Origin of the sequence: Streptomyces sp. NPDC101151 (genome assembly GCF_044768335.1) — a bacterium.
Lineage (GTDB): Bacteria > Actinomycetota > Actinomycetes > Streptomycetales > Streptomycetaceae > Streptomyces.
In genome coordinates this window covers 56,697-112,731 of record NZ_JBIWPP010000022.1, presented here as the reverse complement: position 1 = coordinate 112,731, position 56,035 = coordinate 56,697, and the positions used below count along the sequence as shown (strand labels likewise).

Sequence of the window (56,035 nt, the reverse complement as noted above, 5' to 3'; positions counted from 1 at the left end):
TCCCCACGGCCCAGCTCCTCGGTGACCAGGCAGTACGCGAGGTGGTCGCCGCCCGAGCCGCCGTACTCCTCGTCGATGGTCAGACCGAGGAAGCCGACCTCGCCGAGCTTCTTCACGATGCCCCGGTCGACCTCCTCGGCCCGGTCCCAGGCGACCACGTGCGGGGCGATCTCGCGCTCCACGAAGTCCCGGGCGAGCTGCCGTACGGCGGCCTGCTCCTCGCTGAGTCCCAGGTTCACCACGAGATCACCCCACAACAGATGGATCTTGAAAGCCGTACATTTAAATTAGCACTGCTAGTTTCCGGCTGCAGCCCTACTATGTGCGCCATGGCCCGACCGCGCAAGCCCCTCCTCAGCACCGACCGGATCGTCGAGACGGCCCGGGAACTCGTGGACACGGAGGGCCTGGCGGCCGTCTCCACCCGACGGCTCGCCGCCGAGCTGGGGGTGAGCGGGCCCTCGCTCTACAACCACTTCCGCACCAAGGACGAGATCCTGGAGGTGGTCGCGGACTCGGTGAGCGGGCTGGTGGACCTGTCCATGTTCGAGGACGGCCGGGACTGGCGGACCGCGCTGCACGACTGGGCGGTCTCCTACCGCGCGGCCCTGCGCGACCACCCGAACATCGTCCCGGTCCTGGCCCGCGGGCCCGGCCGCCGCCCCGCCGCCCTCCGCCTGGCCGACGCCGTGTACGGCGCGATGGTCGACGCGGGCTGGCCGCCGGCCCAGGCCACGTCCATCGGCGCGCTCATGCGGTACTTCATCATGGGCTCCGCGCTCGGCTCCTTCGCGGCGGGCTTCGTGGACGACGAGAGCGCGTACGACCCCGCCGACTATCCCCACCTCGGGCAGGCGCACCTGCTGGCCGAACAGCAGGAGAAGATCGACGAGCGGGCCTTCGAGACGGGGCTGACGGCGCTGCTGGACGGACTGGCGCAGCAGTACGAGCAGGTACGGCAGAGCGTGTGAGAACACTTCGGCCCGGGCCGAAGTATCGGTGCCGCATGCTGAGTGCATGACCACCAAGGACTCCCGGGCCGCCGGCCTCGCGTCCCTCGCGTCGCTGGTCGCCGACGAGACCCGGGCCGCATGTCTGCTCGCGCTGCTGGACGGGCGGGCCTGGACCGCCGGCGAGCTGGCCAGGCACGCCGGGGTCGCCGCGTCCACGCTGAGCGAGCACCTCGGCAAGCTGGTCGCGGGCCGGCTGCTCACCGAGGAGCGACAGGGGCGGCACAGGTACGTACGGCTGGCCGGCACGCGGGTGGCCCAGCTCGTCGAGGATCTCGCCGCGCAGCTTGACCCCGCCGAGGCCGTACGCCCGCGCACGCTGCGGGAGGCGAGCGCGGGCTCCGCGATGGCCCGGGGCCGCACCTGCTACGACCATCTCGCCGGGCGGCTCGGCATCGCGGTCACCGACGCCCTGACCGAGCGGGGGCTGCTTCGGCAGGACACCGGGTTCGCGCTCACCGACGCGGGGCTGGAGTGGTTCGGGTCCGCGGGCATCCCCCTAGACCGCCGGGGACGCCGGCCGCTCGCCCGTGCCTGTCTCGACTGGACCGAGCGGCGTCCTCATCTCGCGGGGGCGGCAGGGGCGGCACTGTGCCTGCATGCGCTGGACACGGGGTGGTGCGTGCGGATCGGCTCCGAGCGTGCGGTGCAGGTGACTCCGTCGGGCGAGCGGGCGCTGTCCGAGTTGCTGGGCATCGAGGCGGCCGAGTTGCGCTGAGTTCCCGCAGGGACGCGCTCGCCGTACCCGTCCGGGCGGACCCCGTCCGAATTCCGCCAGCCGGCATCTCTGCCGCTGCCTAGCCTCAGGAGCATGATGAACAACGCCCCGTCCCGCCCCCGGATACTCGCCACCGGCGCGGCCGTGATCACAGTCGTGTTGTGGGCCTCCGCCTTCGTGGCGATCCGTAGCGCGGGGGACGCCTACTCGCCCGGTGCGCTCGCGCTCGGTCGGCTGCTTGCCGGAGCAGTGGCACTGGGGGTCCTGTGCGCCGTACGGCGGGAGGGGTGGCCGCCGCGGTCCGCCTGGCGCGGCATCGGTCTGTCCGGGGTGTTGTGGTTCGGGTTCTACATGGTGGCCCTGAACTGGGGTGAGCAGCAGGTGGACGCAGGTACTGCCGCCCTCGTCGTGAACGTCGGACCGCTGCTGATAGCCCTGCTCGGTGCCCGGTTGCTCGGCGACCCGATGCCGCCCCGGCTGCTGGCCGGGATGGCCGTGTCGTTCGCCGGAGCCGTGACCGTGGGCCTGTCGATGTCGGCCGGGGGCGGATCCTCGGTGCTCGGCGTGGCGCTGTGTCTGCTGGCGGCCGTGGGGTACGCCTTCGGGGTCGTCGCGCAGAAACCCGCGCTCGGGCAGGCCAGCGCCCTGCAGGTGACGACGTTCGGGTGTCTCGTCGGTGCCGTGGTCTGTCTGCCGTTCGCCGGGCAGTTGGTGAGCGAAGCGGCCCGCGCTCCCCTGCCGGCGACCCTCGACATGGTGTACCTGGGCGTCTTTCCGACCGCTCTCGCCTTCACCACCTGGGCCTACGCCCTCGCCCGGACCACCGCGAGCCGGATGGGCGCGACGACGTACGCCGTTCCGGCCCTGGTCGTGCTGATGTCGTGGCTGGCGCTCGGGGAGGTGCCGGAACCGCTCACGCTGGGAGGCGGGGCACTGTGCCTCGCGGGCGTGGCGGTGTCGCGGTCCCGGGTGCGCGGGCGGTCGCGGCGGGTCGCGGCCGGGGAGCCGCGACCCGAGAAGGTCGGCTGAGCCTCAGAACACCACCAGCGCCCGGCCGCCCTTGCCCGCGAGCATGTTGTCGAAGGCCGCCGGGATGCCCTCCAGGGCGATCCGTTCGGTGACCAGCGTCGAGAGGTCCAGCCGGCCGGCCCGTACGTGCTCGGCCAGCACCGGCAGATCGCGGGCCGGGTCGGTGTTGCCGTAGACGCAGCCGGACAGGGTGCGGCCCCAGTGGAAGATCTCCAGGGCGTTGAAGGTGACCTCCTGGTCCTTGCCGCCGATACCGACGACGGTCGTCCGGCCGCCCCGGCGGGTGGACTCCCAGGCGGCGCGGATGGTGACCGCGCGGCCCACGCACTCCACGGAGACGTCGACGCCCTGCTTGCCGGTCAGGGCGCGGATCTCGCGCGGGGTGGTGTCGGAGGCGACGACGTAGTCGGTGGCGCCGGCCGCGCGGGCCAGTTCCTCCTTCTCCGGGGAGATGTCGACCGCGATGATCCGGGAGGCACCCGCGATGCGGGCCGCCTGGAGGGTGGCCAGGCCGACTCCGCCGACGCCGAACACCGCGACCGTCTCGCCCCGTCGGACCCGTGCCGAGTGGTGGACGGCGCCGTAACCGGTGAGGACGGCGCAGCCGAGGAGGGCCGCGTCGGTGAGCGGGATGCCTTCCGGGAGCGGCAGCACGCAGGACGCGGCCACCACCGTCTCCTCGGCGAACGCGGCGACGTTCAGGCCGGGGTGGAGGTCGGTGCCGTCGGCGGTGCGGGCGTAGACGTCGGCGGCGCCGTTCAGCGCGTTGGCGCACAGCCAGACCTCGCCGAGGGTGCAGGCGTGACACCTTCCGCAGGAGGGGGCCCAGTTGAGGACGACGGACGCGCCGGGCGACACATGGGTGACGCCCTCGCCCACGGCCGTGACCGTACCGGCGCCCTCGTGGCCGAGGACCGCCGGGACCGGCACCCGCATGGTGCCGTCGGACAGGGACAGGTCGGAGTGGCAGACGCCGGCGGCGGCGAGGCGGATACGGACCTGTCCGGGTCCCGGGTCGGGCAGCTCGATGTCGGTGATCTCCAGGGGGGCGCCGATGGCGGGCAGGACGGCGGCTCGTACGGCCATGACTCGCGGACTTCCTTAGAACTGGAGGGACTTGGTCTGGAGGTACTCGGCGAGTCCGTGGCTGCCGAGTTCCCGGCCGACCCCGGACTGCTTGTAGCCGCCGAAGGGGGCGAGGGGGTTGAACCGGCCGCCGTTGATGTCGACCTGGCCGGTGTCCAGGCGCCGGGCGAAGGCGACGGCCTCGGCCTCGTCACCGGCCCAGACGGCTCCGGCGAGGCCGTAGACGGTGCCGTTGGCGATGCGCAGGGCGTCCTCCTCGTCCTCGTAGCGCAGGATCGTGAGGACCGGGCCGAAGATCTCCTCCTGTGCGACCGTCATCTCCGGGGTGACGTCGGCGAAGACGGTCGGGCTGACGAAGTAGCCCTTCTCGTGCGGGGATTCGGGTCCGCCGGCGACCGGGCGGGCGCCCTCGGCGATGCCCTTCTCGATGTAGCCGCGCACCCGCGCCTGCTGCTCGGCGCTGACGACGGGGCCGATGCGGTCGCCGTACTTGGCGGCGGCCGCGGCGGCCAGTTCGACGGCCTCCTCGTACCGGTCGCGGTGGACCAGCATCCGGGTCCAGGCGCTGCACGTCTGACCGGAGTTGGACATCACGTTGGCGACGCCGACGCCCACCGCCCTGGCGAGGTCGGCGCTCGGCAGGATGACGTTGGCGGACTTGCCGCCCAGTTCCAGCGCCACCTTCTTGACGGCCGCGCCGGCCACCGCGCCGATCTGCCGGCCGACCGCCGTGGAGCCGGTGAAGGAGATCAGGTCGACGCCCGGGTGCTCGGCGAGGGCCTGCCCGGCGACCGGGCCGAGGCCGGTGACGAGGTTGAAGACGCCGGCCGGGACGCCCGCCTCGTGGACCGCCTCGGCGAAGAGCTGGGCGGTCAGCGGGGTGTCCTCGGCGGGCTTGAGGACGATCGTGCAGCCCGCGGCGAGCGCCGGGGCGACCTTGGCGACGATCTGGTGGAGCGGGTAGTTCCAGGGGGTGATCGCGCCGACGACGCCGACCGGCTCGTGCAGGACGGTGGAATTGCCGACCTTCTCCTCGAAGGAGTGGGTCGCGGCCAGCTCGGCGTAGGAGCCCGCGACCGCGATCGGCACACCGGCGTGCACGGTCTGCGAGAACGGCAGCGGGGCGCCCAGTTCGGCGGTGACCGTCTCGGCGATCTCGTCCTTGCGGGCCACCAGGACGTCCCGCAGCGCGGCCAGGCGCGCGGCCCGCTCGGCCGGAGGTGTGGCCGCCCAGCCCGGAAGGGCGGCGCGCGCGGCACGTACGGCGGTGTCGACATCCAGGGCGCTCCCGGCCGGGACCCGGCCGATGACCTGCTCGTCGGCCGGGTTCACGACCTCGATCACGTCCCGGCTCTCGGCGGGGCGCCAGGCGCCGTCGATGTACAGGCCGTCGTGTGCCTTCATGGTGCTTCCTCCCGGGCGGGGCCGTGTCGTCGTCCGGTGCACAAACTAGCGGCGTTAGTTTTCGCGCACCAGACTGCCCCATGACATCAGAAGTCGCCCCGGGCCCGGTCGTCCACCCTCCCCACGGACTCCTGGCCGAAGGCCTTCTCGTACGCCGTGCGGATCTCCTCGATCCTCCGGTCGCTCTCGACGGCCTCCACCACCGGGTACAGCAGGATCAGCTCGTACGACCGCTCCTTCTCGATCGTGCCGCTCGCGTCCTGCCACTGTCCGCGCCCGTTCTGCACGGTGAGCCCGTGCGGAAAGCCGGGCGTGACCTCCTGGTCGACGAAGGCCATGAACTGCTCGTCGGTGACGACGGGTCCGCCGTCGGGGCGCTCGGTGCCGAAGAAGAGCTGCGTCTCGACGTAGGGCGTACCGCGTTGCGGTACGACGGGATCGGCGCCGTCGAGCGCCGCGTAGGCGGTCGGAGCGGCGACGGCCAGGAGAAGCCCGACCGCCCCGAGGACGGCCCGGCTTCGGGTGAAGTGCACGTTCATGCACGCATCTCTAGCGGAGCTCGCTCCCCCGTGCCCGCGTTCCGGGCGGAAGTCACTCGTCCAGGTCCGGCAGCCGCGCCGGAGCCGGGCAGATGCGGTCGCCGTGCTGGTCGAAGACGAAGAGATGGGCGAGGTCGACGAGGAGCGGGACCTGCATGCCGTGGCGCAGCCGGATGTCCGGGGTGGTGCGGACGACCAGGTCGCCGGGGAGCCGGCCCTCCGGGGGCGCGGGGTCGGGCGCGGCGTCACCTTCCCGCCCCGGCGGATGTTCCAGGACCACCACCGGCCCGGCGCGCAGCGAACCCGCCCGCTCCCGCAGCCGGTCCAGCACGCGCGGCCCCTCCCGGCGGCGCCGGCGCGCGGGCCGGGCGGCCGGGCGCGGTGCCTCCAGCTCGGACACGAAGGCGGGACGGGAGCCGGTGTTGAAGTGGACGAGGGTCTCGTGCCCCTGGAACTCCATGTGCTCCACCAGCCCGGTGAGCGGCACCTCGCCGGGCCGGGCCGCGCTGTGCTTGGCGATGCGCACCGCCTCCGAGCGCAGCCCGACGATGACCTCACGGCCCTGCTGGACCCGCAGCAACTGGTGGTCCAGGGTGAGCGGTTCGGGCAGCCGCAGATACTGCTTGCCGAGGCTGATGGTCATCGCGCCGTCCAGCGGAGCGCGGACCAGGCCGCGCAACAGGTTGATGCGCGGGGTGCCGATGAACGCGGCGACGAAGACGTTGCGGGGCAGCGCGTACACCTCGCGCGGGCTGCCGACCTGCTGGAGCACTCCGCCGCGCAGCACGGCGACCCGGTCGCCGAGGGACATGGCCTCGGCCTGGTCATGGGTGACGTACACCGTGGTGACGCCCAACTCCCGGGTGAGTTGCGATATCTCGGCCCGCAGGCGGTTGCGGAGCTTGGCGTCGAGGTTGGACAGCGGCTCGTCCATCAGGAAGGCGGAGGGGTGGCGGGCGATCGCCCGGCCCATGGCGACCCGCTGGCGTTCGCCGCCGGAGAGCTGGCTGGGGAAGCGGTCGAGCAGATCCTCGATGCCGAGCATGCGGGCGGTCGCGTCCACGCGTGGGCGGGGGTCGGTGCCCGGGGCCTCGATGCGCAGCGGGAAGCCGATGTTGTCGCGGCTGGTCATGCTCGGGTAGAGGGCGAAGTTCTGGAAGACCATCGCGATGTGCCGCTCGGAGGGCTGCCAGTCGTTGGCGTACTCGCCGTCGAGGAGCAGTTCGCCCTCGTCGATGTCCTCGAGGCCGGCGATCATGCGGAGCACGGTGGACTTTCCGCAGCCGGAGGGGCCCAGCAGGACCAGGAACTCTCCGGGCGCGATGTCCAGCGAGAGCCGGTCCACCACCCGGGTGCCCCGCGTGTAGGCCTTGCTCACGTCGTGCAGAGAGATGGCGCGTGTCATGACTGCTGCCCCCGGGGGCTGTCCGGAGCACCGCCGCTCCGTGGGTCCGAAGGCCTCGTACGGGTCGCAAGGGGCCTGTGCGTCACGGAAGTTAACGGAAGGTGCCCGGCCGGGGAAGACGGCATGCGGCATCGGACGGTGCGCCCCAGGCAGCGGCGGAAACGGAATCGGGGGTTCGGATCGCCGGTGCGGGCGTCGCGTCCGCACCGTGCGGTCACTTCGTCGCGCTGAGATGGGCGAAGACCACCACGTTGCTCGTGTATCCGGTGCGCCGGCTGAACAGGCCGCCGCAGGTGAGCACGCGCAGTTCCGGGCGGCCCGTCGGACCGTAGACCTCTTTGTCGGGGAAGCCGGTCTTGTCGAAGACCTTCACCCGGTCCACGGTGTAGACGGCGGTACGGCCGTCCGCGCGCTTGGCCTCGATCAGCTTGCCGGTCTTCACCTGGGCGAGCGCGGCGAAGACGGCGGCGCCGGTCCTGGTGTCACGGTGGCCGACGGCGATCGCGGTGCCGGACTCCCCCGGCGTGGGGCCGCCCTGGTACCAGCCGACCTCCTTCGGCCGGTCGAGCGGCGGCGTCTCCAACTGCCGTTCCCGGTCGAGCCGTAGACCGATGATCGGTGCGTCGATCCCCAGGTACGGAATACGGAAGGACGTCGGACGGGACCGGGGCAGCGGGCGGGGCGGGGGCGTCGGGCCGGAGTTCTCGTGGCCCGCCCGGACGGGGGTGTCCGGCCGGTCGTCGCCGCCGCAGCGGACCCCCACCGTCACCAGGACGACCGCGAGCAGGGCCGTCCTGGCGAGGCGGTAGGCGCGGGTCCGGTACCACGGCCTGCGTCTGCGTCTACGCGGCACCATGCGGCCGACGGCGGATCAGCCGGACGTACACGGCGCAGCAGACCGAGACCAGACCCACGGCCGCGGCCGCGGCCACGGGCGAGAACGCAGCGGCCGTGTCGACGAGGCCGCCGCCGCCCGCGTGCACTCCGCCCTTCGGACCGTCGCCCCGGTCACCGCCCTGGCCCCAGGCCGAGTCACCGTGCTCGTCACCGTGCTCGTCGCCGTGCTGGTCGCCCTGCTGGTCACCGTGCTGGTCGCCCTGGTGGTCCTCGATCTGCCCCGGGCCCTGCGCCCCGTCCAGCTTGCCGTCCTTGCAGTTGATGCGGAAGAGCTTCTCCCTGGGGGCACCCCCCGTGACCCAGGTGAGCTTGTACTGCCCGTCGGCCAGACCCAACGCGTCGGTGTGTCCGGCGCCGCCCGTGAGCTGGATGATGCCGGTCATGGTGGCGGTGGTGGGCAACGGAGGCTGCGCCTGGATGATGTAGGCGATGTTGGGCAGGATGTCGAAGTTGACGGCGTCGAGGTAGAACCGGCAGGCCACCGGGTCGTCCTTGGACACACCGAAGGGCACGCCCACGCGGTGGATCCTGATGTCGCCGTTCTCCCCCTGGGCCACCGCCGAGGGCGCCGCCACCCATGACGCGCCCGCCGCGGCGAGGGCGGTGAGGCCGACGGTGGCGCCCGCGCGGGAGAAAGTCCGTGGAAGTCTCAGGGTGTGCATGCAGGCTCCTCCGTTTTAGACGATTTTCATACAAATCGGCCTTTCGTTGGGACTGTCACTCATGCACTCCACGGCCCACCGCGCCACGCCGGACGCGCCGTCAGATATCGCTCGTGCGGCGCAACGCCGAGCCCTTCCGCCGTGCCGGCGGCACCGGACCGGCCCCCTCGGCAGGTCTTCTCCCGCCCGGTGACCGCAGTGCCACCCCCGACGACAGCAGCAGGAGCGCCCCGAGCATCACGAACGGCGCGGCCACGCCCGCCACGCCCGCGACCAGGCCCGCGGCGGCCGGTGCGGCGACCTGACCGAGCCGGTTGCCGGTCAGCCGCAGGGCGAGGGCTGTGGAGCGGGCGCCCTCCGGCGCGGCCTGGACGACCGTGGTCATGGACAGCGGCTGCCCGACGCCCAGGCAGAAGCCGAGGACGGTGAGCAGGAGTCCGAGCGCCCACACCGGCACGGGCAGGGCCACGCCGGCGCAGAGGACGGCCGCCAGCAGGCAGGTCACGGTGAGCAGCGCGGGCCGGCCGAGCAGTCGTAGCAGCGGAGTGAGGACGAGACGGCAGGCGATGGTGGCCCCGGCGCGCAGACTGAGCAGGACACCGACCACCGAGGGGGCGATGCCCCGGTGCTCGCCGACCACCGGGAGGTAGGCGGTGAGGATGTCGGTGGCGGACAGCACGGAGAGGCTGATGAGCATGCCCGCGGGCACGCCCCGGGCGCGCAGGATCCCCCCGACGGGCACCCGGTCGCCCTGCGGGGAACGGGAGTCGACGGCCGTACGGTCCTCGATGCGCCACAGCGAGGTGAACGCGACCGCCCCGCCGGCGCCCGCCACGACCAGGGCCAGCGCGCTGCTGCCCGCCCTGTCGGGTCCGCCGATCAGGGCGCCCGCGGCGACCGGGCCGATGAGCTGGCCGAGGGAGGCGCCGATGGTGAAGTGCCCGAAGTTGCGGTCCTGTTCGTGCGGCGCGGACCGGCGGGCCACCAGGGACTGGGCGCCGATCACGAAGCAGAGGTGGCCGAGGCCCATCACTCCGCTCCACAGGGCCATCGCCCACAGGGAGTTCACGCGTCCGCTCAGGACACAGCCACCGGAGACGAGAACCACGCCCAGCGGGAGCAGGGGTGCGCAGCGGCCGTGGTCGGTGCGGCGGCCGAGCGGTACGGCGGCGAAGAGCGGGAGCAGGGCGTAGACGCCCGCGATGATGCCGACCGCCCGCTCGTCGGCGCCCAGCGCGAGGGCCCGGTAGGAGACGGCGGGCCGGGCCATCGACACCGCCCCCTGCGCGAAGCCGAAGGCGATGACGAGGCGGAGCAGCCAGCCGCGGTTCCCACCGGGCACCATGGAACTTTTCCTCTCCGGGAGATCAGATGATGCCGAAGAGGATCCCTGCCCCCAGCACGACCAGGGATGTCAGGGCGGCCCACTTCACCACGAACCTGGTGTGGTCGCCGAACTCGACCTTGGCCATGCCGACGAGGACGTACACGGCGGGGACGAGCGGGCTGGACATGTGCAGCGGCTGGCCGACGATCGAGGCGCGGGCGATCTCCAGCGAGGACACCCCGTGCGCCTGGCCCGCCTCGGCGAGCACCGGCAGGATGCCGAAGTAGAAGCCGTCGTTGGACATGAAGTACGTCAGCGGGATGCTCAGCACACCGGCGACCAAGGCCATGTGCGGGCCCATGCCGGCGGGGATGTTGTCCACCAGCCACGTGGCCATGTGGTCGACCATGCCGGTGCCCTGCAGGACGCCGGTGAAGACGGCGGCGGCGAAGACCATGCCCGAGACGTTGAGGACGTTGTCGGCGTGCGCGGCCAGGCGCGCCTTCTGGTCCGGCATGTGCGGGAAGTTGACGGTGAGCGCGAGCGCGGCGCCGAGCAGGAACAGCACCGGGATCGGCAGCCACTCCATGATCATGGCGGTGAGCAGCGCGACCGTGAGCAGCGCGTTGAACCAGTACAGCTTGGGGCGCAGCGTGGCGCGGTCCGGGTCGAGGCCCTGGAAACCGTCCTCCTCCGGCTCCTGCGGCAGACCGGCGCCGCCACCGGAACCTCCGGCGCGCTTGACGCCCTGGCCGGAACCGGCGCCCACCAGCACCGTCTCCGCCTCCTCCACCAGCACCTCGTCCAGCGTCAGCACGCCGAGCCGCTTGCGCTCGCGGCGGCCGAGCACGTAGGCGAGGGCGAAGACGAACAGCAGGCCCATGGCCAGGGCCGGGATCATCGGGACGAAGATGTCGCCGGCGTCCACCTTCAGCGCGGTGGCGGCACGGGCGGTCGGGCCGCCCCACGGCAGGGTGTTCATCACGCCGTTGGCCATGGCGGCCACACCCGTCATCACGACCATGCTCATCTTCAGGCGCTTGTACAGCGGGTACATCGCCGAGACGGTGATCATGAAGGTGGTCGAGCCGTCGCCGTCGAGCGAGACGATCGCGGCGAGGACGGCCGTGCCGACGACGATGCGCAGCGGATCGGCCTTGCAGAACTTCAGGATGCCCCGGACGATCGGGTCGAACAGTCCGACGTCGATCATCACTCCGAAGTAGACGATCGCGAACATGAGCATCGCCGCGGTGGGGGCGAGGTCGGTGACGCCGTCGATGACGTAGTCGCCGAGCTTCGCGCCCTTGCCGACGAACACGCAGAACAGTGCGGGAATCAGCACGAGTGCCGCGATCGGCGACATCTTCTTCAGCATGATCAGGACCAGGAAGGTCGCGATCATGGCGAAGCCGAGGATGGTCAGCATGAATGGATACCTAACGTTCGCCCTTGAACTCCCACCAGGGCCGGCGGTGCGATGACGTTAGGTCCGTTCAAACAGCGTTAACAAGACGTTGACACGCGAGCAATAAGCGCAAAAGTCCAGGTCACAGCTTTGCTCAGGTCACGGGTGCGAGCTTTTCGGTCACGGCTGCCACGACGACCGGCACTCCGTTGAGGACCGCGTTGCCCGAGAGCGGGTCGAGCAGACTGCCGTCGAGGAGCTGGTTGACGTTGACGCCGGGGGTGGCGGTGGCGTGGCTCAGCCGGGTGCCGGGGCGGTCGTGGCCCCAGCCGTGCGGGAGGCTCACCACACCCGGCCTGACGCCGTCGGTGACCTCGGCGGGCGCGGTCACCTCTCCCCCGGCGCCCTTCACGCGCACCGGCTCACCGTCCCGCACCCCGAGGCGTGCGGCGTCCTCGGGATGGAGGTGCAGGGTGCAGCGGTTGGAGCCGCCGGTGAGGGCCGGCACATTGTGCATCCAGCTGTTGTTGGAGCGCAGATGGCGGCGGCCGACGAGGACGAGCCCCGTGGGGCGCTCACGCAGGGCCGCCCGGAGCCGTGGCAGATCGCCGGCGATCGGCTCGGGCAGCAGCTCGACCTTGCCGCTGGCGGTCTTCAGCGGCTGCGGCAGACGGGGGCGCAGCGGGCCGAGGTCGATGCCGTGCGGGTGGGCGAGCAGCCGGGCCAGGGTCAGGCCGTCGGGTCGTACGCCGAAGCCGTCGCCGTAGGGGCCGAGGCGCAGCATGAGGTCGAGCCGGCGCTCGGGGCCGGTGTCCCCGGTGAGCTGTGCGGCGAGTTCCCCGGGGTCACGGCCGTGCACCGGGGAGTGGGGCTCCTGGACGGCCTTGCCGAGGGTCTGGTCGATCACCATCGCGTCCACGGCGGCCGGGTCGGCGCCGTGCATACCGGTCGCGGCCAGGGTCAGCCGGGCGAGGATCTCGGTCTCGGCCATGCGGCCCGGTTCCAGCGGGACGGCGGGGCGGCTGTAGCGGACCTGGTTGCGGACGGCGAGGGTGTTGAAGGCGAAGTCGTGGTGCGGACTCTGCGACGGCGGAGGCGGGGGCAGGACGACGTCGGCGTGGCGGGAGGTCTCGTTGAGGTAGGGGTCGACGCTGACCATGAAGTCCAGCGAGTCCAGGGCCTTGTCGAGGCGGTCGCCGTCGGGGGCGGACAGCACCGGGTTGGCCGCGACCACGACGAGCGCGCGGATCGGCTCGCCCTCCTCGGTGCCGGTGTCGATCTCCTCGGCGAGCGCGGCGAGCGGCAACTCCCCCTTGGCTTCCGGCAGTTGCCGTACCCGGGAGCGCCAGCGGCCGAGCGCGAAGCCGCGGCCGGGGCCCGCCGGGCGGGGCGTCCTGTCGGTGGCGGCCTGCGGGAACAGGGCGCCGCCCGGCCAGTCCAGGTTGCCGGTGAGGACGTTGAGGACGTCGACCAGCCAGCTCGCCAGGGTGCCGTGCGGGACGGTGCAGCTGCCGATGCGGGCGTAGACGGCGGCGGTGGGGGCGGCGGCGAGTTCGCGGGCGAGGGTGCGGATCACGGCCGCTTCGACGTCACAGGCACCGGCGACGGCTTCGGGCGTGAACTCCCGCAGGGCGTCGCGCACCTCCTCGACGCCCTGGACGTGCGGGGCGAGGTCCTCGAGGTCGGTCAGGTCCTCCTCGAAGAGCACGGTGGCCATCGCGGCGAGCAGCAGGGCGTCGGTGCCCGGGCGGACCGCGAGGTGCCGGTCGGCGAGCTTCGCGGTCCGGGTGCGGCGCGGGTCCACAACGGTGAGCCGGCCGCCGCGGGCCTTGAGGGCCTTGAGCTTTCCGGGGAAGTCCGGGGCGGTGCACAGACTCCCGTTGGACTCCAGGGGGTTGGCACCGATCAGCAGCAGGTGGTCGGTGTGGTCGAGGTCCGGCACCGGGATGGCGTTGGCGTCGCCGAAGAGCAGTCCGCTGGAGACGTGCTTGGGCATCTGGTCGACCGTGGAGGCGGTGAACAGACTGCGGGTACGCAGGGCGCCGAGCAGGACCTGCGGGTAGAGGGCGCCGGCCATGGTGTGCACGTTGGGGTTGCCGAGGACGACACCGAGGGCGTGGGGTCCGTAGCGGTCCACGACCGGGCGCAGGCCGGCGGCGACCGCGTCGAAGGCCTCCGACCAGGTGGCCTCGCGCAGGGCGCCGTCCTCGCGCAGGAGCGGGGTGCGCAGCCGGTCGGGATCTCCGTCGACGGAGCCGAAGGAGGCGCCCTTGGGGCAGATGAACCCCTTGCTGAAGACGTCCTCGCGGTCGCCGCGGGCGCCGGTGACACGGGTGCCCTCGATGGTGAGGGTCAGCCCGCAGGTCGCCTCGCACAGGGGGCAGATTCGCAGGGCGGTGCGGGACACGGATCCTCCCGGAGGGTCGGCAGCGGTGCCGCTCGAGCACAGACGGGCTCGCGGCCGAGCATACCGACCGGTTGGCATGGTGGGGAGCCCTCTGCGCCGAGCGTTCCGCGGCAGCCCGCGGAGGCCGTCAGTCGAGGACCCGTCCCAGGTACGCCCGCAGCAGCTCCCGCGTCTCCCTGATGATCGCCTCGTCCCCTTGGGGATCGAGCCGGAAGGCCAGCTGCACCAGGGTGTCCGCGCTCTCCACGGCGACCAGGAAGACGCGCCGCAGCTCCTCGTCCGGGGTGCGGCCGAGGAAGCCGGCGAGCAGGTCGGTGAGGCGTTCGGCGACCCGGGTGTTCGGCTCGGCGTGCCGCACGCCGACCGGGATCTGGTTGCCGAAGTCCACCAGGGAGAAGCCGGGCGCGGTGCGCTTCATGCTCAGGTACTCGTCCAGCACGGCGTCCATTGCGGCCCGCCAGTCGCCCCCCTGTGCCTGCTTCAGCCGCTCTGTGACGTGCACGCTGTACCGCTCCAGGTTGCGCTGGGCGAGGGCGTCGGCCATCTGCCGCTTGTTGCCGAAGAAGCGGTAGACCGAACCGATGGGCACACCGGCGCGCAGGGCGACCGCGCGGGTGCTCAGGGCGTCGTAGCCGACCTCGTCGAGGAGGTCGGCGCAGGCGTCCAGGATCCTGGTCAGCCGTTCGGCGCTGCGGCGCTGGACGGGGGCGCGGCGAAGCGATGTCGCGTGGGGCACGGACTTCATGATGCCTTTCCGCCGGGGTCCGGTGAACCTCGCCCCCCAGTACGGAGAAGGGTGATGTTGCACTCATCAGGGTGTCGTCGCCGCGTCCGTCTCCGCGCCGGACGCCGTGATGTCGGCGGTGCTCTCGACCGGCTTGCCGTGCACGGACCACACCGTGCCGTCATCGGCGTACAGGCGGGCGGTGACGTGGTGGGTGCCGTGCGGGACGAGGCGGCCGGCCAGGTGGTACTCGGGCGCGCGCAGCCGGCTCACCGGGCGGCCGTCGACGAAGAGGTACGCGAGTCCGCGCCCGGGTACCGCCTTCGGCCTCGCGTCGGCCGGGGAGAAGCGGAAGCGGCGCAGGTTCAGCAGGAGGTCCCAGCCGCCGGCGGCATCCGGGGCAACCTCGACGCCGACCTCGGGCGCGTTCTTCGTCGCGACCTCGCGCAGATGCCGGCCCGTCCCGTCGGTGTCGTCCAGGACCTTGCCCACGGGCGAGGGCGAGACGGCCTCGGCATGCTCGTGCGCCGCACCGGCCTCGCAGCCCTGCGCCCCGAACGGCAGCAGGACGCAGACCGCGAACGCGGCCCAGAATCTACGCGTCCATGACATGTCCGCGAGACTAGAACAACGCTCCGGCCGCCCGAATCCCCCTGAAGTCTGGTTCCCGCCCTACCTCGGAGGGAGGACCCGGGGCCCTCTTGCGCCCTCCCTCAAGCATTCCTACGGTGATACATAGGAATCGGGAGCGCAAGGGAGCGATCATGAGCGGGGACGCACGGAAGACCGCCGAGGGACTGTCGTACCTGTCCGGGTTCGGCAACGAACACGCCTCGGAGGCGGTGCCGGGCGCCCTGCCCGAGGGCCGTAACTCGCCGCAGCGCGCGCCGCTCGGCCTGTACGCGGAGCAGCTGAGCGGTACCGCGTTCACCGAACCGCGGGCGCACAACCGCCGCTCCTGGCTGTACCGCGTCCGCCCGTCGGCCGCGCACCCGGCGTTCACCCGCACCGGCAACGGCGCGATCCGCACGGCTCCCTTCGCCGAGGCGGTGCCCGACCCCAACCGGCTGCGCTGGAACCCGCTGCCCGAGCCGCCGGCGGGTACCGACTTCCTGGCGGGCCTGTGGACCCTGGGCGGCAACGGCGATGCGACCCAGCGCACCGGCATGGCCGTGCACCTCTACTACGCCGACTCCTCGATGGACCGGGTCTTCTCCGACGCCGACGGGGAACTGCTGATCGTGCCGGAGCGCGGCGGGCTGCTGCTGCACACCGAGTTCGGCAGGCTCCATGTGGAACCGGCCCAGGTGGCACTGATTCCCCGTGGGGTGCGCTTCCGTGTGGAGCTGCTGGACGAGTCTGCCCGGGGGTACGTGTGCGAGAACTACGGGGCGCCCTTCCAGCTCCCCGACCTCGGCCCCATCGGCGCCAACGGACTCGCCAACGCCCGTGACTTCCGGGCGCCGGTGGCCGCGTACGAGGACGTGGAGGGGCCCGTGGAGGTGGTGAACAAGTTCTGCGGCAACCTCTGGACGGCCACCTACGGCCACTCCCCCCTGGATGTGGTCGCCTGGCACGGCAACCATGTGCCCTACGTCTACGATCTGCGCCGTTTCAATGTGATCGGCACCATCTCGTACGACCACCCGGACCCGTCGATCTTCACGGTCCTGACCTCCCCGTCGGACACCCCGGGCCTGGCCGGTGTCGACTTCGTGGTCTTCGCACCCCGCTGGCTGGTGGGCGAGGACACGTTCCGGCCGCCGTACTTCCACCGGAACGTGATGAGCGAGTACATGGGCCTCGTCGAGGGCGCCTACGACGCCAAGGCGGAGGGCTTCGTGCCGGGCGGCGGCTCGCTGCACAACATGATGTCCGCGCACGGCCCCGACCGGGAGACCTTCGACCGGGCGAGCGCGGCCGAGCTGAAGCCGCAGAGGATCGACGACGGCCTCGCGTTCATGTTCGAGACGCGCTGGCCGGTGACGCTCACTTCGCAGGCGGTGCGGGCCGACCACCTCCAGCAGCGGTACGACGACGTCTGGCAGGCTCTTGAGCGTCACTTCCGCGCGCTGTGACGACTGCGTTGCACTGAACGTTCTTCAACAGGTACGGATAGCCATGTGACCTCCTTCGCTCCGGATTCGATCGTCCTGAACCGCAAGCTGCCGCTGTGGTACCAGGTGTCGCAGTCGCTGCGGGCCTCCATACTCGGCCGCTCGCCGCGGGACCCGCTGCGGCTGCCCACCGAGGAGCAGCTCGCCGAGCACTACGGGGTCAGCGTGCTGACCATGCGGCAGGCGCTGAAGGAGCTGGAGGACGAGGGACTGATCAGCCGGCACCGACGGCGCGGCACATTCATCGAGCCCGGGGTGCGACGCGGGGCCCCGGTGCGGCTGCTGGGCTCGGTGGACGCGATCGTGGCCCAGCAGTCCGGTATGACGACCGAGCTGCTGGACCACGGAACGGCGCCCGTGACCGGCGAACTCGCCGAGTACTTCCCGGACCTCGCCGAGGTGTCGACGTACCACCGTCTGCGCAGCGACGAGAAGACCGGCGAGCCGACCAATCACGCCCGCAACCACGTCCGCCCCGAACTGGCCGCACGCATCGACCGGGAGGACCTGCTCCGCTGGCCGATGACCAAGGTGCTGCGGGACGTCGTCGGGGCGGACATCAGCCGCATCACGGACACGGTGGAGGCGAGGCTCGCCGACCCGGAGACCGCACGCCTGCTCCAGGTGCCGCTGCTCAGCCCGATCCTGCACTACACGGGCGTGACGTACGACGCCCAGGGCCGAGTGCTGGACGTGGCGGTCATCCACTACCGGGGCGACCGCTTCTCCTTCACGGTGACCCTGGACGCCACCTGACCCGCCTCGCGGCACCAGGCCGTACCATGCCCAGCGTGACGCACGACGACGCTCCGCTGCTGGCGGACCTCATGCCGTGGTCCGTCGCACCGCTGCGGCCCGGCCGCGCCTGGCCGACGGCACCCGATCCGGTTTCCCCGAAGGCCCGCTGGGACGCCCTGCTGAAGGCCGAAGGGCCGGACCGGGAAGCCCTGTTCGAGCCGACCCGCTCCCGCACCCTGCAGTCCGCGGTGGGGCAGTTGCCGGGCCAGTCCTCCGGCACGGAGCGGCTGGCGCGCGCCGAGGGCCCCTGCGCCGAGCCGGTACGGGTCCTTTCGGCGCCCTTCGACGAGCAGTGGCTGATCCCGGACCACCGGCTGATCGACACGGCTCGCCCGGAGTTGTGGCGGGTGGCGGACGGACACCAGGTCTTCACGGTGGAGACGGGCGCGGAGACGGCCGAGGGCCACCCTCTGCTGGCGACCTCCCTGCTGCCCACCCTGCGCGCCGGCCGCGTCCGCCCGCTGTACCGCCGCCCGGGCGGCACCGAACCGAACCTGGCGCCGGGCCTGCTGGACCACCTCTCCGCCCGCCTGGGCGAACGCCCCACCCCACCGGACGTACTGGCGTGGATCCTGGCGACGGTCCGCCCGGACCTGACCGTGCCGCTCACCGAGGACGCCGCCCTCTGGGCGCGGGGCCTGGAGTGGGGACACCGGGTCCTGTGGCTGATGCGCCGCGACGGCGAACGCCCCAAGCTCCCGGGCGGCCGCCGCCCCTACGTCCGCGCACCCCTGCCCAGCCGACCGCTGACGCTCCACTACGACCGCGACGAGGAGACCCTGCACCTCGACGAGGGGCGCGTCTCCCCGGTCCCGCCGGAGGCCTGGGACTACGAGGTGGCCGGGGTCCCCGTCCTGGAGACCTGGTTCGCCGCCCGCACGGCTCCGGCCGACCCGGGCACCCTGGCCGCGATCCGCCCCGCGGCCTGGTCCCAGACCTGGACCTCGGAACTCCTGGAACTGATCACGGTCCTGGCCCTGCTGGCGGAGCTCCGTCCGCAGCGAGCCGAGTTGACGCAGACCTCGCCGATCTCGGCTGCCGACCTCCACCGGGCGGGCGTGCTCCCCGGCCCGGAAGCCGCCCGCCGTCCCGCCTCGGTCCTCGACCACCACGAGGAGGGCCCGGAGGGCCAGTTCGCGCTGCTCTAGCCGTGGCGCAGAGCGGTCCCGAGGCGCGCGATGTCCTCGGCTCCCCTGGCCCGGCGGGGCAGGGAAGAGTCCCGGACGGGCATCGTGCGCTTGATTCGATCTGGGCGCGCGGACCCACGGTCGTCGCCTGCAGCGCGCCGGTGCGGCCCGGCTCGGCGCCGGGCAGACCGTCCGGCATGCGGCCACGCCGATGGAATGCAGTGAGACGGTACTGACAGAGCGGCCGGTCGGAGGAGATCATCCACCCCATGGATCTTCTTCCGCTGCCCCTGGAGGGCATCACCGTCGTCGCCGTGGAACAGGCCGTGGCCGCGCCCTTCGCGACTCGGCAGCTCGCCGATCTGGGTGCCCGGGTGATCAAGGTGGAGCGGATCGACGGCGGCGACTTCGCCCGTGGCTACGACACCGCGGCCGGCGGTCTCGCCTCGCACTTCGTGTGGTGCAACCGCGGCAAGGAGTCCCTCGCCCTGGATCTCAAGGACCCGCGCGGTCTGGACGTCGTACGGAGGCTGATCGCGGACGCGGACGTGTTCGTGCAGAACCTGGCCCAGGGGGCCGCGGCGCGGCTGGGGCTCGACGCGGTCACGCTGTGCGCGGCACATCCGCGGCTGGTCGCCGTGGACATCTCGGGGTACGGCAGTTCGGGGCCGTACGCGGACAAACGGGCCTACGACATGCTCGTGCAGTGCGAGGCGGGGCTGGTCTCGGTGACGGGTACGCCCGGGCAGCCCGTCAAGGCGGGGATTCCGGCGGCGGACATCGCGGCGGCCATGTACGCCTTCTCGGGTGTGCTGGCCGCGCTGGTGCGGCGCGGCACGACCGGGCGGGGCGGGCCGGTGGAGGTGTCGATGCTGGAGGCGCTGGCCGAGTGGATGGGGCATCCGCTGAACCATGCGATGCACGGAGGTGAGCCCCCTGCGCGCACCGGGCTCGCGCACGCCGTCATCGCGCCCTACGACGCCTATGCGACGGCGGACGGCGGGCGGGTGCTGTTGTCGGTGCAGAACGACCGGGAGTGGCGGCGGCTGGCCGAACAGGTCATGGGCCGACCGGAATGGGGGACGGATCCGGCCTACGCGACCAATGCGGCGCGGGTGGCGAACCGCGAAGGGACCGACGCGCTGGTCGCCGGGGCACTCGGTGCGCTGGCCACCGAGGAGGCACTGGCCCGGCTGGAGCAGGCGGGTATCGCCTGCGCCCGGCTGCGGGATCTGCACGAGCTGGCGGAACATCCGCAGCTCGCGGCCCGGGAGCGGTGGCGTCGGGTGGGTTCGCCGGTCGGGCCGTTGAAGGCGTTGCTGCCTCCCATCACACTGCCGGGCGGGGACGAGGCGCGGATGGGCGAGGTGCCCGCGCTCGGACAGCACACCGAGGCGCTGCTGCATGCCGTGGGGATGACGGACGACGAGATCGCAGCCTTGCGCCGGGACGGTGTGGCGGCCTGAGCGCGGGCCTCCTGGAAGGGTTCCAGGGACCGCTGGTTCGCTCAGTGACTTCTCAGTGACCGCCGAACAGCGAGCGGCGCAGCCGGCGCAGCGGAGCGAAGAGGGAGACGCGGCGAACCCGCGCACCTCGGTCGCTGCGCTTGTGCGCGGTGTCACGTGCCGTCAGCTCAAGCATCAGCGACGTGGCCTCGACCGTCTCCCGCTGCGGTATGGCGGGACCCGCCAGCACCGACAGATGGCGGTCCAGGCGCGAACTGGTCGCGCTGCTTCCGCAGGTGATCGCAGGGACCCTGGCCCTGCTGCGCACTGTTATCTGCTCCATGTCACTCCCCACCCGTACGAGTCCACCCGGCCCGGGCAGGGTAACCCTATCGCCCCAGGGGGGCACGCGGGTATCACGGCCACAGGATTCACCTTCCCTGCAAGGCGGTTGACCATCCCTCGATGACTACTCTCCGAATCCGACCGATTTCAGGGTGAGTTGGACAACGGGCTGGCCGGTGGGCTGCGCTGAGCCGCCATCAGGCTCGACGGTTACGGCGAGTGACGTCGAGGACTTGTCGAGACCCTTGGCGACCAAGGGCGTGTCGCCCGCGAAGAGCCCGAGGGAGCGCGGTTGCACATGGGGGCGCATGAGCCAGAGCTGATGTACGCGGCCGCCGTGCGGGGTGCCGTATCCGCTGAGCGTGACGACAGCCTGCCCCTCCGATGCGGAAGCGATCACTCCGATACTGCGGCCCCGAGCGTCCTTGCTGCCCCCGGCGCGGGCGTCGGAAGCGGCGAGAACGTGGGCGATCTCACGTGCCTGGGCCTGCTCCGCGTCGAGCCGTTCCTGGGTGCGGTGTGCCTGGACCGCGAAGAGGGAGGCGACGACGAGGGCCGCGGCGGCGGTCGCCGTGGCGAAGGGGACGAAGAAGGGACGCGTCCGGGGCGTACGGGCCCGCGCGGGCGGGGGCTGGGTGCCCCAGACGTGCGGCGGCAGTTGGGGGGCACGCTCGCGGGCGGGCGTGAGCGACTGCTCCTGCGGGGTGGTGCGGACGGCGGCCAGGACCCGGTCGCGCAGGGCGGCCGGTGCGGGCGCCGCCGTGGACCAGGCGAGGCGCAGCGCGTCCTCGGCCAGGACCCGGACCTCGGCGGCACAGCGGTCGCAGTCCTTGAGGTGCTTCTCGAAGCGGCGCCGCTCGCCGGGTTCGAGGGCGTCGAGCGCGTAGGGCGCGGCGAGGGAGTGCAGTTCCTCGCGGCCCAGCAGACGGCCGAGGATGCTCATGCGGCACCTCCCAGGCACTCGCGCAGCCGGGTGAGTCCGTCGCGCATCCGCGTCTTGACCGTGCCCAGCGGCAGCGAGAGCCGCTCGGCCACCTCACGGTACGTGTAGCCGTCGTAGTAGGCGAGGGTCACGGACTGGCGTTGCAGCGCGGTGAGCCGGTCCAGGCAGCGGCGCACCCACTCGCGCTCCAGACCGGCCTCGACCTCCTCGGCCACGTGGTCGAAGGCGGGTTCCCCGGCGCGCAGGGCCTCACGCTGCTCGCGTTCACCCGCCGCGCGGGCGCTGCGCACCCGGTCGACGGCACGGCGGTGGGCGAGGGTGAGGATCCAGGACAGGGCGCTGCCCCGGCCGGGATCGAACCGGGCGGCAGAGCGCCACAGTTCGAGCAGCACCTCCTGGGCGACCTCCTCCGACTGGGCGGGATCGCGCACGACCCGCCGTACGAGCCCGAACACCGGTCCCGACACCATTCCGTAGAGATCCTCGAATGCCTTCTGGTCACCGCCGGCCACGAGCACCAGAAGCTCGTCCGCCTCCACCCCGGTCCCCCTTCCGTGGCCGCAGCCGGCCCTGCCTCTGACTCCACGCATCCGCACGAGCGCACACCTCCGGCGGGTGATACGGATCAGCGGGCCGAAAACGCGGGTCCGAAAAGCCGAAAAGATTTTTTCCTTCCGACCAATCCGATCGCCCTGCCGGCTCCGTATACCCGTCCGTCAAGGCAAGTTGGCACTGAGGACGGACGGCATGACACCTCTCTTCTCCAGGAGCGGCACAGGACGCAAGGGCCTGGTCACGCTCATCTGTGGTGCGCTGGCCGCCGGAGGGCTCGCAGCCGCCGGTGTCGCCACGCTGGAACCCGGGGCGGCCTCCGCCTCCTCCCACCGGGAGGCCCCGCTGATCTCGGGCACCCCGCAGTACGACAACACGGACCTGTACGCGTTCGTCAGTCCGGACAAGCCCGACACCACGACCATCGTGGCGAACTGGATCCCGTTCGAGGAACCGGCGGGCGGACCGAACTTCTACACGTTCGCGGACGACGCCCAGTACGACATCCACGTCGACAACAACGGTGACGCGCAGGGTGAGCTGCTGTTCCGCTACACCTTCAAGACGCACACCAAGAACGGCAACACCTTCCTGTACAACACCGGTCCGGTCACCAGCCTGGACGATCCCGACCTGAACGTCACGCAGACCTACGACATCGACCTGATCCGGCTGAAGAACCAGCACGTGATGTCGAAGACGAAGCTCGCGGACGACGTACCGGTGGCGCCGTCGAACGTGGGCAAGGCGTCCATGCCGGACTACGGCAAACTGCGCACCCAGGCCGTGTACAAGACGGCGGGCGGTGCCGCGACCTTCGCCGGCCAGGCCGACGACCCGTTCTTCCTGGACCTGCGCGTCTTCGACCTGCTGTACGGCGGCAACCTCACCGAGGTCGGCCGGGACACGCTCAAGGGCTACAACGTCAACTCGATCGCGCTCCAGGTCCCCAACGACCTGATCCGCGAGTCCGGCAAGCAACCGGTCGTCGGCATCTGGTCGACCACCCAGCGCCGCAACGCGCAGGGCTACTACTCCCAGGTCTCGCGCCTGGGCAACCCGCTGGTCAACGAGGTCGTCAACCCGCAGAAGGACAAGGACAAGTTCAACGCGTCCCAGCCCTGGTACGACGCCCAGTTCCTGAAGAACGTCACCAACCCCGAGCTGCCGAAGCTCATCGAGGGGATCTACAAGATCAAGGCGCCGGCGGAGCCGCGCAACGACCTGGTCGACGTGTTCCTCAAGGGCGTCAAGGGCCTCAACCAGCCGCCGAACGTGAAGCCTTCGGAGGAGCTGCGGCTGAACACCTCGATCAAGCCGGCCATGCATCCCAAGCGGCTCGGTGTGCTGGACGGTGACAACGCGGGCTTCCCGAACGGCCGCCGGCTCACCGACGACGTCGTGGACGAGGCGCTGCAGGTCGTGGAGGGCGAACTGGTCGGCTCCAAGAACGACCTGGGCGACGCGGTGGACAAGAACGACAAGAAGTTCGAGAAGTACTTCCCGTACATCGCCCAGCCCACCTCGGGTTCGCGCGGTCCGCTCGCCAAGGGCACGACCTCGGGTACGGACGTTCGCAGCCAGCTCGGCGACGCCCTGCAGCCGGCCGGCTCCTCCTCCGGCGGCACGGGCAACACGGTGCTGATCGCCGCCTCGGCGGCCTCGGGCGCGGCCGGGATCCTGCTGATCGGTACCGCCCTCGCCTGGTGGCGCCGCCGGATGCAGCGTCCGTACTGATCCCCACCCACCGAACCGGCGCGGCCCGTTTCCCACTCCCCCACGGCGGGCCGCGCCTTTCCCTTCCACCATCATCAGGCGACCTAGGAGAGGGCATGGCCCCGCGTACGAATGACGAGGAGAGCGGTGGGCGGACGGTGAGCGCGGGAGAGAGTGACGCCCCGGCGCCCGCCATGTCCGAGGCCGTGCCGATGCTCCCGCCATCGCCCCCCGCACCTCGGACTCCCGGGTCCGCCACGGAGCAGCAGCGCGTCGCCGCCGTCCGCCGTTTCGCCGCCGCCGGACGGCGGTGGCGGTCCGTTCAGCTCCTCGGCTGCGCCGCCCTGCTGGCCGTCGCACTGACCGGCGGGGCGATCGCCGTGGGGGCGGCGCGGGACGGCGGGCCGGTGTCCGTGGCGGCCTCCAGTGCCGTCGATCCCGGGGTACTGGGCAGTGGGAACCTGGACGCGGGCATCGCCGCCCTCCAGTCGCATCTGCGGTCCCAGCCGCGGGACTTCGACAGCTGGGCCACGCTCGGCCTGGCCTATGTCGAGCAGGCCCGGACCAAGGGCGACCCGGCCCGCTATCCGCAGGCCGAGAAGGCCCTGGAACGGTCCCTGGCGCTCGCCCCCGACAACGACCAGGCCCTGGCCGGCCGGGCCGCCCTCGCCGCCGCCCGGCACGACTTCAAGAACGCTCTGACCTACGCGGACCAGGCCCTGAAGCAGAATCCGTACAGCGAGCGCGCGCTGTCCTCGCGCATCGACGCCCTGGTCGAACTGGGCCGGTACACCGAGGCGTCCCGGGCCGCCGGGACCGCGGACGCGCGCAAGCCGGGCGTGCCGGTCTTCACGCGGTACGCGTATGTGCACGAACTGCGCGGCGATGTGACGACCGCCCGGCGCGTGCTCGAGCAGGCCCTCGCGGCCGCCACTTCACCGGGCGATGTGGCCTACGCGGCCGCCCAGCTCGGCCAACTCGCCTGGAACCAGGGCGACTACGACTCCGCACTCACCTTCTACGCCCGGGCCCTGGCCGCCGACGAGAACTACCTCCCGGCCCTGGAGGGCCGGGCCCGCGCCCAGGCGGCGAGCGGACACCGGGACGAGGCGATCAAGGGCCTGCAGACCGTGGTCGCCCGCTATCCGCTGCCCGGACCGCTCGTCGAACTCGGCGAGCTGTACGAGGCCCGCGGCGCGGCCGGCGACCGGGCCAGGGCGCACGACCAGTACGCGCTCGTCGACGCCTGGATCGCCCTGGCCCGCGCCAACGGCGTCAACGCCGACCTGGACACCGCCCTGGCCGCCGCCGATCACGGCGACAAGGCGGCCGCGCTGCGTGCGGCCCGCGCCGAATGGGCCCGCCGGCACACCGTGCACACCGCGGACGCCCTCGCCTGGGCGCTGCACGTCAACGGCCGTGACGAGGAAGCCCTTCCCTACGCCCGCCGGGCCACGGCGACCGGCTACCGCAACGCCGCCTTCCGCTACCACCGCGGCATGATCGAGCTGGCCACGGACCACGGCAAGGACGGCCGCGCGTCCCTGCAGGCAGCCCTGAAACTGAATCCGGGCTTCTCTCCCCTGGGCGCGGCACAGGCCCGCAAGGCGCTGGAGGCCGCCCGGTGAACCTCCGCCGCCCACTCGCAACCGCCGCGGCCGTCGTCACCGCCGCCTGCGCCCTCGTGCTCACCCCGGCCACGGCCGCGAGCGCGCACCCCCTCGGCAATTTCACCGTCAACCGCTACGACGGTCTCGTCGTCGCCCCCGGACAGCTCCGCATCGACCATGTGGAGGACCTCGCCGAGATCCCGGCCACCCAGGCCGAGCCCGGCATCGAGCGGCTGGGCCTGTCCACGTGGGCCGAGCGGCGGTGCGCCGAGGCCGCGCGGGACAGCAGGCTCACCGTCGGGGGACGCTCCGCCGCCCTGGCCCCCGGCTCCGCCCGGGCCCGGCTGCGGCCCGGGCAGGCCGGGCTGAACACCCTGCGCGTGGAGTGCCGGTTCACCGCCTCCCTCCCCCGCGGCAGGTCCGTCGCCCTCGGCTTCCACAGTGCGGGCGCCACCAGCGGGCCCGGCTGGCGGGAGATCACCGCGCGCGGCGACCGCATGACGCTCACCGCGACGGACGCACCGAAGAAGTCGGTCTCGCACGAACTCACCACCTATCCCAAGGACTTGCTGTCCTCCCCGGCCGACACGGCCAGTGCCTCCCTGCGGGCGCGCCCCGGCGGCCCGGCCCTCGCGGAGGAGCGGCAGGACGCCCCGGGCGCCGCCGTGCTGCCCCGGGGCGCCGACCGCTGGACCCGCGCCCTGGACGACCTCGTCGCCCGCCACGACCTCACCCTCGGCTTCGGCGCGCTCGCCCTGCTCATCGCGGTCGTGCTCGGCGCGATGCACGCCCTCGCGCCGGGCCACGGCAAGACCCTGATGGCCGCGACGGCGGCCGCGCGCGGTGGCCGGGCCCGGCTGCGGGACGTACTGCCCCTGGCCGCCTCGGTCACGGTCACCCACACCCTCGGCGTGGTCGCGCTGGGCCTGCTCGTCACGGCGGGTTCCGCCGCCACGCCCTCGGTCATCGCCTGGCTGGGCATCGCCAGCGGCGCCCTGGTGCTCGTGGCGGGCGCGAACCTCGTACGACGGGCCTGGCGCAACCGTGCGCACGCCCGTCCGCACGCTCACCCGCATCCCCACGAGGAAGCCGAGGAGCGCCCGTTGGCTCTGGTCGGTGCGCACCAGGAAGCCGCCGCCGATCACCACCATCACCACGACGGGCACAGCGGGCATCACCACGACGGGCAGACCCACCATCACGACCACCCTCACGACCACCGTGATCACGACGGGAGCCGTCACTCTCACGGTGGTGTGGTGCACACCCATGGCGGTCACACCCACAGCCACCCCACCGCCCCCACCCTGCGCGGCACGATCCTCCTCGGGTTCGCGGGCGGCCTGGTGCCGAGCCCGTCCGCGGTCGTCGTGCTGGTCGGGGCCGCGGCGCTCGGAAAGGCCTGGTTCGGACTGCTGCTCGTCGTGGCGTACGGCGCCGGGCTGGCGCTGACGCTCACGGCGGCCGGGTTCGCCGTCGTCAGGCTGGGCTCGGGGGTCACCCGCGTACTGGACCGGCGCCCGCGCTGGACCGCACACCCGGTGGCCGCCCTGGTGCGCCGGACCCTGCCGCTCGCGTCCGCGCTGGTCGTCGTCGCCCTGGGTGCCGGATTGGTGCTCAAGGGGGCCGCATCCGCCCTCGGCTGAGCTACTTTTGTGGAGAAATCACGTCAGATGCCGTGGGGGTCGCCCGTGTCCGAAGTACCGGGCCAGGAACGTGTGATCGCGGACCGCTACCGCCTGCTGTCCCCGCTGGGCGAGGGCGGCATGGGCACCGTGTGGCGCGCCCGCGACGAGGTGCTGCACCGCGAGGTGGCCGTCAAGGAGGTACGGGCCCCGGCCGGCCTGGCCGCCTCGGACGTCGAGCGGATGTACGCGCGCCTGGAACGCGAGGCGTGGGCGGCGGCCCGGGTCGCGAACCGCAACGTGGTCACGGTGTACGACGTGGCGCTGGAGGGCGGCCGTCCCTGGATCGTGATGGAGCTGGTGCGCGGGCTGTCCCTGGCCGACGAGCTGGAGGCCGAGGGTCCGCTGCCGCCGCAGCGGGCCGCGCACATCGGTGCCGAGGTGCTGGCCGCGCTGCGCGCCGCGCACGACGCCGGGGTGCTGCACCGGGACGTGAAGCCGGCCAACGTGCTGCTCGCCGACGACGGCCGGGTGGTCCTCACCGACTTCGGCATCGCGACGGTCGAGGGCAGCTCGGCGCTGACCATGACCGGAGAGGTGATCGGCTCGCCCGAGTTCCTCGCCCCGGAGCGGGCACTGGGGCGCACCCCGGGCCCGGAGTCGGACCTGTGGTCGCTGGGCGTGCTGCTGTACGCGGCCGTCGAGGGCAACACCCCCTTCCGGCAGGACACTCCGCTGAGCACCCTGCGTGCCGTGGTGGACGAGGAGCTGCCGCCGCCGCTCCGGGCCGGGCCGCTCGTACCCGTCCTCGAGGGGCTGCTGCGCAAGGACCCCGCCGAGCGGCTGTCCGCCGAACGGGCCGAGCAGGACCTGCGGCTCGTCGCGGCGGGCGGGACTCCGCGCAGGGCGGCGGGCGGGCTTCCCCGCACGGCCACGATGCCGGCCTCGCCGTACACCCCGGCGGTCCCGGACCGGCCGCAACGGCCGTCTCCCACACCGCCGGCGCCCCTGCCCACCGGTCGTGCGGAGCCGCGGACCACGGCCGTCGGGCCGGAACGCGGCCGGGGGACCGGGGTGGTGCTGGTGGCCGGTCTCCTCGCGGTCGTCCTGGCGGTGGCGGGACTGACGTATGCACTGCTCAACCATGACAACGGCGGCGACAAGGGGAACACCGGCGCGCACACCGGCCGGGCGAGCGGCACCGCGCACTCCCCCACCCCGAGCACCGGCACCGACTCGGACACCGGGGCACCGCCGCCCGCGCGGAGCAGCAGCGCCGCGGCGAGCAGCCGGCCGGCGCAGTCCGTGCGGGTCACCCTCGCGGGCTCGCACACGCAGTACGACGGAACCTGCCCGCCGCCGGCCGCGCAGGCGCCCACGTTCACGGCGACGTTCACGGTGGGACGGCTGCCCGCGCAGGTGGAGTACCGGTGGGTGCTCGCGCACGGGTCGGTCTCCGACCCGGGGTGGAAAACACTGTCGTTCCCGGCGGGCGGTGCGGAGACCAAGCAGGTGCAGGTGACCGTGACCGCGTACTCCGACAGCGGGACGATCGAGAACGAGATCAGCGTGGAGGTGCGCAGTCCGGGGCGGACGACGTCGGACGCCGTGCCCTTCTCGGTGACCTGTGCGACGACGGAGACCCCGTCGGGCGGGGCCTCCGCTTCGCCTTCGGGTTCACCCTGAGAACCCTGTGGGTGCGGCCTGGGACGAGTGCTCAGGCCGCGTTCGTGAACGCCGGCAGATAGCCGCCGGACTGGCCTGCGGCGGTCGGGTGGTACGACTCGCCGATGGAGAGCCAGTTGACGCTGTGCAGCCAGGAGTTGCTGGAGCAGATCTCGTGGCCGGTGAAGGTGGTGCGGACGTCACCGAAGACGAAGTCGTGGTCCAGGGCGCGCTTCTGGATGGCGTTGTCGATGTAGTCGGCCGCGCCGTTGATCGCGGACCGCTTGGTCTCGGAGAGGCCTAGGCAGGTCTGTCCGAGCTTGTAGAAGCGGGGGTAGCCGAGGACGACCACCTCGGAGGACGGGGCTTTGGCGCTGATCGCGTCGTAGACGGTGTCGAGCTTGCCGGGGAGCGTCGAGTCGACGTACGACTTCGCCGCGTTGATCTTGGAGACACAGGCGCTGTCGGACTGGAGCACACAGGTCGTCATGACGTCGGCGAAACCGGCGTCGTTGCCGCCGATGGTGATCGAGACCAGGGCGGTGGAGGAGTCGAGCGAGCCGAGCTGGCCGGCCAGGACATCGTCCGTCGTCGCGCCCGAGCAGGCGTTGAAGGCGAACGAGGACGGGCTGTGTGCGGCGTTCCACAGGTACGGGTAGGCCTTGGTGCTGCGGTCGCAGCTGCCGCTGGAGCTGATGTAGCTGCCCGCTCCCACTCCCGAGGAGTAGGAGTCGCCGAGCGCCACATAACCGCCGGTGGCGGCGGTCGAGGAAGCCTGCGCCGTGGCTGCCCCGGTGAGGGTGAGGCCGGTGGCGAGGAGGAGCGAGGTCACGTATGCCGCAAATCGGGAACGTCTCATGGAACCTCCCTTTAGCAGGATCTCTGCCATAACTGTCGTAGCAACTACGCGTGTTGACGGGAAGTGTCCATGCCAAGTCTTTTCGGGTCTCAACGACACCTCGACGGGACCGACTCAGCACGTTCATGATCGAGATATTGCGCGTACATGCCAGATTCGTTGACAGTGCCGCCGCGCCGACGCCCCGGCCACCGCCGTCGTCTTGACGGCCGGTGTGAGCCTGCGCCACATTGAAGCCCGGCATCCGGCGCGTCGGGGGGCAAAGTCGCCAATGCAGACCTTAGGCATCAAGACACCTTCACCAGACGGCGCGCAGGACGACGCCGAACGGGTGCGGCCAGGTCCGGGGAGGGACCTGTCCGCGCTGCTCGCGGGGGCCGCCACGGCCGTCGGCGCGGTCGGCGCACTGCTCGCGCTCACCGACACCGGCTCACCACTGCGCGGTCCCAGCACGCTGTTCTTCCTGCTCGCGGCGCCGGCCGTGGCGATCGGGGCAGCGCTGCGCGGGCTGGATCCGTTCGGCCGGGCGCTCACCTCACTTGCGGGCGCGGTCGTTGTGAACATGCTGGTTGCCCAGGGCATGTTGGCCGTCCACCGCTGGTCGGTCCGGGGCGGGGTCGTCGCGGTGACCGCGCTCAGCCTGCTGTTGCTCCTGGCCGTTCTCGGCCGGGAGAAATTCCGTTCGGGTAAACGAACACAAGAGTGACCAAGACTGGCCAAAGTTGTGTAACGGCCAAACCAACAAAAACGTGAGGCCTAGTTCCAGGTCTTGCCATTCGGGTTCAATCGTCAATACCGTCGTACATCTCACCCGCATCGGTCCGTCAGCACGCGGTTCAGGGGAGGGCTCAGGGCCGTGGCGTTCCGGCGCGGGGCGCGGTAGGGGGGTGCCGTGCTCGGTGACCGCACTTGTGACCGAGCCGTGCCGCGCGACCGGCTGCCGTCTTGTTCCGGCAGCCCGGCCAGCTTTGCCAGCTCGTCCGTGTGCACGGAGACGATGTCGCCGTGCCGAAGATGAGAACCCCCCTTTCGAACCGGACACAAAGCCGGGCCGCCCAGGGGCGGGCGGTCCACCGGACGAGAGGGACCACACTCATGAGTTCTGTTCTGCATCCGCCGAGTTCGGGCCAAGATCCGTTACTGGCCGCCCGCTACCGGCCGATCTCCTCTCACCTGGCGATCACTCCGCCGGTGAGCGTGGTGATTCCCGCCATGAATGAGGCGGAGAATCTGCCCTACGTCTTCAAGACCCTTCCGGACTGGATACACGAAGTGGTTCTTGTGGACGGCAATTCCACCGACGACACCGTCGAGGTGGCACGCTCGCTGTGGCCCGCGGTGAGGGTCGTCGACCAGCAGGGCAAGGGCAAGGGGGATGCCCTGATCACCGGGTTCGAGGCGTGCACCGGCGACATCATCGTGATGGTCGACGCGGACGGCTCGGCCGACGGCAACGAGATCGTGTCGTACGTGTCCGCCCTCGTCTCGGGGGCCGACTTCGCCAAGGGCTCGCGCTTCGCCAACGGCGGCGGCACGGACGACATGACCTTCATCCGCAAGCTCGGCAACTGGGCGCTGTGCACCATCGTCAACCGCAAGTTCGGCGCCCGCTACACCGATCTCTGCTACGGATACAACGCCTTCTGGCGGCACTGCCTCGACAAGATCGAGCTCGACTGCACCGGTTTCGAGGTCGAGACCCTGATGAACATCAGAGTGGTCAAGGCGGGGCTCAAGGTGCAGGAGATCCCCAGCCACGAGTACCTCCGCATCCACGGCACCAGCAATCTGCGGGCCGTGCGGGACGGGATCCGGGTACTGAAGGTCATCCTCCGGGAACGCTCCAACCGGCGTGCCCTGCGTCGCCGCACCCACCACTCGTCGCTGCTGAACACCGGGCAGGGAGAGGTGTCTTGAGAGATCCCGACATCTCCGTCGTGATCTGCGTGTACACCGAGGACCGCTGGGAGGACATCCTCGCGGCGGTCTCCTCGGTGCGCGCGCAGTCGTACCCGGCGCTGGAGACGCTCCTGGTCGTGGACCACAACCAGGCTCTGCTGGACCGGCTGGCCCGCGAGTACAAGGAGTACGAGAAGGGCACGGCCGCCGGTGACATCCGGGTGCTCGCCAACGCGGGCCCGCGCGGGCTGTCGGCCGGCCGCAACACCGGTATCGCCGCCTCCCACGGCGAGGTGATCGCCTTCCTGGACGACGACGCCGTTGCCGAGCGGGACTGGCTGGGCCGCTTCGCCGAGGGCTATGCCGACCCGCGGGTGCTGGCGGTCGGCGGCCGTACGCTCCCGATCTGGGCGTCGGGCCGGCGTCCCGCCTGGTTCCCGGAGGAGTTCGACTGGGTGGTGGGCTGCACCTACCGAGGGCTGCCACCGGGCCTGGTCCGGGTCCGCAACGTTCTGGGCGGAAACGCTTCTTTCCGGCGTACGGCGTTCGAGGCGGCGGGCGGTTTCGCCACCGGCATCGGCCGCGACGGCGACCGCCGGCCGCTGGGCTGCGAGGAGACGGAACTGTGCATCCGGCTCACCAGGGCCCGACCGGACGCGGTCCTGCTCATCGACGACCGCGCGGTGATCCACCACCGGGTACCGGCGGCGCGCGAGCACTTCGCGTACTTCCGCACCCGCGCCTACGCCGAGGGCCTGTCCAAGGCGCTGGTGGCCCGAAGCGTGGGCGCGGACAAGGGGCTGGAGTCCGAACGCCGGTACACCACCCGGGTCCTGCCCGCCGGGGTCGCCCGCGGTCTGCGGGACGCCCTGCTGGCCCGCCCGGGCGGCGCCGGTCGTGCGGGCGCGATCGTCGCGGGGGTGCTCACCGCGGCGGGCGGATACGTGGTCGGCAGTATGCGGGCGCGGCGGGGCGGGACGGCGTTCTCCGTCGTACGGATCGAGGGGGACGCCGTGAACGGCGCGGGCGTACGGACCGAGAGGGAACGCCCATGAACCGTCCGGGCGTACGGACCGAGGGGGAACGCCCATGAGCGGGACAGCCGTACCGATCCTCATGTACCACGCGGTGGCGACCGCGCCGGGCGACGCCACCCGGGTCCTGTCGGTCGCACCCGAGGCGTTCGCCGAGCAGATGGCGCTCATCGGCGACCTGGGCCTGACCCCGGTCACCACCGCCGAGCTGGCGGCGCGCTGGCGGTCCGGCCGTCCGCTGCCCGCCCGGCCGGTGCTGATCACCTTCGACGACGGTTACGAGGGCGTCCACCGGCATGCCCTGCCCGTGCTCGCCGAGCACGGCTTCCCGGCCACGCTGTTCGTCTCCACCGGCTGGATCAAGGGCGCGTACGACACCGGAGGCGGCCTGGACAGCATGCTCGACTGGCCGCAGGTGCGCGATCTCGCGGACTCCGGCGTCGAGATCGGCGGCCACAGCCACACCCACCCGCAGCTCGACCAGCTCGACGACGCCACCCTGCGCTCGGAGCTGGTCCGCAGTACGGAGATCCTCACCGGAGAGCTCGGCTCGCGTCCGGTGTCGTTCGCCTACCCGTACGGCTACTCCAGCCGCCGGGTCCGCGGGGCGGTGCGGGAGGCCGGGTACGCCCAGGCGCTCGCCGTCGGCAACGGGCTGGCCCGCCGGCGCCAGGGGCCCTACGCCCTGCAGCGCGTCACCATCCGGCGCGCCACCGGCGTCGAGGAGTTCGAGCGGTTGCTGCAGGGCCGCGCGATCGCCCGTAACTTCGCCAAGGACCGCGCCTTTACCAAGGGGTACGCCCTCGTCCGCAGAGCACGCCAGGTCCGCCGGAAGGCCATCCGTTCCCGTGTCTGACACGACCACCACAACCGAGGCCACGACGCCCGAGAGCGAGGCGCCCGAACCGTCCGGGCGCCGTCTTCGCCTGCCCGGGACGGGCCGGTCGCCCGACGGCAGCCAGCTGTTCCGCAACGCCTACGCGCTGATGCTCAACACCGGTATCTCCGCCGTGCTCGGGCTCGGCTTCTGGCTGGCCGCGGCGCGCTACTACTCCGAGTCGGCGGTCGGCCAGGGCTCCGCGGCCATCGCCGCGATGAAGCTGCTCGCCGGACTGACCGCGGTGACCCTGACCGGCGCCCTGGCCCGTTTCATCCCGGTGTCCGGCAGGCGCACGGGACGGCTCATCTTCCGTACGTACGCAGGCAGTTCGCTGATCGTGGCGCTCGCGGCGGGCGTGTTCCTGATGACCCTCGACATGTGGGGGCCGTCGTACCGGTTCCTGCACGGGCCGGTCAACGGTCTCGGCTTCATCGGGGCCGTCGTCGCCTGGAACCTGCTCACCCTCCAGGACGGCGTGCTGACCGGGCTGCGCAGCGCGCCCTGGGTGCCGGTGGGCAACACCGTGTTCTCGGCGGTCAAGCTGGGACTGCTCGTCGCGTTCGCCGTGGCGATCCCGGCCACCGGCGTCTTCGTGTCCTGGGTCGCCGCGATCGCCACCTCGGTGGTGCCGCTGGGCTGGCTGGTGTTCCGGCGGCTGGTGCCCCGGCACATCAAGGCGACCTCGGAGCACGCCGAGCCGCCGACACTGAAGGAGATCGGAAGGTTCCTCGCCGGGGACTACACCGGCTCCCTGTTCTCGCTCGCCGTGGTCTATCTGGTCCCGGTGATCATCGCCTCACAGGTCAGCTCCGAGGACAACGCGTACTTCTACATCACCACCACCATCGGCGGCACGACCAATCTGCTCGCCATCAACATGGGCGCGTCCCTGACGGTCGAGGGCTCGCACGACCCGGGGCGGCTCGCCGCCAACACCCGTGCCGCGCTCAAGCGGATGGCCCGGATCATGCTGCCGATCGCGGGCGTGCTGTTCGTCGGCGCGCCCTGGATCCTGGGCGTCTTCGGCGACGGCTACGCGGACGCGGCGACCCCGCTGCTGCGCTGGTTCGCGGTGGGCGCGGTGCTCCGGGTGGTCATGGAGACCTACTTCGCGGTGCTGCGCGCGCAGAGCCGTACCGCCGGACTCGCCTGGCTGCAGGGCCTGTTGTGCGTACTGGTGCTCGGTCTGACGCTGCTGCTCCTGCCCCGGATGGGCCTGACCGGCGCGGGCGTCGCCGAGATCTCCAGCCTTGCGGTGATCGTGGCGATCGCCGCGCCGAAGCTGCGGCGGACCCTGCGGTCCGCACCCGCCGCCCCGCCGGAGGCCGCGGCACCGGACGGGGACCTCGCCGACCTGGAGGCGCTCCCCCACTCGCGGCTCCTCCCGAGCGGGGGGACCGCCACCGTCCCGGCCGCCTCTTCGGCACACCGCCACAGCCCGGCCTGGGCGCTGGACAACGACACCCTGGCCCTCGGCATCCACGTCGACTTCGACCACGTCGAACGCCGGCCGGACGTCCGTCCGGGCCCCGGCACCCCGCCCGCGGGCACGCCCGTGCCGTTGCCCGTCGAGGAGCCGGAGCCGGGTGCCGAGGCGTCGCTGGGTCCGGCCGAGGCGGCGCTGCTGAGGGAGGCGGAGGTCGACGCGCCCTTCGACGAGGCGGCGCCCGAGATCGCCGAGCCGGACGAAACCGTGGACGAGGAGCCGCCCGCACCGCACAGCGGTCTGGCACCCACCCGCACCGGAGTCGTCCTCGGCTGTCTGCTGACCGCCGCGCTGCTGCTGTACTGGGTGCCCGCAGTGCGGCTCAGCGAGGCCGACCTGGACGGCATGGGCGGGCTCGGCCTGGTCTCCGTGCTGCCCCTGCCGACGCTGGTGGGGGCCGCCCTGCTGGTCACGGTGTTCGCCTCGCTGCTCTGGCTGCGCCGCGAGCACCGGACCCTGCTGCTGGTCACGCTGCTGGCGACCGTGGTGTCGCTGCACGCCCTGCCCGCGGTGCTGGAGACCGAGCCGCGGTTCGCGACGGCCTGGCAGCACCTGGGCTTCATCGACTACATCGACCGCACCGGGTCCGCCGTGCCTGATCTGGACGCCCGCTGGAGCTGGCCGGGCTTCTTCGCGGCGGCCGCGTTCGTCGCCAGGGCGTGCGGGGTCGACGACTTCACGGAGATCATCCGCTGGTGGCCGACGGCGATCCAGCTCGCTTATCTGGCCCCGATGTTCCTGCTGACCCGCTCCCTGCGGGCGAGCTGGCGGGCGAAGTGGACCGGTATCTGGCTCTTCGTGCTCAGCGGCTGGGTCGGCCAGGACTACTTCTCCCCGCAGGGCTTCACCTACCTCCTCTATCTCGTCTTCGTGGCGATCCTGCTGGTCTGGTTCCGCGCTCCCCATGTGATCTGGGCGAAGTACCGCCCGGGAGAGGCCGAGCCCGAACCCACCGACCGGCGCCAACGGGCCGTGCTGCTTCTGGTGTTGATCGGTCTGTACGCGGCGAGCGTCCCGGCGCACCAGCTCACTCCGTTCGTGATGCTCGGCGTACTCGCGGCCCTGGTGCTGCTCGGCCGCTCGGAGCTGCGCGGGCTGCCGGTGCTGTTCGCGGTGCTGGTGGCGGTCTGGGTCGGCTTCATGGCCGAGCCGTACTGGTCGGGGCACTTCGACGATCTCTTCGGCGGGGTCGGCGGAGTCGGCAGCAATGTCTCGACCTCGGTGTCCGGCCGTATCCAGGGCGGGAGTTCGACCCACAAGCTGGTCCTGTACACCCGGGTCCTGCTGGCCGGCTCGGTGATGACCTTCGCCTGCTGGGGCTGGTGGCGGCGACGCTTCCACAAGTACCGCGAACGGTCGCTGCTGGTGCTCACCTTCGTCCCGTTCCTGGGCTTCGGCATGCAGTCGTACGGCGGTGAGATGGCACTGCGCGTCTTCATGTTCGCCGTGCCCGGCGCGGCCCTGCTCGGCGCCCTCGCCCTCTTCCCGCGCACCGGCGTCACCGCGCAGGAACGCGAGAAGGACCGGGTCAGCCTCGCCCCGCTGGCCGCGCTGCTGGCCGGGCTGCTGCTGATGGGCGGCTTCCTGGTGGCCCGGTGGGGCAACGAGCAGTTCGAGCGGACGCGGCCCGGCGAGGTCGCGGCCATGGACTGGGTGTACGCCCACGACCGGCCGTCGGTCCGGCTGCTGTGGCTGAGCCAGGACACCGTCAACGACGTGACCCCGGCGTTGCCGTGGGGCGCGAGGGACATGGAACGGGTGAACTACGTGCCCACGTCGGCGCCCGTCGACCCGGTGCTGGTGTCGGGCCTGGTCAAGGCGCTCAAGGATGCGGGCCCGAACTCGTACCTGATGATCAACGAGAGTCAGGTCACGTATCTGGAGCTGGACGCGGGCTACTCGGCGACCTGGGAGTCCCGGCTGATCCACAACCTGGACAACCGGCAGGAGCTGTCGAAGGTCCTGGTCAACGATGACGTCACCGTGTACGCGCTGCGCAAGCAGCCGGCGGGCCCGGTGCCGAAGCCCGACCCGGGTCCGATCGGGCCGCAGGTGACGTGGACGACGTGGTCGGTGGTCGGCGCTCTGGCCGCCGCCGCGCTGATCCTGCTGCTCACCACGCGCGAGGTGGTCCGGGTCGCGGTGCGGCCCGGGGTACGGCAACTGCGCTGGCTGCAGGGCAGCTTCTGGTTCTCGCTGCCCCTGCTGGCGGTGCTGCTGGCCTCGCTGGTGCAGCGGTTCCTGACGATGAAGTGACGGGTGCCGGGTGGCTCAGCGGTCGAGCCACCGCACCTCGTAGGCATGCATGTCGAACCGCTTCCCGTCGACCTGTGCGCTGATCGCCCGGTCGCGGGTGTTGACCACGAGGACGGTCCTGTCGTCGGCCAGCACCCGCACGTTGGGCACGTCGTCCCGGGCGACGGAGACGGTCTCGTACCTGGTGCCCGGCCCGAACGCCTTGTCGAACCGGGACAGCAGGTCGTACATGGGGAGTTCCCTCCCGCCGCCGGAGCTGTCGGTCGGCGTCCACAGACAGCCGGGGCAGTCGGTCCCGTTCTTCTCCTCCGGGTTCCAGTAGAACCCGGAGTCGGCGCCGCCCCTGGCCATGGCGATCAGCCCGGTGGCGTGGACGGCGAGCCGGTGGGCCTCGGACCAGCCCCTGCGTTCGTCGTTGCCGTCGCCGGGCTCGACGTAGTACTCGGCCCACCACAGCGGAAGGTCATGGGTCCGCTGCCGTACCCACTCGCTCACCGCGGTGAGCTTGTCGGTGGCCGCGAACTCGTCGGGCAGCAGGTCGTCGTCGTTGGTGTAACTGGAGCCGTCGACGACCACGAAGTCGGCTCCGGCCCTGTGGCTGTTCCAGTAGTCGAAGGCATCGAGGACCCGCTGGTCCATGGCGCCCCAGGGCCCCCGGAACGTGGTCGAGGCGTTCTCCTGCTGCCGCGGGTCGACGCTGTCCATCACGAGGTACGGCCCGCCGACCATGATGTCCTTGTCGACCTTCTTCAGCGCCTTGTACACGAGGTTGTACATCGTCGTGTAGCCCTCGTAGTCCCAGCGGCCCTCGGCGTTGTTCCAGAAGCCCTTGAACTCGTTCCAGACGATGAAGTGGCGTACGTCGGGATAGCGCCTGGCGACGGTCGCGGCGAGGTCGGCGAAGTCCTGGTAGTGGGCCGGGGTGGGCGCGGTCTCCAGGGCGGTCCGGCTCCAGTCGGTGTTGCCGACGCCGGCCCTGCCGCCCTTCATCCAGTCCGGCGAGCAGCACAGCGTGACCACGGGGGTGCCGCCGGACCTGCGGACGAAGTCGATGCGGCGGTCCATCGCGCCGAAGTCGTAATGCCCCTTCACCGGCTCGGGGTTGTCCGCACCCCAGCCCATGAGGGCCTGGTCCTGCGGCAGCCCGCCGTCCTTCGCGAGCAGTTCACCGACCCGCCGGGTGGCCGGGCCGCTGCCCTCGTCGGCGCTGTACTGGGTGTGGGTGAAGCCCCAGCCCACAGACGGTTCCGGCTGCCCGGGCGGGGTGACGGGCGTGCCGTGCACCTTGTCGCCGTCGCGCGATGTGCCCGCGGTGCTCGCGCCGCCTCCGGGCAGCGTGTTGATCAGGGTCACCACCAGGGCCAGAGCGGCCACACCCACCCCGAGCAGGGCCGTGAGCCGCCACCGCCGAGTCTCCGTATACCACCCATGACGTCCCATCAAGGACAACAGTAATGGCGGAAACCACCTGCGGGGCAGGTCTGGGGAACACCCGGAACAAGCGGCGGAAATGCCGTGCGCGGAGCCCATCGGTGCCGGATCATGGCGGCATGTCTGCGAACCCACACGACGCTCTGCCGATCCGGCTCCACGTCGACGACTCCGACTCGCCGTCCGACGTCGTCGATGCGCTGTTCCTCGGCCGCTTCGCGACGGGCGAGCAGCCGTACTCGCACGCGGTGAACATCGACCGCGTGCGCTCCGGCGCGACCCTCCTGCCGGAGGGCGCCCGGGTGCTGCGGGTCGCCCGCGACGACGACCGCAGCGCGACCCTCGCGGAGGGCGAGGGCTGGACCCTGCTGATCTCCCGCTGGAACCGCGGCGCGGACGTCACGGTGACCGCGACCACGGCCGAGCTGGCGAAGACGGTCCTCGACCGGGCCACGGACGGCGCGGCCGACGAGCCGGAGCCGCAGCCGGAGAACGTGACCATGGGCTTCTGGTACGTCTCCCCGCGGCGCGGCCCGCACCGCACCACCCGCCAGATCTCCGCGGGCACCTGGGACGAGATCCGGCCCAACTACACCGCACCCGTGGCGGACGCGATGGACCGCCTGATGAAGACGACCCCGGAGGACATCGCGGGCCGGCTGCTCCTCCTGCACGGCCCGCCCGGGACCGGCAAGACCTCCGCGCTGCGCACCCTCGCCCGCTCCTGGCGCGACTGGTGCCAGGTGGACTGTGTGCTGGACCCGGAGCGGCTCTTCTCCGACGTCGGCTATCTGATGGACATCGCGATCGGCGAGGAGGACAGCGCGGGCAAGGGCCGCTGGCGTCTCCTCCTCCTGGAGGACTGCGACGAGCTGATCCGCGGTGAGGCCAAGCACACCGCGGGCCAGGCCCTGTCCCGGCTGCTCAACCTCACCGACGGCCTGCTCGGACAGGGCCGCAACGTCCTGGTCGGTGTCACCACCAACGAGGACCTGGAGCGTCTGCACCCGGCCGTGGTCCGCCCCGGCCGCTGTCTGGCCCGGATCGAGGTGGGCCCACTGACCCGCCGCGAGGCGGTGAACTGGCTCGGCTCCGAGGAGGGCGTCGGCCGGGACGGGGCGACGCTGGCCGAGCTGTACGCGCTGCGCCGGGGCACGGCGCCGACCTCGGTGCCCGGGGCACGGGACGGGGCGGACGCGGGGCTGTACCTGTAGGAGACGGCTTCCGGTGCTTTGATGGACGTATGACCCTGTTCGTCGGCACGTCGGGGTGGCAGTACAAGGACTGGCGGGACGTCGTCTACCCGACGGGGGTGCCGGCCCGGCTGTGGCTGGAGGAGTACACACGGCTCTTCGCGACCGTGGAGATCAACAACGCGTTCTACCGGCTGCCGTCCCACGAGAACTTCGCGGCCTGGCGGGACCGCGTACCGGCGGACTTCGTGGTCGCGGTCAAAGCGAGCCGCTACCTGACCCACATCAAGCGCCTGAAGGACCCCGGGGAACCCGTCCACCGCCTGACGACCCACGCGGCGGGCCTGGGCGACCGGCTGGGCCCGGTCCTCCTCCAGCTCCCGCCGACCCTGCGCGCGGACCCGCCCCTGCTGGACGCCTGTCTGGCCTGCTTCCCGTCCACCACCAGGGTCGCCGTCGAGCCGCGCCACGACTCCTGGTGGACCCGCGAGACGCGCGAGGTCCTCGAGTCCCGGAGCGCGGCCCTGTGCTGGGCGGACGTCCAGGCCCACCCCGTGACCCCGCTGTGGCGCACCGCCGACTGGGGCTACGTCCGCTTCCACGAGGGCCGGGCCCACCCCTGGCCCCGCTACGGCCGACGCTCCCTGGAGACATGGGTGGACCGCATCGCGACCACCTGGTCCGAGGGCCACGAGGTGTACGCGTACTTCAACAACGATCCCGGGGGCGCGGCGGTGGAGGACGCGGTGACGTTCGGGAGGGCGGCGGCGCGGGCGGGGCTGACGGCGACACGGGTTCCGGAACCCGCGAGCCTCCGGTGACCGCTGTCCGTGGTGCCGGACCCCGCTCAGTCCTCCCCGTAGGCCGCCCGCAGGGCGTCGCGCACAGCCCCCGACGCCTCGTCCTCGGTGAGCCCGAGCCGCCGAACCCGCTCCGCATAGGCCTGGGCTGCCGAGGCGGCTTCGCGTACGGCGGCCGAGCCGGCGGCAGCCACGAACGTTCCGTTGCGCCCCCGCGTCTCGATCACCCCGTCGCTCTCCAGCGCCCGGTACGCCTTCGCGACGGTGTTCACGGCGAGCCCCAGCGACTCGGCCAGCCCCCGCACGGTCGGCAGCCGGTATCCGACGGGCAGCACCCCGGACCGTGCCTGCTCGGAAATCTGCGCCCGCACCTGCTCGTACGGCGGCGCGCTGTCATCGATGTGGATCTTCAGGCTCACAAGGCCGATTGTCCCGTACCCACCGGAAAATCAGAGGCATCCGCCGCACATCTCCCCGTACGGTGCCTCCTCATGACCGTGATCGTGCGCGACCTGCAGCCCGACGTCCCGGCCGACACCGAGGGCTACGCCCGGGTCCGCCATCTCGCCCTTCCGTACATCCTGTTCACCGCGGACTCGGTCCGTCACCTCGTCACCAACAGCCATCCCGACGCCCACTTCCGTCAGCTCATCGCGGTCGAGGACGGCGAGGTGATCGGCAGCGCCGGGGTCTCCCTGGCGCACGACAGCACGGAACCGGGCCAGGGGTACCTCAACATCTACGTACGCCCGGACCGGATCCGCCGCGGGGCCGGCGGACTCCTCACCCGGGCCGCCGAGGAGCATCTCGCCACGATCGGCGCGACCAGGCTGTACACCTGGGTCCTCGACGAGCCCGGCAACCGCGCCTTCGCCGAACGGCACGGCTACACCAGGGGCCGCCCCGCGCACTTCCTGCGCCTGGACCTTGCGAACGGCACCCTCCCGCCACTCCCGGAGGTCCCGCTCGGCGTCGAGCTGCGCACGGCCGCCGACTTCGCGGACGACCCGCGGCCGCTGTTCGAACTGGATGCAGAGGCCGTGTCGGACGAACCCGGTGAGGTCACCATCGAGTTCACGGACTACGAGGCCTGGTTCGAGCAGACCTGGCAGCATCCGCTGCTGGACCGGGAGCTGACCACGGCCGCGGTCGTCGACGGCCGGCCGGTCGCCCTCAGCTTGGCCTACACCGACGGTGCCACTCGCTATTCCACCGCGATGACCGGCACCGCACGGGCCTACCGCGGGCGCGGCCTGGCCAAACTCGCCAAGATCCACTCCCTGTACCGGGCCCGCGCCGCCGGCATCACCGAGGCCTTCACGGGCAACGACGCCGGCAACGACCCGATGATCGCGATCAACAAGTGGCTCGGGTACGAGATCTGCGCGACGGAGGTGCGCTATGTCCGCGAACTCGGCTGAACCCGCCGCCCGGGTGGAGGTCGTCCTGGTCAAGGGCGGCCGCACGAAGATCCGTTATCCGGCGGAGCTGCTGCACGACGACGGCGTCCGGCTCTCCGTCCGCGCCCCGTGGGCGGGCGGGGGCGTCCGCGACTTCGGCTTCGTGCGCTTCGAAGCGGGTGACGTGTTCACCGAGCACTACTGGCGGGACCGCTGGTACTCGGTGAAGGAGGTCCGCGCCGGGAACGGCACCGTCAAGGGCTGGTACTGCGACATCACCCGCCCTGCCGTCCTGTCCGGTGACGAGCTGGTCGTCGAGGACCTCGACCTGGACCTGTGGCGCTCCGCCGACGGCCGGGACGTACGGCGTCTGGACGAGGACGAGTTCGCCGAGAGCGGCCTCGCGCAGACGGACCCCGAGGCCGCGTCCGCCGCCATGGCCGCACTGGACGAACTGGAGGCACTGGCCCGCGAGGGCGGCTTCGAGGACCTCCTGACCTGAGGCCCGCGGCCGCCTCACACCGTCGCGATCACCGCGTACCGCTCGTCGTCCACGGCCTTCCCCCACAGCACAGGGTCGTCGGACAGTCGCTCCACGCGCACCTGCCGGACGACCGGCTCCAGGAGTGCGGTGAGCCGGCCGGCCGGTGTGCCCACCGGGGTGAGGGTTCCCCAGACACCTTCGACCAGCACGAACCGGCCGGCGGGCCGCAGCAGGGTCCGCCAGTGCCGCAGGACGCGCGCGGGGTCGGGCAGCGCCCACAGCACATGCCGGACCAGGACGACGTCGTAGCGCTGCTCCCCCACCGGCGGTGCGGCGGCCTCCCCGGCCAGAACCACCGCGTCACGTCCGGCGAGCTTGGCGCGGGCCCGCTCGACCATGGCCGGAGACCGGTCGACTCCGGTCACGCGGTGTCCCTGCTCGGCCGCGAGGAGCGACAGGCTGCCGGTGCCGCAGCCCAGGTCGAGGACGTCGGCGGGCTGCTCGGGCAGCCAGGACCGCAGTCTGGCGGCCCAGGCGGCCCGCACCTCGGGTGCGCGCAGGCCGTGATCCGGCTCGTCGTCGAAGGCGGCGGCCTCCGCGTCCCAGTCCACCTCGGCACCTGCCGCAACCATGTGCGCGCTTTCGTTCGTCATCCCCACAGAGTGACACCCGCCACTGACAGTCCCGACGTGACAGCCGCCACTGACAGACAGGCACCGATGAGGAACTCTCGCCAAAAGGGTCTACCTCCGTGACAAACACGGAACCCGGGTAGGCACTGAAGGAGGCAGCCATGCGCCGTGTGACCGTGCAGAAGCCCCTGAAGAGGACGGACAGCCGCCGGATCCGCGAAGAGGCGGAGCAGCGCCCCGCAGGCCGTCCGGAGGTGCGCAAGGACATCGCACGCACCTGGTGGCCCGACGGCTGATGCCGCGCCGGGGCCGTCAGTCCAGCCGCTTGCGGTAGTGGATGCGGTCGTAGGGTCCGTCGGCACGGCGTTCCATGACCTCGTAGCCGTACTTCGGATAGATCTTCTGGTTCTCCCACATCAGGGCGTTCGTGTAGAGCCTTACTTCACCGAGGCCCAGCGCCCGCGCGTGTGCGTCGACGAAGTGCAGCAGCCGCCGCCCGACGCCCTGCCCATGGGCGTCGGGGTGGACGGCGATGCTGTCCAGGAAGAGATGATCGGCGAACGCCTCGATCACCACCAGCCCGACGACGGGCTCTCCGGTGACGAACACCTTTCCCGCGGCCACGTTCGCCGCGTGGTCCGCCTCCATGGGCTGCGGCACCACTTCGATGCGCTCGATGTAGTGGCGGTAGGCCGCGTCGGTCACGGCCTTCACGGCCTGCACATCGTCCGCGACGGCCCGGCGGATCTGCTCACGGGGGTCGTTCGTCATGCTGGAACCCTACCTACCTGAGCACAGCCTGAGCGCGTCCTTAAGGCGACCATAAGGATCTCCTCCACCCGCCTCCAGCAGGCGATTTCACGGTTTCTCGGGGCTAGCTTCTGATCGCCCCCACGGGATCCGACCCATCCGGGATCCAGATCCAGAGGACCGTTCCGAGGAGTTCCCCATGCCTGCTCGCCGCAAGGCCGCCGCCGTCGCCGTGCTCGGCCTGAGCCCGCTCGCCCTGACCGCGCTCGCCGCCGGGCCCGCGTCCGCGCACGGCTCGATGGGCGACCCGGTCAGCCGGGTCTCGCAGTGCTACGCGGAGGGCCCGGAGAGCCCGAAGTCGGCCGCGTGCAAGGCGGCCGTGGCGGCCGGCGGCACCCAGGCGCTGTACGACTGGAACGGCATCCGGATCGGTGACGCGGCCGGGCGGCACCAGGAGCTGATCCCGGACGGCAAGCTGTGCAGCGCCGGGAACGAGGAGTTCAAGGGGCTGGACCTGGCCCGTGCCGACTGGCCGGCGACGAGCGTGCGCAGCGGGTCGTACACCTTCAAGTACCGGGTGACCGCGCCGCACAAGGGCACCTTCAAGGTCTATCTGACCAAGCCCGGTCACGACCCGGCGAAGGCGCCGGCCTGGTCCGACCTGGATCTGGCGCACCCGGTGGCGACGGCCACCGACCCGGTCGCCGCGGGCGGCTTCTACACCTTCTCGGGCACCCTTCCCGAGCGCACGGGCAAGCAGCTGCTGTACGCGGTCTGGCAGCGCTCGGACAGCCCGGAGGCCTTCTACGCCTGCTCCGACGTCGACTTCGGCGGCGGCAGTGGGGAGGGCGGCGGTCCGGCCGGCGGCACCACCCCGGCGCCGAGCGCCTCCGCGCCCTCCGACGAGCAGATCGCGGACGGTGCCGACAAGTCGACGATCGAGCACCACGGGCACGGGGACGACGACGCGAGCACGTCCGCGAAGCCGTCCGCCGCGGTCCCCGCGGCCCCGGCCGATGAGCCGAAGGCCGCCGGGACTTCGCGGAACCTCGCCGAGACCGGTGCCTCCACCGGCACCTCGTACGTCGCGATCGGCGGCGCGGCGGCGCTGGCGCTCGGTTCGGCGGCCCTGTTCCTCTCGGTGCGGCGGCGCGCGGCGGGCGGCGGGCGGCACGGCCGCTGATCCCCGCCCGGCGGACTCCGGGGCCTGCCCGGCGGCTCAGGTCGGACAGGCCCCGGCGGCGCGTCAGCTGAAGGCGGACGCGCAGGTGGTGGCCTTGGCGTGGGCCGGGTCGAGGGCGTTGGCCACCTCGTGGAAGGCGATGCGGTCGAACAGGCCGATCGCCACGTGCTCGGACAGGTCGAGCGGGCACAGGTCCTGGAGCAGGACGTTGTGGACGTCCGAGCCGCTCAGGTACTGGTTGCGCCAGGGGGTGGCCACCTCGTCGTACTTGGTGGCGATGACCGTGTAGTGCACTCCGGGGACGGTGTCGCCGCCCGCGTTGAGCTTGGTGAGGAAGGCCGAGCCGACGATCTGGTCGGCGAGGCCGGGGGTGGTGGCCTTGATCAGGTCCGCGGCACCGGGAAAGTACGGCAGCAGGTTGGTCAGACCGTCCAGGTCGGTGCCGTGGTTGTCGGGGGCGAGACCGACGAGGGCGTTCACCTTGGCGGCTCCGCCGAGGAACTTCAGGTAGTAGCGGGGCATCATGCCGCCCTGGGAGTGGCCGACCAGGTCGGCCTTGGCGGCTCCGGTGGCGGAGAGCACTTTGTCCACAAAGGCGGACAGCTGCTCGGCCGACTTGTCGATGGGACCGAGGCCGTAGAAGAAGGGGACGCCGGACAGCTGGCCGTAGTCGAGGGAGTAGACGCAGTATCCGCGGTCCTTCAGATACGGGGCGAGGGACAGCCAGTTGTCGACGGAGTTGCCCAAGGTGCCGTGGACCAGGACGACGGGGCGGGGGTGGGCGGCGGAGGGCTGGCAGGAGTAGTCGTTCCAGCCGCTGGTCGGTGCGGCGGCGGCGTGGGCGGTGGCGGCGGGAACGGCGGCCACGACGGTGGTCAGGAGGAGCGCGGCGAGGGGTCTGAACACTCGCTTCCAGGGCAGCATCGGGTGATCTCCTTGCGGCTCAAGGGAGGTACGACGGCCTAACCCTGTGATCCGGATCACGAGGATGCTGTTCACTCGTCAAGTTACGGGCGAGTAGTGCAGATGTGAAGTTACGCGCCAGTAAAAACTTCCAGTGATAACCGGGGCCTCACCCGATCACCGCCGAACCGTCACCAGGCAGGCCTGATCGGACCGTGGGGCGCGATCCGCACCAAGCGCTCCCGCAGCGCACCCATTTCGCCCTCGCCCAGCAGCTCGGCCCACCGCCCCACGACTTCACCGGCGGCCTCTTCCGCCGCACGGGTACAGACCCACCCCCGCTCGGTGAGCACCACGAGCCGCGCCCGCGCGTCCTCCGGGTGCGGCCGCCGTTCGGCGTACCCCTTGCGGACGATCTCGTCCACCAGCTGACTGGCGGCCTGCTTGGTCACCCCGAGGTGGGTGGCGAGATCGGTGACGGTGGCGCCGTCGGGTGCGAGCCGTGCGAAGGCGAAACCGTGGGCCGGCCTGAGGTCCGTGAAGCCGCGGGCCACGACCCCCTCGTGAATGCGTTGCGTGAGGTCACCCGCGACGGCGAGCAGGGCGGCGGACAGGGCCATGGCTTCGGAGTTCTGCACGGAGGCATTGAAACACCCTTGACGAGTCGGTCAAGTAGCTTGACCATATAGTCAAGCTGCTTGACCACATGAACGGAGACCACCATGCCCGTCGTCCGCTCGTCCGAGGCCGTGACCCATGAGATCCACGGCGCCCGGTTCGTCGCGTACGCCACCCCGCTCACCGGAAGCAAGGAACTGTGCGCCTGGCGGGGGGAGATCCCCGCGGGGACCAAGGCCCCGCCCACACCGTCGACCGGGAGGAGATCTTCCATCTGCTCGTGGGCGAACTGCTGATCACCCTCGACGGCCGCACCGAACGGATCTCCGCGGGCGACACGGCGATCATCAACCCCGGTGCGACCCTGTCCGTGGAGAACCCCACCGACCACACCGCGATCTCCTGGGTCACCACCTCCGTCGGCCTCACGGCACAACTGGCCGACGGCACACGCATCGCTCCGCCGTAGGCCAACTGACGCATCCGGCGCCGGGGGCACACCGCCGGCGACCCCGGCCACCGCCCGCGGTCCGAACCTGTCGGCTCGATCCAAGAACCAGTGCTTCCTGGCGCAAGCGGTCAGTCCGCCAGAACGGCTGGACGCACAGCCTCCGGTCCGAAGCGCCGGCGAGCGCGGTCCGCGGCGGCTTCGGCCGCGCGGGCCCGGGCATCACCGGGGTCCAGGGAGAGTTGGCGATGGGCGGTGCCGGCCGGCAGCAGGCCGTCGACGCGGACGGCGAAGGCGCGGACGCGTGCTCGCTGCAGTCCGAGGGCGGCCAGCAGCCCAAGAGCGGTTGCGGCGAGGGCCGGCGAGTGGTCGGTGGGTTCCGGCAGCTTGCGCATGCGGGTGGTGGAGCTGCGGTCGGCGTAGCGCACCGTGAGGGTGATGCGGCCGGCGACCTGGCTCTCGCCGCGCAGGCGTACGCCGATCTGTTCGGCCAGGCCGAGGACCGCCCGGTGATGCCGTGCCGGGTCGAGGCAGTCCCGGTCGAGCACCAGATCGGCGGCCAGATGGGTCGCCGGTTCCGCAGGGACGACGGGGCGGGGGTCATGACCGCGGGCGCGTTCGGCCAACAGCCGGGCCGAGCTCGCGCCAAGGAGGCGCTGCAGGGTCGACGGGGGCAGGTCGGCGATCTGGCCGATGGTGTGCAGGCCGTACCGGGTGAGGGTGGCCGCAGTGGCGCGGCCGATCCCGGGCAGTGCGGCGAGCGGGCGTGGGCACAGCCATTCGGCGGCCCGCTCGGCGGGGACCCAGGTGGTCTCTCCCGGTGCGGACGCGTCGGCCGCCATGGCAGCCAGCATGCGGTTGCCCGCGAGCCCGGCGCTGCTGTCGATGCCGTACAGGCCCTTCAGCCTCATCTTCGCCACACGGACGACGTCATAGGGGGACAGGTCGAAGTATCTGAGCGCCGAAGTCAGGTCCAGTTGAACGGCGTTGGGCGGAACGGCCTGCACATGAGGCGTGATACCAGACATCAGTTCGATTACATCGGCGTACTGATCCTCGGTCAGCGAGGCATGCAGATGGAGGTGGGCGATGTGCCGCCGGCGCGTGGTCATCCTGCACTCCCCGGACTGGTGTGACCGAACTTCTTCAGGTCGGCCGAACGGCTGCCGGCGGGCTGCAGATCGGCGTACGGGTGCAGCCGGGCGCCCGTGGTCCCGTTGACCAGGGTGCGCTGCGGCTGGGCAGGAGTCGGGTGCGGGCGGCTCTCGCCGAGGAGGGCGAGCGCCGCCTCGGGACCGTTGTCACGACGGGCCGCGGCGATCTCGTCCAGGTCCCAGGCCATGGCGCCGACGACGGTACGACGGGTGCCGCGCACCTGGACCGTGCCGCGGACCAGCAGCAGCCCGCTGTGGAACACGGTGTACGCGCAGGCCGGGTGGGAGTCCTCGAAGAACGCCAGGTCGACCAGGCCGGAGCCGTCCTCCAGGGTGACGAAGATGATCCGCTTGCCGCTGGCGATGGGCGGGGTCTGGGTCGAGGCCCGCACACCGGCGACGAGCACCTGCTGACCGGCGCGCATCCCGGCCAGATGCGCCGCGTCCGTCGCACCGATCTCCCGCAGCAGCCGGTGGTGGTGCTCCATCAGATGCCTGGAGACGTCGATGCCGAGCGTGTTCAGCTCGGCGCTCATGGCTTCGCGTCCGGTCATCTCCGGCAGCCCGCTCGGCTCCGCCCCGCCGACGGCACCCGCGTCGATGGGCAGCTGGCCCTTGCCCGCGGACCGGGTCCGGGACTGCCGGTGCAACTCGGCGATCTGCAGCAGCAGATCACGGCGCGTGAGCCGGCCGTCGTGCAGAGAGTTCAAGGCGCCGATTTCCGCGAGGCGTTCGGCGACCGGCCTGCTGGGGCGGGCCCGCTGCCAGAAGTCGGACAGCGATCCGTACGGCCGGCCCTCCTCGATCCGCGCGCACTCCTCCTCGCCGATGCCGTGCACCGCGGACAGCGCGAGCCGCACACCCCACTGCTCCCCCTCCTCGGCCCTCTCCACGGTGTGCTTCACCCCGGACCGGTTGACGTCGACGGGCAGCACCGGCACACCACGCCGTCGGGCGTCGGAGACCAGGACGCGCTTGGGCCACATACCGGGGTCGTGTTCGAGCAGGCCGGCCAGCAGGAACGCCGGATAGTGCGCCTTGAGCCAGGCGCTCTGCAGGGCGGGTACGGCGAAGGCGACCGCGTGGGCCCGGCAGAAGCCGTACGCCCCGAAGGCCTCGACGGTCCTCCACACCTCGTCCCGGACGGCCGCGCTGTAGCCACGCGCGCGTGCCCGCCGGTGGAACCAGTCCCTGACCCTCGGCAGCTGGGCCTTGTCACCGAGCGCCCGCCGGGTGATCTCCGCGAAGGCACGGTCGCAGCCGGTCATCACCGACAGCGTCTCGATGATCTGCTCGTGCCAGATGGTCACGCCGTAGGTGTCGGCGAGCACCGGCTCCAGATCCGGATGGGCGTACGACGGCGCGCCGCCGTGCCGGGCGGCGATGTACCGCTCGGGCATACCGCCCGCGACCGGCCCGGGCCGGAAAAGGCTGATGTCGGCAATCACGTCCTGCGGATTGCGCGGCTGCAGCCGGGACAGAAGATCCTGCTGACCGGGCGACTCCAACTGGAACAGCCCCAGGGTCTGGCTCTCCTGGATGAGCTTGAAGGCGAAGACGTCGTCGAGCGGCACCTGCTGCGGATCATCCAGGTCGATGCGGTTGCCGGTCGCCCGTTCGATCTCGGTGATCGCATGAGCCATCGAGGACAACATCCGGACGCCCAAGACGTCCAGTTTGATGTTGCCCAGCGCCTCGATCTCCTCCTTCGCCGCCATCGCCATCGGATAGTCGCCCTGCGGGGTCGGCTGCACCGGCAGCCGGTCCAGGAGGGTCGCGTCGCTGATGACCACGCCGCAGGGGTGCATGGCCATGCCGTGGACCAGGGAGTCGAGTCCTTCGGCCAGCTCCCACAGGGGCCCGTACCGGTGTGCCTCGGCGGCCAGCTGCCGCAGCTCGGGCAGTTCGGCGAGCGCGCCGGTGATGTCGCAGGCCCGCAGGTGCGGGAAGCTCTTGGCGATCCGGTCGACGTCCGCGGGTGCGATCCCCAGCGCAAGGCCGGTGTCCCGCAGGGCCCGGCGCGCCCGGTAGGTCTCGGGCATGGCGGTGACCGCCACCCGCGCCTTCCCGAACCGTTCGAAGATCGTGTCGTAGCACTCCAGGCGCCGGGCGGACTCCACGTCGATGTCGATGTCGGGCAGCGAGGCCCGGCGCACGCTCAGGAAGCGTTCGAACAGCAGGTGGTGGTCGAGCGGGTTGGCGGTGGCGATGTCCAGCGCGTGGCAGACCATCGACCCGGCGCCGGAGCCGCGGGCCGCGACCCGGATGCCCTTGGCCCGGATGTCGGCGACGACCTGGCCGACAGCGAGGAAGTACGAGTCGTAGGCCAGCCGGGAGATCACATCGAGCTCCTCGTCCAGCCGGTCGAGCGCCGCCCGGTCGCGGTCGAGACCCCGTCGGGCCAGGCCCTCCTCGCACTGCCGGCGCAGCAGCCGTGCGGCCCCTCGTGGTCCGGGCTCGGCACCGAAGAGCGATGGTTCCGGGAAGTGCCGGGCGCCGAGCCCGAGGTCCGCTCCGGGGGCGACGGTGCACGCGGCCGCCGTGGCGGCGGTGTCCGCCACCAGGCCGCGTGCCCGCCGGACGTCCGCTCCGGCGCACTCGGCGACCATCCGCGCCACGCTCGCCATTCCCCTCTCGTCCTTGAGCCAGCGCTGCCCGCTGTCCAGGCGGCGCCGGTCGATCGGGCGCAGCAGCCGCGCGGCGTCCAGGACATCGGCAAGCCGATGTTGTTCCGGATCGGCGTAGCGGACGGCGTTGGACAGTACGGCGGTGGTGCGGATGCGGTCGGCCAGCGCGAGGGCGCGGGCGGCCAGCCGAAGGGATCCCGGCCCGATGCCGAAACGTTCCTGCGCAACGATCTCCAGCCGGATCCCCCTCCCGAAGACCTCCCGCCACGGCGCCAGCAGCTTCACCGCGGCATCCTCCCGCCCCGCCGCCAGGGCCCGCACCGGCTCCGAAAGCGGGCCGAGCAGAACAACCAGCCCAGGACCGCCGTACTCACGCAGCGCCTCCCACGACACCACGGGCGCCCTGCCGCCGAGGGCATCGACATGGGCAGCCGAAGTGATACGACACAGCCGGGCCCACCCCTCCCGGTTCTGCGCGAGCAGCACGAACCGCAGCGGCGGCTCGACCACGTGCGCACCACCACGCACCGGGGTACGACGCCGCTGCCCGGGCGGCGGCGCGACGGCCTCCACCGCCAGGTCGACACCGAAGACCGGCCGAAGGCCTTCCTTCGCACACGCCCGAGCGAAACGAACGACACCGGTGACCGTGTCCCGGTCGGTCAGCGCGAGTGCCGTCATACCCCGCTCGACCGCTCGCTGGACGAGATGCTCGGGGTGAGCGGCGCCGTAGCGGACGGAGTAACCGGACGCGACGTGCAGATGGGCGAAGCCCGCCATGCCGCACCTCCATCACTCCACCCCTTTTCGGCCAGATGCCCGATACGTCCATCGTACGCTCGTTCGATTACTCTAGCCTCATCAGCCCCGGTCAGCGACCCCGATTCGAACACATCAGCGATTCTTTGGCGAGGTGGGCAGTGGCCGAATCAGGCACCGCCCGCCACCTCCCCCACCAGACAGAGCAGTTGGAAAAAGCCTCGGGCACGAGCCCACATTCACGCGCGATCCAGTCCATCTCGGCACATCCACGACCGGCCGAGAGGTCCGTGTGCACCGCAAGGCACAAGGCGGTCACCTGCACCCCCCGGGGCGGCTCGCATCCGCGTACGGCGGGAAGGGGACGCGGCGGGGGGTGTCCGCCCGCAGCGGCCGGCGTAGCCCCAGGGAGCCGTTGCCCCCGCAGCGCGCCATGCCGAGGATGGCCCCCCCGCCGCGGCCCCGCCCCACAACGCACCGCAGCCGCGACACAAGCCGCGACGTCCACAGGGGGCCGCCGCAGGCATCACACCCCACGACCTCCACACCCCACACAACCCGCAGAAAACCACGAAGCCCCGCCCCCACGCCCGGGACGGGACTTCACGGAACGCGTACGACAGGTCAGCCGATCTGGGCACCCGTCGCCGACAGCGCCTCGGTGACCGGCTGGAAGAAGGTCTCCCCACCGGAGGTGCAGTCACCGCTGCCACCCGAGGTCAGCCCGATGGCGTTGCTGCCCGAGAAGAGCGAGCCGCCGCTGTCACCCGGCTCGGCGCACACGTCGGTCTGGATCAGACCGCCGACCGTGCCCTCGGAGTAGTTGACGGTGGCGTTCAGACCGGTGACCGTGCCGTCGTGCACCTTCGTGGTCGACCCGCTGCGGGTGACCTTCATGCCGACGGTGGCCTCGGCAGCGCCCGTGATCTGCTGGGCGGAGCCGTTGTAGAGGTCGACCTCGCTCGGGTGGTCGGTGCTGGAGGTGTACTTGACCAGCCCGAAGTCATTGCCCGGGAAGCTGGACTGCTCGTTCTTTCCGATGACGTTCCCGGAGGAGTCCGACCAGGTGGAGATGGCCTCCGTGCAGTGACCGGCGGTCAGGAAGTACGGCTGCCCGCCCTTGACCACGTTGAAGCCGAGCGAGCAGCGCCCGCCCGAGCCGGTGATGGCGTCGCCGCCCGCGATGAAGGGCTTGAACTCCCCCTCGGACCGCTTGAGTTCGGCCTTGGCGCCGAGCCCGTCGACCACCTTGCCGAGCTTGGTCCACTCGGCCCCGGACACCGTCTTGTCGGCGGTGACGACGACCTTGTTGGTGACCGGGTCGGTCGCCCACGAGGTGCCGGGAATGGTCGCGTCCTTCTTCAGGGTCGTCCGCGCGCCGTCGAGTTCGGCAAGGGAGTTGGCGACGACTCTGGCCTTCGCGCCGGCCGCCTCGACGGTCTTGGCTGCGGTGGCGTCGAGCACGTTGACGACAAGGCTCTTCGCCCGGGCGTCGTAGTAGCTGCCCGCCGCGTCGGAACCGAGGTCCTTGACGAGCACAGAGGAGAGCTTTCCGGCCGCGGGGGCCGACAGGATCCGGGGCTCCGAAGCGGACTTGGAAGGCTCACTGGCGTTCGCAGTCTGGAAGGTGACACCTGCGGCGACCAGTGCGGCGATTCCCGCACCGGCCATGGCGGCCCGCCGCCCGGATATACGTCGGTGCTTCAACTCGGGTCCTCCTGTGGGGGGGTCGGTCCAGGAGGTTGTGGGGACCTCAAGGACCGGAAGGCTGGTTGACGGGCGCCTACTCTTCCGAACCGCACAGGGAGCACACAAGGTCGACTTCAGGACGCGCATACGGGAAGGCCGCACGCCCCCGACTCTCAAGGCCGGGTGAGTCGCCCCAGGGAATTCGCACTGCAAACACTACGCGCGAGTAACCCATCGGCGGACAGTGACCGTTGCCCGTGTCTGGAAATGGACCCCAGGGCCGCCGCCACAGCAGGGCCCGAACACCGGACAGGAGCGAGCCCCCGCACGCGATCCGCGTGCGGGGGCTCGCAGAGCCGGGCTCGGTCAGGGAAGGGTCACGCCGTAGTAGCTCAGCGCCTCGGTGACCGGCTGGAAGAACGTCGTGCCGCCGGAGCTGCAGTTGCCGCTGCCGCCGGAGGTCAGCCCGTAGGCCGTGCTGCCCGCGTAGAGCGGACCGCCGCTGTCGCCGCCCTCGGCGCATACCGTGGTCTGGATCAGGCCGTAGACGATGTCACCGCCACCGTAGTTGACGGTGGCGTTCAGCGCGGTGACCCGGCCGCTGTGGGTGCCGGTGGTGGAGCCGCGCCGGTAGACGGTCGTACCCACGGAGGGGGTGGCCGCGCGGCTGATGGTCTGGCTGCCGACCGCGCTCGGGTGCGCGATCGAGGAGTTGGTGTAGCGCACCAGCGCGAAGTCGTTGCCGGGGAAGCTGTAGCCGACGTTCGTGCCCAGCGTCGTGGTGTGACCGGAGTTGCTGTACCAGGTCGAGGCGACCTCGCCGCAGTGACCGGCGGTCAGGAAGTAGTAGGTGTTGCCGCTGTGCACGTTGAAGCCGAGCGAGCAGCGGTAGGAGCCGCCGTAGATGGCGTCGCCGCCGGTGATCAGCTTGTTGAACCTGCCAGAGGTGTGCTTGACGGTCAGCGCGCCCGCATTGCTGCCGGCCTGCTGCCTGATCCGGGCGATCTCGGCCTTGGAGACCGTGCTGTCGACGGTGACGACGACACGGTTGGTCTTGCTGTCCACCGCCCAGGCCGTGCCGGCGATGTCGGACTTGAGGACGGAGTCGCTCGCCCTGGTGAGCTGGCCGGCGCTGAACGTGTGGGCGTCGCTGGCGTTCGCGGTGGGGGCGGCGAACGCGGCCGCGGCCAGGAATCCGGTGGCCACCGCGGTCAGCCGGGTCCGTCTTGCGATACCGCTGCGGGGAGTGGTGCGCTTGATCCTCACTTTTCGTTCCCTCCTGGGGAAGTCGGGGGCCCGCGTGGGGTCGGGGCCCGTGAGGCGCAGCCAGGGGCCGGTCCTGGTTCCGAACACGCATGCCCCTGACAAGCGCTGAGGGGGAGTATTCGGCCGAACGGCCGGTAGGCACAAGAGTGCCTTTCGGCCGTACACCTTTGAACCACCTGGCCCTACCCGTCCCCTGACGTCAGCTCAGGGTGCGTTCCCCCGCCTCGATCGCCGCGTCCAGCCGGTTGCCCGGCGGCGGAAAGGGGCAGATGAAGTGGTCGGCGAGGGCGCACGGCGGGAGTTGGGCACGGTTGAAGTCGACCGTGGTACGGCCCTTCGCGTCCGGTGCCTGCGGGAAGAGGAATCGGAAGCGGAAGCTGGTGCCGCCGCTCGTGGAGTCGGCGAAGACGGCCCACAACGGGCCGTCGCCCTGCTGTGCGACCTGGAGCGTGAGATCGTTTCCGGCCAGGGTGAAGGCGAGTTCCCCGGCGAGGACGAGCCCGCGCTCCCGTCCGTCCGCGTTGCCGACCCGCACGGTGCGCGGGTCGTCGTACGGCGTGAAGCGCCCGGGTACCGACCAACGCCGGTCGTACGGGGTGGCCTCGATGCCCCGGAAGGCACGGCGGGCTTCGGCGGCGGGGTCGTAGACCCGAACACCCCAGACGCCCTCGCGGACCAGCACGACCAGCCGCTTCTCCCCCAGCACGACCCGCGACCCGGCCTCCGGCGCGCCGTCGGCGGCGAGGCGTGTCTCCCCGGAGAGAGGCCGGCCGTCCACGGTCAGACCGTCGGCCTCGGCAGCGGTGAGTGCCACCCCGTCACCATCCGGCACCCACGTACCGGGAATGTCCGGAAGTCGCCCCTCCGGATGGTCCTCGATCCAGTGGGTGGCGGTCAGCGCAAGCGGTCCATAGGGCGCCGAGACCGTCTCCACGCGCCGCTCGTGCCACCGCTTCCACGCGTCGGATGCGTCCGTGGTCATCGATCCATTCCTTTCATGTGCGTGCGCTCTCCCCTTGCGGGCCGGCAGCCCGAGGTGCTCGCGCAGCGTGCTGCCCGGATAGAAGGTGCGGAACAGGCCGCGGTGCTGGAGCAGTGCCACCGTGCCGTTGACCAGCCGCTCCAGGTCACGGCGCGGCTCGACGGGGATGAGGTGGAAGCCGTCGGTGACGTCCTCCGCGTGCCAGCGGGCGATCAGCTCCGCGAGGTCCACCGGGCCGCCACGGTACAGCGGACCCCGTGCGGTGGGCCGGGGCCCTCCCCCGCCGTGCCCGCGCTCGGCCGCGTGCTCGCCGTCGCCGAGGTCGACGAGCAGGCTCACCAGGACCCGCAGGGTGTCCGGGCTCCTGCCGGACTCGGCGGCCTGCTCGTGCAGTCGACCGCGTACGGCGGCGGCCTGTGCGGGGTCGGCGGCGCGGACCAGGGCCACGTCGGCGTACCGGGCCGCGACGGTCCGGGCCGGTTCCTCGGTGGCGTCGACCACGCGGACGGGGTGGCTCCACGGGGGCCGGGCCGTCTCCGCGCCGTCCTCCCGGCCGTCCCACGACCGCGCGGCCGCGTCGGCGGCTTCGTCCGCCTCCGGCCACAGCACGGCGGCGGAGGCCGCGTGTCCGCGGCCGAAGAAGCGTGCCTCGCCCTCGGCGGTGGACACGTCGATCCGCCAGCCGACCCGGCCGTGGCCGACCCGGTCGAGGCCGACCCGGTCGAGGGTGGCGACGGCGGCCT

The 56,035-nt window shown here is 71.7% G+C and carries 49 protein-coding genes and 2 pseudogenes (2 of these 51 only partly in view); 23 read left to right on the top strand and 28 right to left on the bottom strand.

The annotated features are described in order from the left end of the window. Window positions 1-239, bottom strand: the beginning of a protein-coding gene (locus ACIRU3_RS31980) for an acyl-CoA dehydrogenase family protein (RefSeq protein WP_404063715.1). 913 nt of this gene lie to the left of the window's left edge; 239 of the gene's 1,152 nt are visible here — the first part of the coding sequence; it begins with the start codon at window positions 237-239; its stop codon lies beyond the left edge, outside the window. 90 nt (window positions 240-329) lie between these two features. Here ACIRU3_RS31980 and ACIRU3_RS31975 point away from each other — a divergent pair, with 90 nt between their 5' ends. From ACIRU3_RS31975 to ACIRU3_RS31965, 3 genes are all read left to right on the top strand, one after another. Continuing rightward, window positions 330-971: a TetR/AcrR family transcriptional regulator gene (locus ACIRU3_RS31975; protein ID WP_404063599.1), complete on the top strand. Its 642-nt coding sequence runs from the start codon at window positions 330-332 to the stop codon at window positions 969-971. Between the two features lie 46 nt (window positions 972-1,017). Further along, window positions 1,018-1,728 carry an ArsR/SmtB family transcription factor gene (locus tag ACIRU3_RS31970; RefSeq protein ID WP_404063597.1) on the top strand — a complete coding sequence of 237 codons (711 nt, stop codon included), beginning with the start codon at window positions 1,018-1,020 and terminating at the stop codon, window positions 1,726-1,728. Window positions 1,729-1,824: 96 nt separating this feature from the next. Next, window positions 1,825-2,757: a DMT family transporter gene (locus tag ACIRU3_RS31965; RefSeq protein ID WP_404063712.1), complete on the top strand. Its 933-nt coding sequence runs from the start codon at window positions 1,825-1,827 to the stop codon at window positions 2,755-2,757. 3 nt (window positions 2,758-2,760) lie between these two features. Here the strand turns inward: ACIRU3_RS31965 and ACIRU3_RS31960 are convergent, their stop codons facing one another. From ACIRU3_RS31960 to ACIRU3_RS31910, 11 genes are all read right to left on the bottom strand, one after another. Further along, the gene (locus tag ACIRU3_RS31960) at window positions 2,761-3,843 is read right to left on the bottom strand and encodes a Zn-dependent alcohol dehydrogenase (protein WP_404063594.1); all 1,083 of its coding nucleotides are present in this window, start codon (window positions 3,841-3,843) and stop codon (window positions 2,761-2,763) included. Window positions 3,844-3,858: 15 nt separating this feature from the next. Next, complete coding sequence (locus ACIRU3_RS31955; RefSeq protein WP_404063592.1) at window positions 3,859-5,247, bottom strand: aldehyde dehydrogenase family protein; 1,389 nt, start codon at window positions 5,245-5,247, stop codon at window positions 3,859-3,861. Window positions 5,248-5,333: 86 nt separating this feature from the next. Continuing rightward, complete coding sequence (locus ACIRU3_RS31950; RefSeq protein ID WP_404063590.1) at window positions 5,334-5,786, bottom strand: DUF3574 domain-containing protein; 453 nt, start codon at window positions 5,784-5,786, stop codon at window positions 5,334-5,336. Window positions 5,787-5,838: 52 nt separating this feature from the next. After that, window positions 5,839-7,191 carry an ABC transporter ATP-binding protein gene (locus tag ACIRU3_RS31945; RefSeq protein WP_404063587.1) on the bottom strand — a complete coding sequence of 451 codons (1,353 nt, stop codon included), beginning with the start codon at window positions 7,189-7,191 and terminating at the stop codon, window positions 5,839-5,841. 214 nt (window positions 7,192-7,405) lie between these two features. Beyond that, window positions 7,406-8,047 (bottom strand): class F sortase, encoded by a 642-nt coding sequence (locus ACIRU3_RS31940; RefSeq protein ID WP_404063584.1) that lies wholly within the window; start codon window positions 8,045-8,047, stop codon window positions 7,406-7,408. Further along, complete coding sequence (locus tag ACIRU3_RS31935; RefSeq protein ID WP_404063581.1) at window positions 8,034-8,750, bottom strand: hypothetical protein; 717 nt, start codon at window positions 8,748-8,750, stop codon at window positions 8,034-8,036. Before ACIRU3_RS31935 ends, ACIRU3_RS31940 begins: the two co-directional genes overlap by 14 nt. Window positions 8,751-8,850: 100 nt before the next feature. Then, on the bottom strand, window positions 8,851-10,095 hold the full coding sequence (locus ACIRU3_RS31930) for an MFS transporter (protein ID WP_404063578.1): 1,245 nt from the start codon (window positions 10,093-10,095) through the stop codon (window positions 8,851-8,853). Between the two features lie 22 nt (window positions 10,096-10,117). Continuing rightward, window positions 10,118-11,506: a CitMHS family transporter gene (locus ACIRU3_RS31925; protein WP_404063576.1), complete on the bottom strand. Its 1,389-nt coding sequence runs from the start codon at window positions 11,504-11,506 to the stop codon at window positions 10,118-10,120. A 133-nt stretch (window positions 11,507-11,639) separates the two neighbouring features. Further along, on the bottom strand, window positions 11,640-13,892 hold the full coding sequence (locus ACIRU3_RS31920) for a molybdopterin oxidoreductase family protein (RefSeq protein WP_404063573.1): 2,253 nt from the start codon (window positions 13,890-13,892) through the stop codon (window positions 11,640-11,642). A 127-nt stretch (window positions 13,893-14,019) separates the two neighbouring features. Next, window positions 14,020-14,637, bottom strand: a complete 618-nt coding sequence (locus ACIRU3_RS31915; protein WP_404063571.1) for a TetR family transcriptional regulator — start codon at window positions 14,635-14,637, stop codon at window positions 14,020-14,022. Window positions 14,638-14,703: 66 nt separating this feature from the next. Then, on the bottom strand, window positions 14,704-15,228 hold the full coding sequence (locus ACIRU3_RS31910) for a hypothetical protein (protein ID WP_404063567.1): 525 nt from the start codon (window positions 15,226-15,228) through the stop codon (window positions 14,704-14,706). A gap of 152 nt (window positions 15,229-15,380) precedes the next feature. Here ACIRU3_RS31910 and hmgA point away from each other — a divergent pair, with 152 nt between their 5' ends. From hmgA to ACIRU3_RS31890, 4 genes are all read left to right on the top strand, one after another. Beyond that, a complete protein-coding gene (hmgA, locus tag ACIRU3_RS31905) occupies window positions 15,381-16,694 on the top strand; it encodes a homogentisate 1,2-dioxygenase (protein ID WP_404063564.1) in 1,314 nt (437 codons plus the stop codon). A 45-nt stretch (window positions 16,695-16,739) separates the two neighbouring features. Next, window positions 16,740-17,489 (top strand): GntR family transcriptional regulator, encoded by a 750-nt coding sequence (locus ACIRU3_RS31900; protein ID WP_404063561.1) that lies wholly within the window; start codon window positions 16,740-16,742, stop codon window positions 17,487-17,489. Window positions 17,490-17,515: 26 nt separating this feature from the next. After that, window positions 17,516-18,679 carry a type ISP restriction/modification enzyme gene (locus tag ACIRU3_RS31895; RefSeq protein ID WP_404063558.1) on the top strand — a complete coding sequence of 388 codons (1,164 nt, stop codon included), beginning with the start codon at window positions 17,516-17,518 and terminating at the stop codon, window positions 18,677-18,679. 248 nt (window positions 18,680-18,927) lie between these two features. Continuing rightward, window positions 18,928-20,124 (top strand): CaiB/BaiF CoA transferase family protein, encoded by a 1,197-nt coding sequence (locus ACIRU3_RS31890; protein WP_404063555.1) that lies wholly within the window; start codon window positions 18,928-18,930, stop codon window positions 20,122-20,124. 52 nt (window positions 20,125-20,176) lie between these two features. Here ACIRU3_RS31890 and ACIRU3_RS31885 read toward each other — a convergent pair whose 3' ends face one another. The 3 genes from ACIRU3_RS31885 to ACIRU3_RS31875 all read right to left on the bottom strand — a co-directional run bounded on the left by ACIRU3_RS31885 (window position 20,177) and on the right by ACIRU3_RS31875 (window position 21,930). Continuing rightward, window positions 20,177-20,446: a hypothetical protein gene (locus tag ACIRU3_RS31885; protein WP_404063552.1), complete on the bottom strand. Its 270-nt coding sequence runs from the start codon at window positions 20,444-20,446 to the stop codon at window positions 20,177-20,179. Window positions 20,447-20,572: 126 nt separating this feature from the next. Then, the gene (locus ACIRU3_RS31880; RefSeq protein WP_404063549.1) at window positions 20,573-21,391 is read right to left on the bottom strand and encodes an anti-sigma factor domain-containing protein; all 819 of its coding nucleotides are present in this window, start codon (window positions 21,389-21,391) and stop codon (window positions 20,573-20,575) included. Next, entirely contained in the window at window positions 21,388-21,930 is a 543-nt protein-coding gene (locus ACIRU3_RS31875; RefSeq protein ID WP_404063546.1) for a sigma-70 family RNA polymerase sigma factor, read from the bottom strand. Before ACIRU3_RS31875 ends, ACIRU3_RS31880 begins: the two co-directional genes overlap by 4 nt. Window positions 21,931-22,138: 208 nt before the next feature. Here ACIRU3_RS31875 and ACIRU3_RS31870 point away from each other — a divergent pair, with 208 nt between their 5' ends. The 4 genes from ACIRU3_RS31870 to ACIRU3_RS31855 all read left to right on the top strand — a co-directional run bounded on the left by ACIRU3_RS31870 (window position 22,139) and on the right by ACIRU3_RS31855 (window position 28,580). Then, on the top strand, window positions 22,139-23,680 hold the full coding sequence (locus ACIRU3_RS31870) for a DUF4331 domain-containing protein (RefSeq protein ID WP_404063543.1): 1,542 nt from the start codon (window positions 22,139-22,141) through the stop codon (window positions 23,678-23,680). Between the two features lie 95 nt (window positions 23,681-23,775). Continuing rightward, entirely contained in the window at window positions 23,776-25,287 is a 1,512-nt protein-coding gene (locus ACIRU3_RS31865) for a tetratricopeptide repeat protein (protein WP_404063540.1), read from the top strand. Continuing rightward, window positions 25,284-26,915: a nickel transporter gene (locus ACIRU3_RS31860; protein WP_404063538.1), complete on the top strand. Its 1,632-nt coding sequence runs from the start codon at window positions 25,284-25,286 to the stop codon at window positions 26,913-26,915. Before ACIRU3_RS31865 ends, ACIRU3_RS31860 begins: the two co-directional genes overlap by 4 nt. Window positions 26,916-26,942: 27 nt before the next feature. Next, window positions 26,943-28,580: a serine/threonine-protein kinase gene (locus ACIRU3_RS31855; protein WP_404063535.1), complete on the top strand. Its 1,638-nt coding sequence runs from the start codon at window positions 26,943-26,945 to the stop codon at window positions 28,578-28,580. Between the two features lie 31 nt (window positions 28,581-28,611). Here the strand turns inward: ACIRU3_RS31855 and ACIRU3_RS31850 are convergent, their stop codons facing one another. Next, window positions 28,612-29,418 (bottom strand): SGNH/GDSL hydrolase family protein, encoded by an 807-nt coding sequence (locus ACIRU3_RS31850; RefSeq protein ID WP_404063532.1) that lies wholly within the window; start codon window positions 29,416-29,418, stop codon window positions 28,612-28,614. Between the two features lie 214 nt (window positions 29,419-29,632). On the opposite strand from ACIRU3_RS31850, the gene ACIRU3_RS31845 reads away from it, so the two are divergent. The 5 genes from ACIRU3_RS31845 to ACIRU3_RS31825 all read left to right on the top strand — a co-directional run bounded on the left by ACIRU3_RS31845 (window position 29,633) and on the right by ACIRU3_RS31825 (window position 36,973). Then, a complete protein-coding gene (locus ACIRU3_RS31845; RefSeq protein ID WP_404063529.1) occupies window positions 29,633-30,124 on the top strand; it encodes a hypothetical protein in 492 nt (163 codons plus the stop codon). 389 nt (window positions 30,125-30,513) lie between these two features. Continuing rightward, on the top strand, window positions 30,514-31,335 hold the full coding sequence (locus ACIRU3_RS31840; RefSeq protein ID WP_404063526.1) for a glycosyltransferase family 2 protein: 822 nt from the start codon (window positions 30,514-30,516) through the stop codon (window positions 31,333-31,335). Then, entirely contained in the window at window positions 31,332-32,372 is a 1,041-nt protein-coding gene (locus tag ACIRU3_RS31835; protein ID WP_404063523.1) for a glycosyltransferase family 2 protein, read from the top strand. The genes ACIRU3_RS31840 and ACIRU3_RS31835 overlap by 4 nt, the downstream gene beginning before the upstream one ends. Window positions 32,373-32,406: 34 nt before the next feature. Beyond that, entirely contained in the window at window positions 32,407-33,207 is an 801-nt protein-coding gene (locus ACIRU3_RS31830) for a polysaccharide deacetylase family protein (protein WP_404063520.1), read from the top strand. Continuing rightward, complete coding sequence (locus ACIRU3_RS31825; protein ID WP_404063518.1) at window positions 33,200-36,973, top strand: polysaccharide biosynthesis C-terminal domain-containing protein; 3,774 nt, start codon at window positions 33,200-33,202, stop codon at window positions 36,971-36,973. The genes ACIRU3_RS31830 and ACIRU3_RS31825 overlap by 8 nt, the downstream gene beginning before the upstream one ends. A 15-nt stretch (window positions 36,974-36,988) precedes the next feature. Here the strand turns inward: ACIRU3_RS31825 and ACIRU3_RS31820 are convergent, their stop codons facing one another. Next, complete coding sequence (locus tag ACIRU3_RS31820; protein ID WP_404063515.1) at window positions 36,989-38,413, bottom strand: xylan 1,4-beta-xylosidase; 1,425 nt, start codon at window positions 38,411-38,413, stop codon at window positions 36,989-36,991. A 110-nt stretch (window positions 38,414-38,523) separates the two neighbouring features. On the opposite strand from ACIRU3_RS31820, the gene ACIRU3_RS31815 reads away from it, so the two are divergent. Then, window positions 38,524-39,618, top strand: a complete 1,095-nt coding sequence (locus tag ACIRU3_RS31815; RefSeq protein ID WP_404063513.1) for a DUF5925 domain-containing protein — start codon at window positions 38,524-38,526, stop codon at window positions 39,616-39,618. 29 nt (window positions 39,619-39,647) lie between these two features. Continuing rightward, the gene (locus ACIRU3_RS31810; protein ID WP_404063511.1) at window positions 39,648-40,418 is read left to right on the top strand and encodes a DUF72 domain-containing protein; all 771 of its coding nucleotides are present in this window, start codon (window positions 39,648-39,650) and stop codon (window positions 40,416-40,418) included. A gap of 26 nt (window positions 40,419-40,444) precedes the next feature. On the opposite strand, the gene ACIRU3_RS31805 is transcribed toward ACIRU3_RS31810, so the two are convergent. Further along, on the bottom strand, window positions 40,445-40,816 hold the full coding sequence (locus ACIRU3_RS31805; RefSeq protein ID WP_404063508.1) for a GntR family transcriptional regulator: 372 nt from the start codon (window positions 40,814-40,816) through the stop codon (window positions 40,445-40,447). 72 nt (window positions 40,817-40,888) lie between these two features. Between ACIRU3_RS31805 and ACIRU3_RS31800 the strand changes: the two genes are divergently transcribed. Both ACIRU3_RS31800 and ACIRU3_RS31795 read left to right on the top strand, forming a co-directional pair. Then, entirely contained in the window at window positions 40,889-41,818 is a 930-nt protein-coding gene (locus tag ACIRU3_RS31800; protein WP_404063505.1) for a GNAT family N-acetyltransferase, read from the top strand. Further along, on the top strand, window positions 41,799-42,299 hold the full coding sequence (locus tag ACIRU3_RS31795; protein ID WP_404063502.1) for a DUF402 domain-containing protein: 501 nt from the start codon (window positions 41,799-41,801) through the stop codon (window positions 42,297-42,299). The genes ACIRU3_RS31800 and ACIRU3_RS31795 overlap by 20 nt, the downstream gene beginning before the upstream one ends. 14 nt (window positions 42,300-42,313) lie before the next feature. Here the strand turns inward: ACIRU3_RS31795 and ACIRU3_RS31790 are convergent, their stop codons facing one another. Then, entirely contained in the window at window positions 42,314-42,934 is a 621-nt protein-coding gene (locus ACIRU3_RS31790) for a class I SAM-dependent methyltransferase (RefSeq protein ID WP_404063499.1), read from the bottom strand. Window positions 42,935-43,074: 140 nt separating this feature from the next. Between ACIRU3_RS31790 and ACIRU3_RS31785 the strand changes: the two genes are divergently transcribed. Beyond that, window positions 43,075-43,209, top strand: coding sequence for a hypothetical protein (locus tag ACIRU3_RS31785; RefSeq protein WP_404063496.1), 135 nt, complete (start codon window positions 43,075-43,077; stop codon window positions 43,207-43,209). A 16-nt stretch (window positions 43,210-43,225) separates the two neighbouring features. Here ACIRU3_RS31785 and ACIRU3_RS31780 read toward each other — a convergent pair whose 3' ends face one another. Then, window positions 43,226-43,684, bottom strand: coding sequence for a GNAT family N-acetyltransferase (locus tag ACIRU3_RS31780; protein WP_404063493.1), 459 nt, complete (start codon window positions 43,682-43,684; stop codon window positions 43,226-43,228). A gap of 178 nt (window positions 43,685-43,862) precedes the next feature. Here ACIRU3_RS31780 and ACIRU3_RS31775 point away from each other — a divergent pair, with 178 nt between their 5' ends. Then, entirely contained in the window at window positions 43,863-44,846 is a 984-nt protein-coding gene (locus tag ACIRU3_RS31775) for a lytic polysaccharide monooxygenase (RefSeq protein WP_404063491.1), read from the top strand. A gap of 63 nt (window positions 44,847-44,909) precedes the next feature. On the opposite strand, the gene ACIRU3_RS31770 is transcribed toward ACIRU3_RS31775, so the two are convergent. Both ACIRU3_RS31770 and ACIRU3_RS31765 read right to left on the bottom strand, forming a co-directional pair. Beyond that, on the bottom strand, window positions 44,910-45,770 hold the full coding sequence (locus ACIRU3_RS31770; RefSeq protein WP_404063488.1) for a lipase family alpha/beta hydrolase: 861 nt from the start codon (window positions 45,768-45,770) through the stop codon (window positions 44,910-44,912). A gap of 170 nt (window positions 45,771-45,940) precedes the next feature. Continuing rightward, window positions 45,941-46,387 carry a MarR family winged helix-turn-helix transcriptional regulator gene (locus ACIRU3_RS31765; protein ID WP_404063486.1) on the bottom strand — a complete coding sequence of 149 codons (447 nt, stop codon included), beginning with the start codon at window positions 46,385-46,387 and terminating at the stop codon, window positions 45,941-45,943. Window positions 46,388-46,471: 84 nt separating this feature from the next. Here ACIRU3_RS31765 and ACIRU3_RS31760 point away from each other — a divergent pair. Next, window positions 46,472-46,836: pseudogene (locus tag ACIRU3_RS31760) on the top strand (cupin domain-containing protein). Window positions 46,837-46,946: 110 nt separating this feature from the next. Here ACIRU3_RS31760 and ACIRU3_RS31755 read toward each other — a convergent pair. The 6 genes and pseudogenes from ACIRU3_RS31755 to ACIRU3_RS31730 all read right to left on the bottom strand — a co-directional run. Next, window positions 46,947-47,927, bottom strand: coding sequence for a DNA polymerase thumb domain-containing protein (locus ACIRU3_RS31755; protein WP_404063483.1), 981 nt, complete (start codon window positions 47,925-47,927; stop codon window positions 46,947-46,949). Next, window positions 47,924-51,376 (bottom strand): DNA polymerase III subunit alpha, encoded by a 3,453-nt coding sequence (locus ACIRU3_RS31750; RefSeq protein WP_404063481.1) that lies wholly within the window; start codon window positions 51,374-51,376, stop codon window positions 47,924-47,926. The genes ACIRU3_RS31755 and ACIRU3_RS31750 overlap by 4 nt, the downstream gene beginning before the upstream one ends. Window positions 51,377-51,979: 603 nt before the next feature. Then, window positions 51,980-53,062 (bottom strand): S1 family peptidase, encoded by a 1,083-nt coding sequence (locus ACIRU3_RS31745; protein WP_404063478.1) that lies wholly within the window; start codon window positions 53,060-53,062, stop codon window positions 51,980-51,982. Window positions 53,063-53,410: 348 nt separating this feature from the next. Further along, on the bottom strand, window positions 53,411-54,310 hold the full coding sequence (locus ACIRU3_RS31740) for a S1 family peptidase (protein ID WP_404063475.1): 900 nt from the start codon (window positions 54,308-54,310) through the stop codon (window positions 53,411-53,413). A gap of 199 nt (window positions 54,311-54,509) precedes the next feature. Then, window positions 54,510-55,292 (bottom strand): DUF1684 domain-containing protein, encoded by a 783-nt coding sequence (locus ACIRU3_RS31735; RefSeq protein ID WP_404063709.1) that lies wholly within the window; start codon window positions 55,290-55,292, stop codon window positions 54,510-54,512. Between the two features lie 45 nt (window positions 55,293-55,337). Then, window positions 55,338-56,035: pseudogene (locus ACIRU3_RS31730) on the bottom strand (LLM class flavin-dependent oxidoreductase); its annotated part runs 256 nt beyond the window's last position; the annotation flags it as partial.

What these genes read in the sequence shown, in the direction of transcription:
- ACIRU3_RS31975 (WP_404063599.1), top strand. Translation starts at nt 330, where the DNA reads ATGGCCCGACCGCGCAAGCCCCTCCTCAGCACCGACCGGATCGTCGAG.
- ACIRU3_RS31970 (WP_404063597.1), top strand. Translation starts at nt 1,018, where the DNA reads ATGACCACCAAGGACTCCCGGGCCGCCGGCCTCGCGTCCCTCGCGTCG.
- ACIRU3_RS31965 (WP_404063712.1), top strand. Translation starts at nt 1,825, where the DNA reads ATGAACAACGCCCCGTCCCGCCCCCGGATACTCGCCACCGGCGCGGCC.
- ACIRU3_RS31960 (WP_404063594.1), bottom strand. Translation starts at nt 3,843, where the DNA reads ATGGCCGTACGAGCCGCCGTCCTGCCCGCCATCGGCGCCCCCCTGGAG.
- ACIRU3_RS31955 (WP_404063592.1), bottom strand. Translation starts at nt 5,247, where the DNA reads ATGAAGGCACACGACGGCCTGTACATCGACGGCGCCTGGCGCCCCGCC.
- ACIRU3_RS31950 (WP_404063590.1), bottom strand. Translation starts at nt 5,786, where the DNA reads ATGAACGTGCACTTCACCCGAAGCCGGGCCGTCCTCGGGGCGGTCGGG.
- ACIRU3_RS31945 (WP_404063587.1), bottom strand. Translation starts at nt 7,191, where the DNA reads ATGACACGCGCCATCTCTCTGCACGACGTGAGCAAGGCCTACACGCGG.
- ACIRU3_RS31940 (WP_404063584.1), bottom strand. Translation starts at nt 8,047, where the DNA reads ATGGTGCCGCGTAGACGCAGACGCAGGCCGTGGTACCGGACCCGCGCC.
- ACIRU3_RS31935 (WP_404063581.1), bottom strand. Translation starts at nt 8,750, where the DNA reads ATGCACACCCTGAGACTTCCACGGACTTTCTCCCGCGCGGGCGCCACC.
- ACIRU3_RS31930 (WP_404063578.1), bottom strand. Translation starts at nt 10,095, where the DNA reads ATGGTGCCCGGTGGGAACCGCGGCTGGCTGCTCCGCCTCGTCATCGCC.
- ACIRU3_RS31925 (WP_404063576.1), bottom strand. Translation starts at nt 11,506, where the DNA reads ATGCTGACCATCCTCGGCTTCGCCATGATCGCGACCTTCCTGGTCCTG.
- ACIRU3_RS31915 (WP_404063571.1), bottom strand. Translation starts at nt 14,637, where the DNA reads ATGAAGTCCGTGCCCCACGCGACATCGCTTCGCCGCGCCCCCGTCCAG.
- ACIRU3_RS31910 (WP_404063567.1), bottom strand. Translation starts at nt 15,228, where the DNA reads ATGTCATGGACGCGTAGATTCTGGGCCGCGTTCGCGGTCTGCGTCCTG.
- hmgA (WP_404063564.1), top strand. Translation starts at nt 15,381, where the DNA reads ATGAGCGGGGACGCACGGAAGACCGCCGAGGGACTGTCGTACCTGTCC.
- ACIRU3_RS31895 (WP_404063558.1), top strand. Translation starts at nt 17,516, where the DNA reads ATGCCCAGCGTGACGCACGACGACGCTCCGCTGCTGGCGGACCTCATG.
- ACIRU3_RS31890 (WP_404063555.1), top strand. Translation starts at nt 18,928, where the DNA reads ATGGATCTTCTTCCGCTGCCCCTGGAGGGCATCACCGTCGTCGCCGTG.
- ACIRU3_RS31885 (WP_404063552.1), bottom strand. Translation starts at nt 20,446, where the DNA reads ATGGAGCAGATAACAGTGCGCAGCAGGGCCAGGGTCCCTGCGATCACC.
- ACIRU3_RS31880 (WP_404063549.1), bottom strand. Translation starts at nt 21,391, where the DNA reads ATGAGCATCCTCGGCCGTCTGCTGGGCCGCGAGGAACTGCACTCCCTC.
- ACIRU3_RS31870 (WP_404063543.1), top strand. Translation starts at nt 22,139, where the DNA reads ATGACACCTCTCTTCTCCAGGAGCGGCACAGGACGCAAGGGCCTGGTC.
- ACIRU3_RS31865 (WP_404063540.1), top strand. Translation starts at nt 23,776, where the DNA reads ATGGCCCCGCGTACGAATGACGAGGAGAGCGGTGGGCGGACGGTGAGC.
- ACIRU3_RS31855 (WP_404063535.1), top strand. Translation starts at nt 26,943, where the DNA reads ATGCCGTGGGGGTCGCCCGTGTCCGAAGTACCGGGCCAGGAACGTGTG.
- ACIRU3_RS31850 (WP_404063532.1), bottom strand. Translation starts at nt 29,418, where the DNA reads ATGAGACGTTCCCGATTTGCGGCATACGTGACCTCGCTCCTCCTCGCC.
- ACIRU3_RS31840 (WP_404063526.1), top strand. Translation starts at nt 30,514, where the DNA reads ATGAGTTCTGTTCTGCATCCGCCGAGTTCGGGCCAAGATCCGTTACTG.
- ACIRU3_RS31830 (WP_404063520.1), top strand. Translation starts at nt 32,407, where the DNA reads ATGAGCGGGACAGCCGTACCGATCCTCATGTACCACGCGGTGGCGACC.
- ACIRU3_RS31820 (WP_404063515.1), bottom strand. Translation starts at nt 38,413, where the DNA reads ATGGGACGTCATGGGTGGTATACGGAGACTCGGCGGTGGCGGCTCACG.
- ACIRU3_RS31815 (WP_404063513.1), top strand. Translation starts at nt 38,524, where the DNA reads ATGTCTGCGAACCCACACGACGCTCTGCCGATCCGGCTCCACGTCGAC.
- ACIRU3_RS31810 (WP_404063511.1), top strand. Translation starts at nt 39,648, where the DNA reads ATGACCCTGTTCGTCGGCACGTCGGGGTGGCAGTACAAGGACTGGCGG.
- ACIRU3_RS31800 (WP_404063505.1), top strand. Translation starts at nt 40,889, where the DNA reads ATGACCGTGATCGTGCGCGACCTGCAGCCCGACGTCCCGGCCGACACC.
- ACIRU3_RS31795 (WP_404063502.1), top strand. Translation starts at nt 41,799, where the DNA reads ATGTCCGCGAACTCGGCTGAACCCGCCGCCCGGGTGGAGGTCGTCCTG.
- ACIRU3_RS31790 (WP_404063499.1), bottom strand. Translation starts at nt 42,934, where the DNA reads ATGACGAACGAAAGCGCGCACATGGTTGCGGCAGGTGCCGAGGTGGAC.
- ACIRU3_RS31785 (WP_404063496.1), top strand. Translation starts at nt 43,075, where the DNA reads ATGCGCCGTGTGACCGTGCAGAAGCCCCTGAAGAGGACGGACAGCCGC.
- ACIRU3_RS31780 (WP_404063493.1), bottom strand. Translation starts at nt 43,684, where the DNA reads ATGACGAACGACCCCCGTGAGCAGATCCGCCGGGCCGTCGCGGACGAT.
- ACIRU3_RS31775 (WP_404063491.1), top strand. Translation starts at nt 43,863, where the DNA reads ATGCCTGCTCGCCGCAAGGCCGCCGCCGTCGCCGTGCTCGGCCTGAGC.
- ACIRU3_RS31770 (WP_404063488.1), bottom strand. Translation starts at nt 45,770, where the DNA reads ATGCTGCCCTGGAAGCGAGTGTTCAGACCCCTCGCCGCGCTCCTCCTG.
- ACIRU3_RS31755 (WP_404063483.1), bottom strand. Translation starts at nt 47,927, where the DNA reads ATGACCACGCGCCGGCGGCACATCGCCCACCTCCATCTGCATGCCTCG.
- ACIRU3_RS31750 (WP_404063481.1), bottom strand. Translation starts at nt 51,376, where the DNA reads ATGGCGGGCTTCGCCCATCTGCACGTCGCGTCCGGTTACTCCGTCCGC.
- ACIRU3_RS31735 (WP_404063709.1), bottom strand. Translation starts at nt 55,292, where the DNA reads ATGACCACGGACGCATCCGACGCGTGGAAGCGGTGGCACGAGCGGCGC.